Origin of the sequence: Thermococcus thermotolerans, assembly GCF_024707485.1 — an archaeon.
Classification (GTDB): Archaea; Methanobacteriota_B; Thermococci; order Thermococcales; family Thermococcaceae; genus Thermococcus; species Thermococcus thermotolerans.
Genome location: NZ_CP102602.1, coordinates 1,768,615 through 1,822,808, shown reverse-complemented (window position 1 = coordinate 1,822,808; position 54,194 = coordinate 1,768,615). Strand labels below are relative to the sequence as shown.

Sequence of the window (54,194 nt, the reverse complement as noted above, 5' to 3'; positions counted from 1 at the left end):
ACTCCATAAAGGACGCCCTCAACGCGATAGCCGTCGAGCCGGTAACGATAGAGGTCAAGAAGGGCCTGACCCACGAGACATGGGTTCTGAAGAAGCCCAAGGAGTTCGTGAGCAGGGTCGTCTCGGCTGGAGCCACGGTTCAGCATCCCCCTGCGCTGGAGAAGAAGGAAGACCCCATCGAGAAACTCAAGAAGCTGAAGGAGCTCTACGACATGGGCATTATAAGCGCCGAAGAGTACGAGGAAAAGAGAAAGAAGCTACTGGAACAGATTTAACCCCTTTTCTTCCAGATTATCAGAGCCGCCCCGAGCAGGAGGGCAACGAGGAGGTATGGGAGGGCGTTCTCTCCGGTGGGTTTCTGGACTGTCGTCGTTGGCATTGCAACGATGGAAGGCTCATCCCTAAGGACAACAACCGTGGAGTTCAGGAAGCCGTAGAGGGTGACGTTGAGGGGTTCAAGCTCCCCCCACGGAGAGCCGGTGTAGAGCTCCGCCGAGAATGCCGTTCCGTTGGGGAGAGGGGCGACGGTGAAGTAGTAGCCCGTCGATGATTTAAGGAGCGGCCTCGGCTCGGCCAGCTCCGACAGGTTGCCCCTGATCCAGAGGGTTCCCGAAAAAGACACATTCACAAGGCTCGCGTTAAAAGCCAACAGCACCGGAATGTCGTTCCCCGAATAGTAGCGCAGCTTTGCCGGTTCGCTGGCCTTCCTCCCGGTTTTGACTACGACGTCGAGCCACGCTTTTTGACTTTTCACCTCGGGAACCTCAACGAGTATCTCGGTCGAATTCCACGAGAGGACCCTCGCCTCAACGCCACCGATGATGACCCTTCCGGAGGAGCCGAAGCCGGCCCCACCTATGAGGATTCTCTGACCGGGCTGGGCAATGTAAGGGGTTACCGAACCTATGAGGGGTTCTTTTTGCTCCCCTTCGATGTGGAAGACGTAGAAGCCGTTGCGTCCGAGTTCGAGGGAGGCCCTTCCATCCGAAACGCTCATCTCGGCCCCGTAGAGGGCGTCGCGGTACTTTCCGTCGGGCCAGCCGAGGTTGAGGGTCAGACCCACAGGCGAGCCCTTGTTCATAACCACAAGGAGTCTATGGCTTCCGAAGGTTCTCTCAAAGGCCCATACAGAGTAGTTGGCGTAAACCGTTCTGAAGTCTCCAAAGGCCAGAGCATCGTTGGTCTTTCTCAGCTCAGCTAAGGTTCTGATTATATGGGCGGCCTCGGTGGTGTTGTTGAAGGCCATCATCGGCCGGTTGTAGGGGTCGCCCTTTCCGTCTTTGCTCACCAGGTAGCTCTCATCGCCGTAGTATATCACCGGGATCCCGGGTAGGGTCATCGTCAGTGCCAGGGCCATGTGGAAGCGCTCCACCGCGTCGTCCCGCTTTGCCGCGTTGAGGAAGCGGACGAGGTCGTGGCTGTCGAGGAAGTTAACCTGTTTGTTCGGATAGACGAAAAGGGAGTAGTAATCCTCAAGCGTTCTGGAGAGGGTTTCAAGGCTTCCCACGAAGCCGAAGGTCCTCACTATGTCCTCCCTTATCGGTATGTTGAGGACCGGTGAGACATTGGAGTAGCGGTAGAGCTCGTGAAGGTCGTCGCTCCTTTCCGGAGAGAGCGAGTAGTACTCCCCGTAGATGAAGAGTGGCCCTTTGGAGTAGAGGCGCAGATAAAAGGCCTCCAGCCAGCCGAGTTCCATGTGCTTGACGGCGTCGATCCTGAAGCCGCAGGCACCTGAATCGGCAAAGAGCATCGCCCCCTCGGTGAGGTACGAATCGACCCACGGGTTGAGCTGGTTGAAGTCAGCTAAGCCGAAGAGGTTGGCGTACTTGAGGGGGACTCCAGACCAGGTGAAAATGTTGCCGTTGTGGTGGTAGATGTCCTCCCTGATGCCCGTGTAGGGATTAACACTGGCGTTCCTGGTGTCTCGGTAGTAGTCCGTTACAAACGTGCCGTTGTCGTAGAGAGCTCCAAACTCGCCGTCCATTGCAGGGTTGGAGTGGTTGGGGACGTAGTCAACGATTACGCACATGCCCCTCTTCTTGGCTTCCTCCACTAGCTCCCTGAAATCCTTCCAGGTTCCGAAGTGCTCCTCTATGCGTTTGTAGTCGCGCGTCCAGTAGCCGTGGTAGGGGGCAGAGCCGTGTGCCATTTTGTTTATGTTGTCGTTGAGCGGAGAGACCCATATCATGGAGACGCCGAGGCTCGCTATGTAGTCGAGCTTTTCTGTCAGGCCTTCCAGGTCACCTCCCCAGTAGAGGCGGTAGCTTGTGTGGGTCGGGTCGTAGAAGGGCTCGTTGTTGCTCTGATTCCCATCGTAGAATCGGTCAACCATCACCTGATAGACTACGCCCCTCTCGGGAACACTGTAAGCTTCCGCCAAAGGCACCAAGAGCATCAGGACGATAAGGGTTACCAGAACTGACCTCACAATATCACCAGGAGTGATAAGAATGTAGCCTTAAAAACTTCACGTTCCCTTGACATCCTTGAAGTTCAGGGAAACGACCGCCCCGAGTATCTCGTCACTGGCTGCCTTTATTGCCATCAGGCGGTAGTTACCACTCTCAGCTTCCCACCGGAGTACGGTACTCGCGGTCTCCTCAAGGAGGGGCAGGAGCTCCGGGGTTCTTTTCTCCAGCACGTCGCGGTTTATGAAGTAGAGGGCAAAGCGACTCTTCCTTCCGACAAAAGTCGAGATGTTGCGGACGAGCCTTATCACGTCCTGCCGCTCAAGTGCCACGAAGAGCTTGTGTATCCCGAGAACCGGGTTGCACACTACCTTTTCAGGCACGACCTTGTCGTATATCTTGCCGTAATACTTGAAGTCGAGGGAGTACTTGTCCACCTCCACCCTTCCGACGACGTTGCCAAACTCCCTGCTACCGCCTATCTTTATCACAGGAATCTCCATTAAATCATCCGTATCCAGCCCCATCAGTTCAAGCCGGGTCACGTATTCGGCGAAGGTATCGGAGATGTCATCGATGAGAACCGGGTGGCCGGCATTCGTGCACCCCCTGCAGATCAGGTACAGAAGTATTTCCGGGGAGGACACCGAACTGTACTCGACGAGCACAGTCTCACCGGGCCGGATATTGAAGAGTATCACGTCAATCCCGCGGTATGCCATACACACGCACCCAAGTAGCTTTTAAGACGTGTAACTATAAAAGCTTACCTAGGAAAATCGAAATTTACACGAGCTTGGCAATGCCAAGAACCCTCGGCGAATAAAATGAGCCTTTTCTGTAGACTTTACGTCCTATTGCGTTTAGAGTGCGGAGGAACCCGAAGGCGTTTCCAACGAGCATGTTGTCCCGGAACGGTATGACATCTCCGTCCTTGATAATGTAGCCCAACTCAACGGTCAGCGAGAAGTCGCCGCTGACCGGGTTTGCAGTGTGCTCGCCGAAGACCTTCTTAACAACTACGCCCTCAAACTCCTCCAGGTTGTCCCTTCCTGCCCCAACCACCACGTTGCTCGTCCCGATATGGGGCATAGTCCTGAAGTCCCTGACAGCGTTTCCAGTGCTCTCCATGTTCAAAAAGCGTGCGTAAGTCTCATCGAGAAGGAACGAGCGTATAACGCCATCCTCCACCAGAACTGTCCTCTCGCCGGGGTTTCCTTCACCGTCAAAGGGGAAGCTCCCGACACCCGCAGGTATCGTTGCGTCGTCAATGACCTCCAGTCCCTCCGGAGCCACGTTCTCCCCCGGCTTGGAAAAGCGGCTCCTCCCGTAGTAAACACCGTCGCCGAAGAGGTTCTCAAGAAAGATTCCAAGGATGGCGCGGAATGCCTCGGGCTCAAGAAGAATCTCACCCGAGTAAGGCTCCGCCTTCCTGGCGCGATAGCTGAGCTCTGCCTCTTCAATTGACCTTTTGATGGCATTCTCAAGCTCCTCAACGGGCTGGAGTGACCGATAGGCCTGATAGTACGAACCGGAGCCCGTCCGCTCACCCCTCTTCACGGCGTAAGCAGAGACGCTCATTCCGGTGCCCCTTCCCTCAAAGAAAATTCCGTTGGAGTTCGCTATCCCGTAATTGCTGACCGCAAGGGCTATCGAACCCGAGAGGGTCAGTGAGTCATCTTTCAGCTCGCGCATCTTGGCAGCGAACTCCCCGGCAAGGGAATGGGCCTCTTCAAAGGGAATCTCGTCTATCCTCCCGTCGTAGAGCCCGTCAACGCGGGGCACCCTGGAGGGGGTCGGGAATCCACTGAAGGGGACCTCGCTAACTCTGGCGAGCTTTACGGTTCTCTTCACGAACTCCTCAAGGGTCTTCCGCTCGTGGTTAAGGCCGGTTATGTAGGAAAAGCCCAGCTTCCCATTATAGCCCACGCGGAGGCCTATGCCGGAGTGGAACTTCCGCTGGGAGCGCTCAAGCCTCTCCCTCTCTATTCTGAAGGAACCTCCCCGTCCCTTCTCCCAGTAAATCTCCCACTCAACGTTCTCACGTTCGAGTATGCCGATGAGCTCGTCGATCACCGCAATCCCCCCACGAGGGCCCGTGTAAGAACGTGCGGCCCGCCGTCATCCACTGGAACCCACTGACCCTTCCCGCAGTAGCCCGGGAACTCTATCCTGAGGTCATTCCCTATGGCCCGGATGTTCTTCAGGACGTCGAGGATCCCGCCCGAGAGTGCCACATCCCTCACCTGGGCTTTAATTTCGCCGTTCTCGATTATGTAACCCTCCTTGGCACCGAAGGTAAAGGTGCCGTTGGCCGTGTCAACTTCGCCGCCCTTGTCCCCTATCATGTAGAGGCCGTTCTTGACCTCCTCGACCATCTCCTCAAAGCTCCAGTCTCCGGGCTCGACGTAGGTGTTGCTCATCCTCACGAGGGGCTGATAGCTGTAGCCCTGAGCCCTGCCGTGACCGTTTGGTTCGAGGCCGAGCAAAGCGCTCGTCTCGCGGTCGGTGAGGTAATTCACCAGAACGCCGTTCTTTATTATCTCAACCCTCTTGGCCTTTATCCCCTCGTCATCGTAAACATAGGAGCCGAACTTGCCCGGAAGCGTTGGGTCGTCCACGACGGTTAGCCCCTCGACGGCTATTCTTTCACCCAGCTTACCAGCCAAGATGCTGTCGCCGTTCTTAACGGAATCGGCCTCGACGGCATGGCCCAAAGCCTCGTGGATGAAGACGCCGGTAAGCTCGGGATCAATTATGATATCGAACTCGCCGGAAGGGGGCGATTGGGCGTGGAGAAGTGAAATCGCTTTCTCCCTCACGAAGGAAGTCCAGCGGCTCAGGTCCATCCTTTCGACCAGCTCCCAGCCGGCCGTTCCTCCGAAGCTTTTCCAGTAGCTCTGCATCTCGCCGTTCCCCCTGGCAGTCACGGAGAAGCTCAGCCTCAGCCTCGGGACGACCGTCTCTATCTCGCTTCCGAGGGAGTTGAAGTAAAAGCTCTCCTTGAGGCCGTCACCGTAGTAAACGCTCCTGTTGGATATACCATCTCCACGGAGGAGCGAATCGATCTCCTTTACGAGGGCGAGCTTGTCCTCGATATCCACATCCAGAAAGCTCCTTTTTGGCCTTATCTCCGCCCTATCCCTCACAGGATCACCGAGGTAAATCCTCGAATCACCCTTAGAAAGCTTCGCTATCTTCATGGCGGTCTCTATGGCATCCCTGGCCCGGCTCATATCGTTGGCGCTCGAAAATCCCCACGCCCCGTTGAAGGCCCTGACCCCTATGCCCACCTCGGTGTTCACCCCCAGCTCTTCCAGCTGGCCGTTCTGCATCGTGAGGTGTGATGCGGTAACTCGTGTTACACGTATTTCATAATATAATATACCGTAACGTCCCGCGAGCTCCTCGGCGGTTCTTAATAGATCCTCCATCCTCCCACCGATGGACATAAAAGGGATAGCGTTTATATGGGTTCCCATAGAGGAATGAACCACAAGCGTTTAAGTGTTGGGTATGGAGAGGCGTAATGAAATACTCCAGTACATCCAGAGCAAACCGGGGATAACCTTCAGGGAGCTGGCAAGGGAGCTCGGAATAGGCATAGGTGACCTGCAGTACCACCTCTACCGGCTGGAGAAGGAAAAGAAGGTGTTTTCAAGGAAGCTCGGAAAGAGGCGCTACATATTCCCTGCGGGCTTTGAAAGGGAGTGCCAGAAGCTCATCATAGCAATCTCGACCGAAACCCGGAGGAGAATCCTCCTGCTCCTCATGGAAGGCCCCCTAACCCAGAGCGAGATAGCCAAAAGGCTAAGGCTCAGCCAGCCTACCGTGAGCTACCACATGGGAGAGCTCCTGAAGCTCGGCATCATCGAGGCCAGGAAGGAGGGGAAGAGCGTGGTATACACCCTCTCATACGACCCGGGAATAATAGCGCGCGTCATAAAGGACTACCGGCCGAGCCTCTGGGAGAAGCTGGCCGACAACCTGATAGATCTGCTCACCAGCGTGGGTGATGAGGAATGATCGAAACCATACTTACAGTCACGGCACTGATCCTCGCACTGGCCCTTGCGGGGATCTCGTTAATAGCTTATAAGAAGAGCCATCTCCGCGCGGCACTCTACCTGATAGCCGCGTTCCTCCTGCTGGCAATAAAGAAGGTCATAGAGACCCTGCATCTGGCGGCGTGGATAGAAAAAGACGTGAGCATAGCCGTCGGCACACTGGAGGTCATAGTCTTAGTTCTCTTTGTTCTGGCACTTTGGAAGCGCTAGCGAACCACCATCACCGGAGGCTCTATCGAGCCAACGACCTCCTCCAGAAGGCTTCCTATCCTCGTTTTTCCACTCCTCCCGTAGGCCCCCATGACGACAAGCCCGTACTTTCCGGAGTTGGCCTCCTCAAGTATGGTGTCCTTGGCCGAGCCCTCCACGATCCTTATCGAACAGTTCACACCCTCCTGGTGGCAGACCTCAAGGAGGTTCGTCATTATGTCCTTTATACTGGTTTTCATCTCCCTCCATATCTCCTCCTCGAACTTCTGAACATTTTTCAAATCCTGGCTCAGTATCCCCATGTTGAAGGCGAGAGCCTTGGCCTCCCTCCTATCCAATACTGAGAAGAGCGTGAGCTTACCTCCCCTCCTCTTCGCTATGGCTATCGCGTGCAGGGCTGCCTTCTGGCTCCACTTCGAACCATCAACGAGCACGAGTATCCTCATAGATCACACCCCTATGTACCTTATCCAAATCAGAACCATGCCCACGCCGACCGTGCTCAGCATTATTACAAGGCCTATCTTAAGGAAGTCCATGAAGGTTATGTTGAGCCTCTCCCTGGCGGCAATACCCAGAACGACGATGTTGGCGCTCGCACCTATCGCGGTGCCGTTTCCACCGAGACAGGCCCCGAGGGACAGCGCCCACCAGAGGGGATAGACGTCCATGGAGACGCTCATGGATTTTATCAGAGGTATCATTGCCGCAGTCAGGGGTATGTTGTCCACTATGGCCGAAGCTATGGCCGAGAACCACGTGACCATCACTATGGCCTGTCCCGTCGTGTGGACGTAGCCAAGAAGCCAGCGCGCAACGTCGTCTATGACCCCGGTCTCAACGAGCGAACCAACGACTATGAAGAGCCCCATGAAGAAGAATATGGCAGTCCACTCAATCTTTTCGAGGACTTCCGTGGGCTCCATCCTGCTCCATAGCAGGAGAACCGAAGCGCCGCTGAGGGCCACGACGGCGGGGTGTATTCCAAGCCTGTCGTGAATGAAGAACAGCAACACAACGGCCAGTATCACGATGACAGACTTCCGGAAGAGGGAGCGGTCCCTTATGGCCTCGTCCTCCCTGAGCATCTGGATGGTCGACTGAATCCTCTCCATCTTCGCGGGGGTTATCCTCATGGCGTCCCGGTAGACAAGGTATATTATACCGAGGGTTATGAGGAGGTCTATGGCCGCTATGGGCCCCATGTTCAGGAGGAACTCGGTGAAGCTCAGTCCAGCCGCCGAGCCTATCATTATGTTGGGGGGGTCACCTATCAGCGTTGCCGTTCCGCCGATGTTGGATGCGAATATCTCGGCCAGCAGGTAAGGAATCGGGTTAACGTCCATTAGGCGGGTTATATAGAGGAGCATCGGCGTCAGGAGAAGGACGGTTGTAACGTTGTCGAGAACGGAGCTTACAAGGGCTGTCACTATGGAGAACAGTATGAGAACCTTCATGGGACTGCCCTTGGCAAACTTCGCCGTTTTTATCGCTATGAACTCGAAGAGGCCGCTTTCCTTGGCCGTGTTGACTATCATCATCATTCCGATAAGCAGGAGGAGCGTGCCGAGGTCAAGATACTCTGGCATTTTCTCCCAGGGGACGACCCCCATAAAGAGCACTATTGATGCCCCAAACAGGGCAGCAACAGTCCTGTGAACCCTTTCACTGATTATCAGGGCGTAGATAAAGATGAACACTGCAACAGCCACTGCTACTTGTCCATTCGGAGTCATCGAGACCACCCTAATACACTATCGTTGGCTTGTCCACGTGCTGGACTATCTTAAGGACCAGAGGGCTTATTGGGGATATCTTCGTAACTTCGGAGCCGTAGCTCCTCGAAATAACAAGCAGGTCAAACTCTTCCCCCTCCATCATCTTTACAACGTCATCGCTTTTGCTGCCTATGAACTGTCTGTGCCTGACCCGAAGCCCATGCATTTCAAGCCTTGAGGCTATCTCAGCGGCAACCCGTTCGGCGAATTCCATCTTGGCCCTTTTGAGTTTTTCAGCCTCATCCCTGCCGAGGGTCTGCTCTATCAGCAGGAGAGTCCTCTTCTCGGAGATGTAAACAACGGTAACCGATGCACCGGGGTAAGCGCTCAGTATTTCGTAGAGTTCCTCGGGTATGTTTCCAGAGAACCTGTCCACAGGCATGAGAATCGAGTGTATTTCCGGTAAAACGAACTCCTCGGGTAGGAGAAGGAACTCGCGGTAGCGCTTCGCTATCTCCTCGTATCTTCCGCCGGCAATGTTCCTGAACTTCCTGGCGATAAGCCTGCTGAATACGTCCATTGTCATCCCCAGACTGGGAAGATAAGGAGATGATTTAAGCTTTTTGCCGGTTCGTTTTAGAGGGTTGAACCATAAACGCTTTATTAAAGCCCGGCGAGCTAAAATCGGGGTGAGAAAAATGAAAAAGGCACTAGTACCGCTGCTGATACTCATGCTTCTGCTGCCATTCGCGTCATTTGCCGCAGCAGAGTGTCCGAGCGAGGGGCACACCGTCGTTCTCAAGGCGCCCGCGGTTTCAAGAACCGCCGACGGCCAGCTCATAGGTGTCGCCACAGACTTTGTTATCACAGTCGCACCGGGAACAGGTCACGTCTACGTCGAGACGTGGCCTCTAGCTGAAGTGGATATGCAGGCGAGTGCCAGATTGGCCGCCCAGATAGCGGGCAAAGTCCTCGGGGTTGATATGAGCAAGTACGACGTGTTCATTCAGATCAAGGCCGATTCTCCAATTATAGGAGGCCCCTCCGCGGGAGGAACCATGACCGTTGGAATAATCGCGGCCCTCGAGGGGTGGAAGGTCAACCCCAAGGTCATGATGACCGGGATGATAAACCCAGACGGAACCATAGGGCCGGTGGGTGGAATACTTGAGAAGGCCTCCGCGGCCCACGACGTTGGGGCCGAGCTGTTTTTGATTCCCCAGGGACAGCGCATCCAGTACGTTCAGGAGACCCAGAAGAAGGAGATTGGCGGCATAGTCGAGATAAACACCCAGACGAAGAAAGTTGACGTCGTTGACTACGCCAAGGAGCGCTGGGGACTGACGGTTGTTGAGATTAAGGACATTTACGATGCCGTTTACTACTTCACAGGACACAGGATACCACGCCCGGAGGCCCCTGCGTATATCAAGATAGACACGTCTTTCCTGAAGGACGATGCCCTCAGGGACTACGACAACACCACCGCCTACTACCAGTCAACGCTGGAGAAGCTCAAAAAGAGCGACGTTGACTACGCCACCTACACGACCCTGATGGAGGCGCTGAACGAGGCAAACGCCATACTCAATCAGTCCAAGAAGAGCCTCGAAGGAGGAATGTACTACACGACCCTGAGCAAGGACTTCCAGGCTAGGATCATCATAAGGCACGTGGACTGGTACCTGGGCGTGAAGTCTGGAGATGACGTTCAGAGGATTCTAAAAACGACGGGTTCGCAGATAAACACCTCCGAGAGCAGGGTCTCGAACATCACCATCAGGGGCACGACGATGCTCCAAGCGGTTGCCGCCGCGGAGGAGAGGGTCGAGCAGGCAAAGGCGCTCCTCCAGAGCGCATGGAAGTACTACTACAACGGCGACTACTGGGATGCAATAGGTGAAGCCGCCTATGCCTACGAGAGGGCGAAGACAGCCATTTTCTGGGCCAGCCTCGGTGAGAGGTTTGCGAGCGGCGACGTGATAAGCAGGGACGTCGTGAAGACAACTGCCAGGGACTACATAGACGAGTCCAACCTCATAGTGACCTACATAGAGTCGATGTACGGCACCGTTGGGGGCGACCTGAGCCAGGGAATTCAGCAGGCGGAGCAGTACTACGAGGACGGCAAGTACTCCGCGGCGCTCTTCACGGCGATGGAGGCGCGCGTGAGGGCGCAGGTCTTTCTCGACACACTGGGAATAGACAACCAAACGGTTCTCAAGGACAAGCTGGCGGGAATGAAGGAAAGTGCCAAAGTGGCCATAGCGATGGCCCAGAACCAGGGCATAACTCCCGTCTTGGCCATAGCATACTATGAGTTCGCGGAGAGCTACGAGCAGAGCGCCGAGGAGAACGGCAGCATGGAGGATCTCCAGACGGCAATGATATTCTACCAGTACGCCAGGGAAACCGCGAACCTGTTCCTCAGCAAGCCCAGCCAGACAACGATTCAAACGAACACCACCGCAACGGACATACCCCAGATAGTCATCCCCACGCCATCGGCAACCGAAACCACAACCCCAACCCCCGGGGAAGGCGGTGGAAGAGTTCCCGAGACGGCAATAATCCTGATAGCCCTCGGGGCTTTCCTCGTGGGTGCCGCGGTTGGTAAGAAGCTGTGAACCCCCGCTTCTATTTTTATCTCATATAGGGGCCCCTTTCCACGGAGCCCCAACAAAAAGATTTTAGGAAACACCCGAACTCTGCACTGCCGATGATGAGAACTCCCTGCCCTGAAAGGTGAGGACAACCGGCTCCCTGAGGCTACGCCAAACTCTTGAGGAACTCGACGTAAACCCTCTTCACCCTCATCACAGATTCGATGCTGACCCATTCATCCGAGGAATGCCAGTTCCCGCCTACCGGACCGTAGACAAGGGTCGGCTTGCCCAGATAGGTTCCAAAGTAGTTGAAATCGCCCACGCTCTTCCCGTAGGTTACCTCGGGCTCCCTTCCGAAGAGCGCAGCGTGAACTCTCCTGAACGCTCCCGCGAACCTGCTGTTTTCTCTGACGACGTAGGGGAGCATGTCCGGCGTCGGCCTCTCGAACTTCTCGATCCTCAGCTCCGCCCTGAGCTTCAGCCTCTCGGCGAGTCCAAGGAGCTCGGCCTTAACCCTCTCCCAGTCCTCTCCGGGTACAATGTGGCGGTCAACTATGGCGGTAGCCCTATCGGGGACGCTGAGACCGTCGGCGGAGCCTTCGATATGGAGCGTGCAGTACGAACCCGCACCCAGCCGTCTGTGGCGTCTAAAGCGAATCCTGTCAAGATTCCCCAGAAACCTCCCCAGCTCCTCGATGGCGTTGATTCCGAGGTGCGGTCTGGCGGCGTGGGCCTTTCTGCCGAGGACCTCCACCCGGACAACAAACCTCCCCCTCGCACCCAGCATAAGCCTCTCATTAGTCGGTTCGGCAACAAGCACAAGGTCTGCCGCGTCCAGCTTCCCGCTCTTTATGAGCTCCCAGGTTCCACGGGAATAGCCCTCCTCGTCACTGACGGCGGTGAATATTATCCCTGGCCTCTCGCGTTTGGGAAGCTCGGCAAGCTCAATGAAAGCGCTCATCAGCGCAGCCAGTCCACCCTTCATGTCGGCACTGCCGAGGCCATAAAAGCGGTCGCCGTCGAGCTCGCCCCAAGGGTTGCGCGTCCATCCGGGGGAAGGGTTTACTGTATCCATGTGGCCGTTCAGAACAACAGTCGTCTTCCGTCCGGGGAGGTACGCTATCACGTCCTCGCCGAAGCCATCAACTGGGAGGGTCTCAACTTTGAAGCCCCGCTCCTCAAGGAAAGACGCTATAAAGCGCGAGATTTCCTCCTCTTTTCCGAAGGAAGACTCAATGGCAACGAGGCTCTTGAGGAGCTCAAATTCATCCATCCCTATCACCAACCAGCTCCTTAACAAACTCGGAGAACCTGGCCTTACTCTCAAACTTTCTGAGCCTATCCAGCTCCCTTTGAAGCTCCCTGATGTTGTCCTCAATGTCTTGGGCAATATCGTTGAGAAGAATCTTGTTGTCGGAGGACTCAACGAGATGCCTGAGTACCCTGAGGCTAAGGGACTCAAGCTGAATTGCATCTTCAAGTACTTTGGAGTAATCCTGAACGGTCTCAACGTCAAATTTCAGGGAGATGTCATGGCCTCGAATTCTTGCTCCTGGATACATCTCCATCATAATTGAACGTATGCCCTCAACCTGTTTCCTCTTTTTCTCAACGAATCGGGAGAACTTTATCCTGCCATAGTCCTTTGGCAGGGAATCCCTCATCAGGATGTAAAGCCCAAGAACTGCCTCAGAAAGCTCAATGAGGTAAGAAAGAACTTCAGCGGGAGGAATTTTAGAGACATCCCTAAAAACGCGGAGCAGTTCATCCACCTCCGGCTCCGAAAAGAGTTCAATGCCTACCATCCCACCACCTAAAGGGGTATTCAGAAATAGAGCGTAAAAAAGTTTTGCTGGTGGACCGGGCGGGATTTGAACCCGCGGCCTCCGCCTTGCGAGGGCGGCGCTCATACCAGGCTGAGCTACCGGCCCACACCCGGTTATATGGGAAGCGGGGTGGTTTAAAAAGTTTTGGTCTCAACGCGGGGAGTGATACACATTTTTGAGTTCAATTTCCACTGGAAAAGAAGGGTTTTTAACTTTCGCATGCCAATCAAACCCGGTGGTCTGATGGACGCTCTCAACTTTCATCGGGACAACTTCCCCGGCAACGGGAAGATAGAGGTCATTCCAAAGGTTCCCCTCACCAAGGAGACCCTCAGCCTAGCTTACACCCCGGGTGTGGCGGAGGTTTCAAGGAGGATAGCAGACGGAGAAGACCCCTGCGAGTACACCAACAGGTGCAACACGGTCGCGGTTGTGAGCGACGGAACGCGGGTGCTGGGCCTCGGCGATGTAGGCCCCTCTGCGGCACTCCCCGTCATGGAGGGAAAGGCGCTCCTCTTCAAAGCATTCGGTGGGGTGGATGCTTTCCCACTCGTTCTGGCCGAGAGAGACCCCGAGAGGTTCATCGAGGTCGTCAAGGCAGTTTTTCCCTCATTCGGAGGGATAAACCTTGAGGACATAGCCTCCCCAAAGTGCTTCTACATTCTCGAAAGACTTCGCAACGAGCTGGACATCCCGGTTTTCCACGACGACCAGCAGGGGACGGCTTCGGTTGTCTTGGCGGGTTTGATGAACGCCCTGAAGGTAGTCGGCAAGAGGCTGGGGGAGATAAGTGTTGCGCTCTTCGGGGCTGGGGCGGCGGGCTTCGCAACCCTCAGGCTCCTCGTCAAAGCAGGGGTCAAACCGGAAAACGTTCGCGTCGTCGAGCTGGTTGACGGGAGACAGAGAGCCCTAACGCCCGACTTACCTCTGGAAAAGCTCTTCCCATACAGGGGCGAACTCCTCTCCAAGACGAACGGCGAGGGAATCGAAAGCGTTGGGGAGGCGGTTAAAGGTGCCGACGTTCTAATCTCCTTCACGAAGCCGGGCCCCGGCGTGATAAAGCCGGAATGGATAGGGCTCATGGCGGACGATGCGATAGTCTTTCCGCTGGCGAACCCAACTCCCGAGATACTCCCGGAGGAAGCGAAGAAAGCCGGGGCAAGAATAGTTGCAACGGGAAGGAGCGACTACCCGAACCAGATAAACAACCTTCTCGGATTTCCTGCGATTTTTAGGGGAGCCTTGGACGTGATGGCCAGAACGATAACAGACGGCATGATAATCGCCGCATCAAAGGCGATGGCCTCCGTCATAGAGCCCAGCGAAGACGAGATAATCCCATCCCCGTTCCATCCCGAGGTTCACCCGAAGGTTGCCAGAGCAGTTGCGGAAGAGGCCATCAGAGAGGGCCTTGCAAGGGCCCAGGTCAGCCCGAAGGAAGTGGAGGAGAATCTCAGGCGGTGGAGAGAGTTCTACCTGGAGAAAATCGCGCCCCTCGGATGGCGGTAGCCATATAAGCCCCGCCGCCGTAGGTTGAACAATACGCGGCGGGGGTATATTTATGAAGGTCGTAGAACCCACGGTTGCCGTCGAGGCCGTCCCCGATAAAGCTGTCATAGCTGTTTCGGGCTTCAACCTGCTCGTTGCGCCCGAGTATCTTCTCCTCAAGCTCTTCGAGAGATACAGGGAAACCGGACATCCGAAGGGGCTCTTCCTTGAGGTAAACCCCATCCCAACCGCCCCGGGCAGGGTGCTTGACAAGATACTCGAAGAGCTCTACCGCGACGAGGATCAGGATTTCTTAGCTGGAATGCTTGTAACCTATCCTGGCTGGTCGCCCTACATCCAGAAGCTCATAGAGGAGAACAGGATAGAGGGCTACACGTGGTCGATAGGCACCGCCTCGTGGTTCTTCAGGGAGGTTTCGAGGGGTCTGCCCGGCGTCCTCACAAAAGTCGGTCTCGGAACCTTCCTCGACCCGAGGGAGGACGGAGGCTACCTCAACGAGCTGGCGAGGAAGAGAAAACGATGCCGGATAGAGATCATTGAAATCGGCGGCGAGGAGTACCTGTTCTACCGTGCCCCGAAGCCAAACGTGGCCCTCATCAGGGGCACGACCGCGGATGAGATTGGAAACATCACAACCGAAAAGGAGGGCGCCTTCACGGAGATACTCAACCTGGCTCAAGCGGCAAAGGCCGAGCCGGAAAAAGGCATCGTCATAGCCCAGGTGGAGAGAATAGCAAGGTATCCGTCTCTCAATCCGCAGAACGTTAGGGTTCCAGGCCCGCTCGTTGACTACGTGGTCGTTTCTCCCCAGGAATACCACAGACAGAGCGCCAACATCACCTACGACCCCAGGATCTCGGGAGAGGTCATACCTCCGCTGAGCGCTGGCGGAACCATGGAGCTGAACACCAAGAAGGTCATAGCGCGAAGGATCCTCTTGGAAATGATTCAGCTCGTCAAAAGGCTCAAAAGGCCCGTCCTGGTCAACCTCGGCATAGGAATCCCTGACAGAGTGGCCGGGGTTGCCATAGAGGAGGGTATTTCAGAGTGGGTGTTTACCACCGTTGAATCCGGGCCCTTCGGCGGAATAGCCCTCGGCGGCCCGGACTTCGGGGCATCCATAGGGCCCTTTGCGATAATCTCTCAGCCGGACCAGTTCGCCAACTATGAGGGCGGCGTCATAGACGCGGCCAGCCTGGGCTTCATGCAGGTGGACGCGAGGGGCAACGTGAACCCGTCGCTCCTCCCGGGAAGGCTTCCCGGCCCGGGCGGATTCCCTGTGATATCATACGGCTCACCGCGGATGTTCTTCGCGGGGCACTTCACAGCAGGAAAGAAGGAGCTAAAGGTGGCCAACGGAAGGCTTGAGATAGTGAGGGATGGAAACATCAAAAAGTTCGTGAAGGAGGCCTATAAGGTCGTCTACAATGCTCCTCTCGGCCTGGAGAGAGGGCAGGAGGTCGTTTACATAACCGAAAGGGCAGTATTCAGGCTTACCCGGAGGGGCCTCGTGCTTGAGGAACATGCGCCGGGAATAGACGTCGAGAGGGACGTAATCGCAAAAATGGAGTTCGAGCCCATCGTGAGCCCAAAGCTCAGGGAAATGGACGGGAGGCTCTTCCGGGAGGAGCCGATGGGGCTGAAGGACGAAGTTTAGCGATAGAGCGAGTTCCCACGAGAATCTATGGCCACGAGCACCGGAAAATCCTCAACCTCAAGAACCCACACCGCCTCCGGAATCCCCAGCTCCTCCAGCCAGAGGACGTCAACGACGCGCTTTACGCTCTTGGCCGCGAGTGAGCCGGCTCCCCCGGTGAAGGAGAAGTAAACGGCGCGGTCTTTGAATGGCCCGACATCCATGCCGCCCTTCCCTATTATCCCGCGGACGCCGAGGGAGAGGATTTCGTCCAAATAGCGGTTCATCCTCGCGCTCGTCGTCGGTCCGGCGGAGAGTATCTCATAACCATTGGATGTTTTCCTCACCACCGGCCCGCAGTGATAGATAACGGCCCCGTTGAGGTCGAAGGGAAGTTCTCCCCTCTCTGCCAGCTCAAGGATCTTCCTGTGTGCCGAGTCCCTGGCGGTGTAGATTATCCCGGAGAGGTGAACGATGTCCCCAGCCTTGAGCTTCAAAACGTCCTCCTCACTCAGTGGAGTCCTCAGCCTCACTGCCACACGTCCACCCTCCCGTCGGGCTTTATCTCGATGAACGCCCTCCTGTTGGCCCAGCACTGAACGACCAGTCCTACCGGAAAGCTCGCCGGATGCCTGTGGGCGACCTCTATCTTGACGTCCAGAGCGGTGGTCTTTCCCCCCATCCCCATGGGGCCGATTCCTGTGCTGTTCACTGCCGTCAGAAGTTCCTCCTCGATTTTCGCTATCCTACCATTCGGGTTCCTCTCGCCCACCTTCCTCAGCAGGGCCTTTTTGGCCAGGAGCAGGGCGTAATCTGCACTTCCACCAACCCCTATGCCCAGGATGACCGGCGGGCACGGCTTTCCACCGCAGGCCTTGACGTGCTCGACTACGAAGCGCGTTAGGCCTTTCCAGCCCTCGGCAGGGGTCAGCATCGCTAAAGCAGAGCAGTTCTCACTTCCGCCACCTTTTGGAAGAACAGCTATCCTTATTCTGTCCCCCGGAACGGGCTCCCAGTGAATTATGGGAATCCCTTCTCCAGTGTTGTCGCCGGAGTTCCTTCCGGTGAGGACGTCAACGGCGTTGGGCCTGAGGGGTATTTCCTCAGTTGCCCTCCTCGTCGCCTCGATGAGCCAGCCCCTAACCTCGCCGAGAAAAGGACTCCCAACGCCGGCCTCAACGAAGAAGGTTACCGTGCCCGTGTCCTGGCAGACGGGAACCCGGTCGGCGAAGCCGAGGTCTATTGCCTTGATTATGTTTCCGAGGTTGAAGCGCGCTGTCTCGTTCTCCTCCTCGGCGTAGGCCTTTCTGAGAGCCAAAACAACGTCGTCAGGAATCCTCGTAACGGCCAGCCTTATCGCCTCGACGATAGCCTCAATCAATTGGCATCCACCTGTTGAAGATTGAGGCCGTAGTTAAAAAGTTTTAACTTAAACATTGCACAAAATCCCGGACGGTTTACCACAATATTGGTAAACTTTGGCATTAAACTGTCCCACCATACTGGCACACATTTCAGCGGAACCGCACCACCATACCTGCAAACTTTGTGCTAAAACTGTACCACCATACCGGTAAACTTTTCCAGCGAACTTCACCAGTATGATGGTAAAGATTTGAGAGAAGTCGAAGATGAACTAAAAAGGAAGAACGGGCATCAGCCCTTCAGAATCTCAACTATCTGCTCCGCCACCTGAACGCCGGCCCTCATCTGGGCCTCGACGGTCGATGCACCGATGTGGGGGGTTAGAACCACGTTATCGAGCTTCGTGAGCGGGTGGTCCTTCGGGAGGGGCTCCTCCTCGAAGACGTCGAGGCCAGCTCCAGCGATCCAGCCCTCCTGAAGGGCCTTGACTAGCGCGTTGGTGTCAACCACAGCCCCCCTAGCCGCGTTGATAAGTATCGCGGTCGGCTTCATGAGCCTGAGCCTCTCCTCGTTGATGAGGTGGTATGTGGCATCGATTAGCGGGACGTGGAGAGTAACCACGTCGCTCTCCCTCAGGAGGGTCTCAAGGTCGACGAACTTCCCACCGACTTCCTTCGCGCGCTCTTCGTTCGGGTACGGGTCGTAGAGGAGAACGTTCATGCCGAGGGCTTTGGCTATCTTGGCTATCTGGTAGCCTATCCTGCCGAAGCCGACTATTCCAAGGGTCTTGCCCTCAAGCTCGATCCCCATGGCTTGTTTTTTCGCCCAGACGCCTTCCCTCATCTTCCGGTCAGCGAAGGCCACCTTCCTGGCGACGTTGAACATCAGGGCAAGGACGAGCTCTGCGACGCTTCTGCTTGAGGCACTAGGGCTGTTGACAACCTTAATGCCCCTCTCCTTTGCCGCCTCAAGGTCAATATTGTCGAGGCCGACGCCGGCCCTTCCGATGACCTTGAGCTTTGGAGCGGCCTCGATGACCTTCCTCGTCACTTTTGGCTTGCTCCTGACGATAATGGCATCAACGTCTCCGACGAGCCCGATGAGCCTCTCCTCATCGGGATACTCCTCGTAAAGGACCTCAAAACCGACGTTCTTTAAGACCTCGATAGCCTTTTCGTGGAGCGGTGCCGCAACGAGAACCTTCACCATGTCCATCACCTCATCCCCTTCTCTTTATTGCCATGAGCATGACCTGGTCGGAAGCGTCCTCCGCACGGTCTGCTATGTCGCCTATCTTGGTCAGTATCTGGTTCCAGATAATCTTGGCATAGGTTGTGACGGTCTCGCTCTCAAAAACCTTCCCCTTCACGTCATACTCAACGTCATCTGCTTCTTCTTCAGAGTCCTCAACAGCCTTTGCCAGCTCTATGGCCCTGTCAACGTCGCGGTTTAATGCCTTCACCGCCTCAACCAGAACCGTATAGCTCCTGATCGATGAGTCCACAAGCTCCATAATCTCGTCTTTGAGCTCCACAGGCACCTTTGGCTTTGCAAGGATCAGGGTGTGTGCCGCACTCTCAGCCGCATCGGCGACCTGGTCTATGAGCTCGCTGAGCCTTACGTAGTCACCCCTGTTTGCGGGCAGAAAAGCGCCCTCGTACAGCATGGTCTCTATGTCCCTCCTCAGCCTGTCGGCCTTGCTTTCGAGCTGGTCAACCTCCCGCTCAAAGGCCTTTGCCTTCTCAAGGTCGCCCTCAAGGTACACCCTCATGAGCTCCCTGAACGCCACAAGGGTCTCGTCCACGACCGCAAGGTGGTTTTCAATAGCCTCAAAGACGTTGCTCTCCTTACCACCAAATATGGGCATCTTCAATCCCCCGGGTTTAAGTTCAACCGCCCGGTTTATTTAGATTTTCCTTCGCCTTGATGAGTGCCCAGAGTAGTTCGTTCCTCGGAGCCTCAAGGCCTATCGAGTGGGCGTACTCGACTATCTTTCCGTGTATGTAGTCGACCTCCGTCCTCTTCCCCCTCCTTATGTCCTGGAGCGTCGAGTTGTAGTTCTCCCGCGTGCGTTCGATGGTGTCCCAGAGGAGCTCAAGGGGGTGCATCTCAAACTGGACGCCGAGCTGCTGGGCGACGATGCAGCCCTCCCTCGCTATTTCTATAGATATAGCCTCAAGGTGGGGGTCATCCTTCAAAGCCCCGTTTTTGACTTCAAGAACCGTCCCCAGGCCGTTGATGACAGAATTCACTATAGCTTTCGCCCACTTCCAGCCGTTCACGTTTTCCGTGACGTGGGTTTCCAGGCCGGAGACATTGAAAACCTCGGCGACCTTCCCGACGAAGGGGTCGTTTCCGCTCGGATACCTGCCGATTACGGTAATTCCCTTTCCTGTCCACCTCACGTGCCCCCACTCGACCAGCATTGCCCCGTTCGTGGTTATCCCACCCATAACGTTGGGGGTGACCTTCAAAGCCAGTTCCTCATTGCCCAGACCGTTCTGGATGCTGAGGATCCATGTGTCGGGCCCGATGCAGTTGCGGGCACATTCGAGGGCGGTTTTCGTCGAATATGACTTTGTGGCCAGGATCAGAAGCTGGGGAGGCTCGTCAGGCGCGTAGAGGCTTGCCTCAGGGTAAACCGTGAACTCCTCGAAGCCCGAGACGTGAAGCCCGTTCTCGTTTACGGCCCTCACCTGCTCCTCCCGCCCGATGAGCGTTACGTCGTTGCCGGCCCTCGCGAGCAAGGCCCCGAAGAGGGAACCTATGCTTCCCGCACCGAGTACGTAAACCTTCATCCCACCACCGCAAGCGTTTAAAGCCCCACCCTTAAAGCCCTATCGATGATAAGCGTTGTTCTCGTTGAGCCGGAGGGGCCGGCGAACATAGGTATGGTAGCGAGAACCATGAAAAACTTCGGGTTCTCAAGGTTAGTCCTCGTCAATCCGAACATAACCAAGGAGAGCTACGGCTACGCCGTCCACGCGGTGGATGTTCTTGAAGACGCGCTGATATTGGAGAGCTTTGAGGAGGCGCTGGAACTCTTTGACCTCACCGTCGGAACGACGGGAAAGCCCGGAAGGACATTCATTCCGCACCGAACCCCGCTCTATCCGTGGGAGCTGACCGAAACCCTGAGGGGCTACCCGGGGAGGGTCGGCCTGTTCTTCGGCAGGGAGAGCATCGGCCTGAAAAACGAGGAGCTGGAGAGACTCGACTTCACCGTAACGATTCCAACCAGCGAGGCGTACCCAGTCATGAACCTCTCACAGGCGGTGGCGGTTATCCTCTACGAGCTGGCAAAGAGGAAGCCAGAAGCGAAAGTCCACTCCCTTGAGCCCGCCACGAGTAGGGAAAAAGAAGAGCTGGTGAAGGCCTGGGAGAAACTGTTAGGGGTTCTCAACTATCCCAAAGACGCCGAGAGAAGGGAGGTCTTCGTCAAGATTTTCAGGCGTTTCGTTGGCAGGGCAGTCCTGTACGGGAGGGAGGTTCACACCCTCATCGGGCCCCTGAGGAAAGCCTCTATGGAGCTGGAGGAATGCCGTAATGCTGAGCGTCGAGAGGTTTAAGATAGCCGGTAGGACGGTGTGGATTGGGGTCTTCTCCGACGAGAAAATCCAGGGGATAACGTTCTCCCTGGAGAAGGAGCAGTTTGAGAGGAACATCGAGCGCCTCACGGGCTTTCTGAGGAGGAGAGGCGTTAGCGTTGATACAGCAAGAAAACAGAGCGAGTACCCCTCGCTTGTGATGGAGGTGATCACCGGAGAGCTCGACAACGGGGAGCTCCTTCCGATGCTGTCCTTCGAGGGTGTTACACCTTTTGAGAGACGGGTTTACGAATGGCTCACGAAAAACGTTAAAAGAGGGAGCGTTATAACCTACGGTAGCCTTGCCGAGGCTCTCAAGACCTCACCAAGGGCCATCGGCGGTGCCATGAGGAGAAATCCGTACCCGATAGTCGTCCCCTGCCACAGGGTTGTGGCTCGCGATGGCATCGGTTACTACACTCCACGGCTTGAGGAGAAGGTCTTCCTGCTCGAAATTGAGGGGGTGAAAGGATGGACAGGCTCAAAGCATACCTGATAGCGTTCGTTCTCATCGTTCTGGGAATAGCGGCCGGGATAGTCTGGTACGGCGGCTGGAAGCTGTTGCTCCAGGTGATACTCACCCTCGGCTTCCTTGGAGTCACGCTAATGCTGCTCTTCTTCACGGGGCTTACTCTCTACGCGGAGAGCTGGAAGTACGGGGCAATACTCGCGATATTCACCGCGATAAGCGGCTACGGCCTGTACCTGAGCGCCACGTGGCAGAGGTTAAACGTCGTTACTGGGATAATAGTATTCTTCATCGCAATAGTAGCCTTCGGCATCTGGTACATCAGCGAGCCCGACCTTGGACTGGTCGACCGCTTCAAGAGTCCAGAAAGCCTCGAAAGGGCCGGAAAGTACAAGCAGGCCGCCAGAAAGTACGAGAAGGCCGGCAACTACCTGAAGGCGGCGGAGATGTACGAGAAGCTCGGCTGGATGGAGAGTGCCGCCTGGGCCTACGAGAAGGCCGAGAAGTACGAGAGGGCTGCCGAGATATACGAAGGGCTGTACGAGAAGGAGAAGGACACCTACTACCTCAAGGAGGCCCACGAGTACTGGAAAAAGGCAGGCAACATGGAGCGCGCAGCCAAGGCTCTTGAGAGGTACGCCGAGGAGGAACCGTGGTTCTGGGAGGACGTGGCGAAGCTCTACGAGGAGCTAGGAAATGAGGAGAAGGCCAGGGAAGCATGGGAGAGGGCTTTGGAGTACTACCAGAAGGAAGCCCAGGAAGAGGGTGTATTCTGGGAGGACGTCGGCAACATAGCGAGAAAGCTCGGAAAGGAGGAGCTGGCTCGCGAGGCTTACCAGAAGTTCCTGGAATACTGCCTGAAGGAGGCAGAGGCTGACCCGATGTGGTGGAAGCATGTCGCCGAGGCCTACGATTACCTTGGGGAAAAGGAGAAGGCAGAAGAGGCAAGGAAAAAGTACGAAGAGTACAGGGCCAAGATAATGAGGGCCAACGAGGAGACCTCGAAGTTCCCGGAGGAGAAGGAGAGCCAGAGCTAAAAGACCCTCTCTATTTCCTCAATTTTGTCAAAATCCCTGTCGTTTGAGAGGATAACCCTTATTCCGTGGTTTTTCATCGTAGCGTAGTGAATCGCGTCGTCAAAGTCCAGATTCTCAACCCTCTCCGCTTCCACGAGAATTTCCGGCGTTAGGGACACGACTCGAATCCCCAGTTCCGGAAGTATTTCCATGAGGTTGAAACTTCTCTTCTTGTTCAGCCTTCTGAGGAGCACGTAAAGCTGCCAGACGGTCAGCGATGAGGTTATCATTGACCCATAATGTTCTTCCAGCAGTTCTGTTGCTCTGTCCGCGAACTCCGGGTTGTCGGTGAGATGGTAGTAGATCACGTTAACGTCAATGTAAACCCTCACAGCTCTCCCCTCAGGAGCTTTTCAGTTTCTTTCTCGGTTATTTCGTCGATTTCTTCACCGGTGAGGTTTTCCCCCCGGAAAATTCCCCGGTATTTCATCAGCTTCTCCCTGACGGGGATCAGAATTATCCTGCCGTCCTTTTCCTCAATGTAGAACTCTCTGGAGCGGAGCCTCCTCCGGATGCTGGCGGGTAGGTAAACCCTCCCGTTGTCATCAAGTCTCACAACTTCCACTGCCATGGTAAAGATTGGGTTTTTGGAAAATAAATAGTTTTTGGCAAACGCAATTCTTAATACACCTCTCCCATTTCCTCCAGCTCCTCCAGTTCCTCCTCGATTTCCCTCGCCCTTTTCTCAGCATAGCGCTCCATCCAGTCGAAGAAGAACCAGATCGCCAGGAGGAGCAGGGCTATGGCAAAGAAGCCGAATACTATCTGGAAGTCAGTGGGGATACTTCGAGGGATGTACGACATTCTCCCCCCGGAGAGGATTCCGCGGGGCACCTAAAAAACTTTGCCAACCTTTTTAAAATCTGGGTGGAACTCTCCTCAGGTGGTAGGGATGATGGGAATGAACCCCAGGCAGATGAAGAAGCTCATGCGCCAGATGGGCATCAAGATGGAGGAGCTTGAGGGCGTTAAGGAGGTAATAATCAGGCTCGAAAACAAGGAGATAATCCTTAAAGACCCCCTGATCACAATAATCACCGCTCAGGGGGAAAAGAGCTACCAGATAGTCCCGGGCAGTGAAGAAGTAAGGACAGTGATCAGCATCCCGGAGGAGGACATAAAGCTCGTCATGGAGCAGGCCGGCGTCGACTACGATACTGCAAAGAAAGCCCTGGAAGAGGCCAAGGGGGACCTGGCAGAGGCGATACTCAAACTCACAGAGGAATGAAAAAGAAAATCCCTCAATCCTTTTCAGCTCCCTTCTGGAAGTTTTCTATTGCCTTCATAAGCGGGATCAGGTGCATTAGAGCGGGCCCGCCGGCCATGAGAACCGCGACAAGTCCTGCCTCTATAAGCTCCTCAGGCTTTGCGCCGGCTTCGAGGGCCTTGTGAGTGTGGAGTGCTATACACCACTCACATCCTTGGGCTATTCCGAGAGCCACCGCTATAAGCTCCTTTTCCCGCGTTGTGAGGGTTTTATTGTCAATGACCTCCTTCAGGAACCTCGAAAAAGCTCCCATTTCCTTGGGATGTTTTTTTCCAAGAATATCTAGAAGTTCTTCTATTTCCCTAAGTTTGACGTTAACCTCTTCGCAGTCCACGGGAACCACCGTGAATAACTTGCATTTTAGGTTTAAAGGCATATCCCCAACTTTAGGTTGGAAACTATGCCAAAAGGATATAAAGGCCACAGTGTAGGCGGTTGTGATGAGGGCGATAGGCGTCATAAGGAAATCACGGCGGGAAAGGATAAGCCGAGAGGAGTTTGAAGAGCTCCTCAGGAGTGCCGGCTACGAGGTAGTGGCAGTTCTGGAGCAGAACAGAGAGGAGCACCCCAAGTACAACATCGGAAAGGGCAAACTGGAGGAGCTGAAGGAGCTTGTAAGGGAGCTCGGACCGGATAAGGTCGTATTCGCCAATAAGCTCACGCCGAGCCAGGCCTACAATCTCTGGAAGGAGCTGAGGGTTGAAATCATCGATAAGTGGCAGCTCGTCCTTGAGATATTCGAAAAGAGGGCCCACTCAAAGGAGGCCAAGCTCCAGGTTGAACTCGCCTCCCTCCAGTACGAGGTTCCGCTCGTGAAGGAGGCTATACGGAGGATAAAACTCGGTGATAGGGCGGGATTCAAGGGTATGGGCGAGTACCAGACGCAACAATACCTCAAGCACATCAGGTACCGGATGGGCAGAATCAGAAAGGAGCTTGAGAAGGTCAAAGCGGACAGGGAGGTCAAGAGGAAAAGGCGCGAAGAGGTCGGGTTCATACTCTTGGCCCTCGCGGGCTACACCAACGCGGGCAAGTCCACGCTCCTGAACGCGCTCGCAAGGGAAGGGATCGAAGCCAAGAATCAGATGTTCACGACCCTGGATACGACCACCAGGCGGTTTAAACTCGGCGGGAAGAGGGTTCTCGTTACCGATACTGTCGGGTTCATAGACGGCCTGCCGCCCTTCATAGTCGAGGCCTTTCACTCGACGCTGGAGGAGATAGTGAAGGCGGACATAATACTCCTCGTTCTGGACGTAAGCGAACCGTGGGGCGAGATAAGGAGGAAGTTCCTGGCGTCCATTAACGTCCTAAGAGAGCTTAAAACACTCGATAAGCCAATGATAGTGGTACTCAATAAGAGGGACCTGACCACTGAGGAGGACGTGAGGGACAAGGCAAGGAGGATAGGGGAAATAATCGAGGAGCGCGGTGTAAACGTCTCCCGCGTGGTGGCGATATCGGCAAAGCTCGGCCAGCTGGAGGAGCTGTACAGCGCCCTCGAAGAGGTCATACTCACACTGCCCAAGTACGGTGCCTTCGAGATAACTGTAGGCGAACCAGAGAAGGTTCCGCAGGTCATGGCTCTGATAAACGCCATAGGTGAGGTTCTGAATGTGGAGTACGGAGAGGAGACGCGGATAGAGGCCTACATCCAGATGGGGATGATAAAGGAACTCACGAGGCTTGGGGTTGGGATAAAGAGGCTGTCAGTTGAAAACGATTGAGAAAGGTTTTTAGGAAAAACGTTCGATAGTAATACCGGGGATGCCCGTGAAATTCGGCCATCCCCTTTTAGCACTAGGAATTGCCGCAGTGGTCGTTATCGCGGCATGCGTATCCCAGACCAGCGAGGAAACGCCCACAGAGACCATAGGCAGCTCATTCTCAGTTGGCATCCATCCCTACGAAGTTAACGGCACCCACTTCGTCAACTTCACGGTTACGCTCAACGGCACCACCTTTGGCCCCTACACATTAGAGGGTAAGGTCGGTGGAGACGTGCCGCTCAAAGAGGGCATTCTTCTGTACGCCGGCTATCCCAACGAGACCTCCAAACCCACGGAGTTCCTGCTGGTGGAGAAGTCCGGTCGGGTCGTGTGGAGGAAGAGGTTCCCAGGCTTCACAGAGTTCTGGGCCTCAACGGAGGGTAAGGGAATATTTGTAAAGCAGGGAAGCCGGAACCCAAGGATCAACCCGGTTCTCTACCTGGTAGACATGGAAACCGGGAGGATCGTTCTTTCCCGTGAACTTCCGGGTGGGGGAAGGGTGGGCGACATCGTGCTCAGGGACGGGGCGATTTACCTGGCGACGTCCACGGGATACGTTCACATGGTGGAGGATGACAAGCTCAGACTCGTCTACTTTGACTCCCTGAGCGGGGCTCAAGTGAGTGCCGAGCTCCACTTGGCCGCCACAGAGGAGTACGTGGCCGTCGCGTATCGCTTCACCAACGGTAGCGGCGAGAGGAAGGGCCTCTGTCTCTTTACCCCCGAACTGGAGAGGCTCGCGTGCAGGGAGCTGGAGAAGAGACCCAGTGGGGTTAAGATCGAGGGGAATACCGTTTACGTAATCAGTCCCACGGGAAGTGTTCCGTATCCGATAGAGGCCCTCACGGACACGGGGCAGGGGGACAACCAAAGATCCCCCACTGGAGGTACCACGATGTTTGCCTGTCCCCCGTCGCTGCGGATCTTGAAGAGAACCACAGAAGACACCGAATACTACACCCACTTCACCCTCCAAACGGGGAACAGAACGGTTAACGTGACCCTTAAAGGGCCCGACGGAAAGCGCATGTGCACCCCAGAGGGCGTTCTGGTGTACACGTACTATCCGGGCGAATCAACAGGAGGGGAAGGAGTGTTTTTTGACCACAACCTGAGCATCCTGTGGGAGCGGGAACTTCCGGCCATTCCCTCGGGCTACCAGAACGGCAGCATCGTTCTTGTACTCTCCGATGAGTACATCCCCCAGGGCTGCGTCTATTTTCTGGATCCCCTGAGTGGGGAAGAGACGTTTCAGTTCTGCCCCGACGAGTACAAGTTCTACATCACGGACGTCAAGGTTGTGGGGGAAGAGGTTTACATCGCCGGGGCGAGTCTGTTCAGCGGCGATGCCTTCATCTACGCCTTAAGGGGAAACGAGACGAAAAAAGTCTTCGTGGCGAGCGCCGGGGAACATCTTCTGGGCGTCAGAGTGCGCCTCAGAGTGAGCGGCGAATACATAAGGGTGACATACGGTCTTTCCGGATGGACGGGGGAAGCGGATGTTTTCGGGCACTGCGTTTTCAGAAGGGACGACCTGTCGGTTGTGGAGTGCACAGGTTAAACCAGTCCCACCAGCGCAAAGACCCTGAAGATGGCCAGTGAGATGAATATCGCCGTCAGCGGCGTGGCGACCCAGCCAAAGATTATGTCCCTTATCACAGACTTCTCTACCCCCTCTCCGGCGAGAAGGCCAACGCCAACGACGCCCCCAACTATGGACTGGCTTGAGCTGACCGGCAGTCCGAAGAAGTTCGCCAGGCTCACCGCCATGGCCGAGCCGAACTGGGCCGCGAAGGCCGAAACCGGGCCGAGGGCGGTTATCTTCTTTCCGACCGTGTGCATAACAGCGTAGCTGAAGGTCAGGGACCCAACGGCCAAGCTGAGAGCCACCACTATTCCGGCCGTTTTGGGCTCCATGAAGCCCGCCCCCACTATTGGCCCGGAGGCGTTTGCCACCTCATTGGTTCCAAAGTTGAAGGCCATGTAGGAGCCTCCCAGTATTGCCAGAGCTTTATAAAGGGCCTCGATCGTTGACATGCTTCCAATTCTAGAGACAACCCACGAGTAAAACCTGTAAAGGAACATCGCAAGTATCCCAGAGAGAACAGGTGAAACGACCCACGCCGCGGCTATCTTCCCTAGGGTGTACCAGTTGACGGGTGCGTGGGTGGCCAGGCCCACTCCGATGACACCCCCAACTATAGCCTGAGTTGTCGAGACGGGAAGGCCTTTCACGGTAGCTATCGTGACCCACACTCCCGCCGCCAGAAGCGCTATGACAGCCATCTCCATCGTGAGGTATCCTTCCGGAACTATGCCTTTCCCGACGGTCTTCATGACCTTGTAGCCCTTGAGGTACGCCCCCATGAGGACAAAGATAGTTATCGTCAGCGTCGCCTGGCGGAAGCTGAGTATGCCCGCGCCGACAGCTGTACCCATAGCGTTGGCGGAATCGTTGGAGCCTATGTTCCAGGCGATGTAGAATGCCACTGCTATCGCTGCGAGGGCAATGCCGTCCATGAGCACCACCTATATAGTCTATATACTGGCATGTAGTTTATAGGCTTAAAAATTTAGCGGACGAACTTTTTTCGAGAAACAATGCGCTCTTTTTACCATTGACGACTGACAAAGTTCACGCCTACCCAAAGACAGCTGACGAAGGGAGCTTAAGCCAATACCGAAACTTAAATAAATGCAATGGATGAATAAGTTTTGACAAATTTAAGGAGGCAGGAATGATGATAGAGATCCGTTTTCACGGTAGGGGTGGACAGGGCGCAGTTACCGCGGCCAACATACTGGCATCAGCCGCTTTCCTTGAGGGCAAGTACGTCCAGGCGTTCCCGTTCTTCGGCGTCGAGAGGCGTGGAGCGCCGGTTACAGCGTTTACCAGGATTGACGAGAAGCCGATAAGGATAAAGACCCAGATCTACGAGCCAGACATCGTCGTCGTTCTCGACCCGAGCCTTCTCGACACCGTCGATGTTACCGCCGGACTGAAAGAGGACGGAATCGTCATCGTCAACACCGAGAAGAGCAAGGACGAGGTTCTTGCCAAGCTCAAGAAGAAGCCTGCCAAGCTGGCCCTGGTCGATGCTACCACCATAGCTCTTGATGTCCTCGGCCTGCCCATCACCAACACGGCAATCCTCGGTGCCGTCGCCAAGGCCACCGGCGTCGTCACCCTTGAGCACGTCCAGAAGGCCATCCAGGACGTCTTCTCAGGAACACTTGGCGAGAAGAATGCCAAGGCCGCAGAGGAAGCCTTCAACAAGACCACAGTCTACGAGCTCTGATTCTCTTTCCTTCATAATCCTTGCAAGGGGTGAAAAGCGTGAACACGTTGTTTGGTGAAAGAAAAGAGGGAGCGACCAAAATCGTCCTCAAGTCGGTGGACGAGTATCCTGAGGCACCAGTTACTCTGGGGACGACCCTCACCAACTTCACCGGTGACTGGAGGACGTTCATACCAGTCATTGATGACAGCAAGTGTGTCAAGTGCTACATCTGCTGGAAGTTCTGCCCGGAGCCGGCCATATTCATCCGCGAGGACGGCTACGTTGGGGTGGACTACGACTACTGTAAGGGGTGCGGAATCTGCGCCAACGAGTGCCCGACCAATGCCATAACAATGGAGAAGGAGGAGAAGTGAGATGGCGGAGTACAAGCCGATTAGAAAGGTTGTGAGCGGCAATTATGCGGCCGCTTACGCCGTCAAGCACGCCCGCGTTGAGGTTGTGGCCGCTTACCCGATCACTCCCCAGACGAGCATCATCGAGAAGATAGCCGAGTTCATAGCCAACGGTGAAGTCGAGAACCTTGAGTACGTTCCAGTTGAGAGCGAGCACTCTGCCATGGCGGCATGTATAGGAGCGAGCGCGGCAGGAGCAAGGGTCTTCACTGCCACCTCCGCGCAGGGTCTCGCGCTCATGCACGAGATGCTCCACTGGGCCAGCGGCGCGAGGCTTCCTGTTGTGATGGTCGACGTCAACCGTGCCATGGCCCCACCGTGGAGCGTCTGGGACGACCAGACCGACAGCCTTGCCCAGAGAGACACCGGGTGGATGCAGTTCTACGCCGAGAACAACCAGGAGGTCTACGACGGCGTGCTGATGGCGTTCAAGATAGCCGAGACCGTCAATCTGCCGGCCATGGTCGTTGAGAGCGCGTTCATTCTGAGCCATACCTATGACGTCGTCGAGATGATACCGCAGGAGCTTGTGGATGAGTTCCTCCCGCCGAGGAAGCCGCTCTACGACCTCACCAACTTCGAGAAGCCCTTCTCAATAGGAGCCCTCGGAACTCCTGCCGACTACTACGAGTTCCGCTATAAGATACAGAGGGCCATGGAGAAGGCCAAGGAGGTCATCCACGAGGTCGGCAAGGAGTTCGGGGAGCGCTTTGGAAGGGACTACAGCCAGATGATCGAGCTTTACAGGACGGAGGATGCAGACTTCGTCTTCATGGGGATGGGCTCCCTTATGGGAACCGTCAAGCAGGCCGTTGACGTTCTCCGCGATGAGGGCTACAAGGTAGGAGCAGCCAAGGTCCGCTGGTTCAGGCCCTTCCCGAAGGAGGAGCTCTACGAGCTCGCCAAGAACGTTGAGGGCATAGCCGTTCTCGACAGGAACTACTCCTTCGGCATGGAGGGAATACTCTTCACCGAGGCCAAGGGCGCGCTCTACAACACCAATGCAAAGCCCATCATGAAGAACTACATCGTCGGCCTTGGCGGAAGGGACTTCACCGTCAGCGACGTCAGGAAGATAGCCGAGAACATGAGGGCCATAATCGAGAAGGGAGAGCTTGACGTAGAGGTGGACTGGTACCACCTTAAGAGGTGAGAACGATGGAGATTCCCGAGAACGTTAAAAAGAGGCTGAGCATCCCCGGAGAGGAGCACTTCTATGCGGGCCACACCGCCTGTCAGGGCTGTGGTGCCTCCCTGGGACTTCGCTACGTCCTTAAGGCTTACGGAAGAAAGACCATCTTCGCCATTCCGGCGTGCTGTTCGACCATCATAGCCGGCCCGTGGCCCTACAGCGCCCTCGATGCCAACCTGTTCCACACCGCCTTTGAGACCACCGGAGCGGTTATAGGCGGTATCGAAGCTGCCTTAAAGGCGAGGGGCTTTAAGGTCAAGGGCGAGGACGGCATAATGGTAGTCGGCTGGGCCGGCGACGGCGGTACAGCCGACATAGGCCTCCAGGCCCTTTCGGGCTTCCTTGAGAGGGGCCACGACGCGGTCTACATCATGTACGACAACGAGGCATACATGAACACTGGAATCCAGAGGTCGGGTTCAACCCCCTATGGAGCCTGGACCACCAACACTCCAGGCGGAAAGAGGCACTTCCTGGAAAAGCGGCACAAGAAGAAGGTCATTGACATCGTCATCGCCCACGAGGTGCCCTACGCGGCAACCGCCAGCATTGCTTACCCCGAAGACTTCATAAGGAAGCTCAAGAAGGCCCAGAAGATTCCGGGGCCGAGCTTCATACAGCTCTTCGCGCCGTGCCCGACCGGCTGGCGCTCACCCACAGACAAGAGCATCGAGCTTGCCCGCTTAGCTGTCCAGACTGCCTACTTCCCGCTCTTCGAGTACGAGAACGGAAAGTACAAGATCAACATGCCCTCAACGAAGAAGGAACCGAAGCCTATCGAGGAGTTCCTCAAGTACCAGGGCAGGTTCAAGTACATGACCAAGGAGGACATTGAGGTGCTCCAGCAGTGGGTTCTCCATGAATGGGAGAAGCTCAAGAAGCTCGCCGAGGTATTCGGCTGAGCTTTCCATCTTTAATTCCTCGCAAGGTTTAAGTTCCAATCTGATAACTCACCCGAGGTGATACGCATGGCCGAGAGTCCGTTTAAGGCCGAGATTGAGAGGGTTCAGAAGGAGTATAGCGAAAAGATGACCCCCGGAGCCATAGCCGTAATTCCGGGAAGCAGCGTCGTCAACAAGACCGGCTCGTGGAGAGTCTTCATGCCGGAGTTCAACAGGGACAAGTGCGTCCGCTGTTACCTCTGCTACATCTACTGTCCGGAGCCGGCTATCTATCTGGACGAGGAGAACTATCCGGTTTTTGACTACGACTACTGTAAGGGCTGCGGCATCTGTGCGAACGAGTGCCCTGTTGATGCCATAACAATGGTTAGGGAAGTCAAGTGAGGTGGTGAAAAATGCCGATTAGGAAGGTTATGAAGGCCAACGAAGCGGCTGCCTGGGCGGCCAAGCTGGCCAAGCCGAAGGTTATAGCCGCATTCCCAATTACGCCGTCCACCCTGGTTCCGGAGAAGATCAGCGAGTTTGTCGCGGATGGAGAGCTCGACGCCGAGTTCATCAAGGTCGAGAGCGAGCACTCAGCGATTTCAGCCTGTGTGGGTGCCTCAGCCGCTGGAGTCAGGACCTTCACGGCCACAGCTTCCCAGGGTCTCGCCCTCATGCACGAGATACTCTTCATTGCAGCAGGAATGCGCCTCCCGATAGTCATTGCAGTTGGAAACCGTGCCCTCTCTGCTCCGATCAACATCTGGAACGACTGGCAGGACACCATCAGCGAGCGCGACACCGGGTGGCTCCAGTTCTACGCCGAGAACAACCAGGAAGCTTTAGACCTCATCCTGATAGCATTCAAGGTCGCCGAGGACGAGAGGGTTCTCCTCCCAGCCATGGTCGGCTTCGACGCGTTCATCCTGACCCACACCGTCGAGCCGGTTGAGATCCCAGACCAGGAGCTCGTCGACGAGTTCCTCGGCGAGTACGTGCCAAAGCACGCCTACCTCGACCCGAGCAAGCCGATAACCCAGGGTACCCTCGCCTTCCCGGCTCACTACATGGAGGCGAGATACACCGTCTGGGAGGCAAACGAGAACGCCAAGAAGGTCATCGATGAAGTCTTTGCCGAGTTCGAGAAGCGCTTTGGTAGAAAGTACCAGAAGATTGAGGAGTACCGCACAGATGACGCCGAGATAATCTTCGTCACCATGGGTTCACTCGCCGGAACCGTCAAGGAGTACGTTGACATGCTCCGCGAGAAGGGCGTCAAGGTTGGAGTCGCCAAGATCACCGTCTACAGGCCCTTCCCGACCGAAGAGGTCAGGGAGCTGGCGAAGAAGGCCAAGGTCTTAGCTCTGCTTGAGAAGAACGTCACCTTCAGCATTGGCGGGGCACTCTTCCAGGACTTCAGCAGGGCGCTTATCAACGAGAAGGAGAAGCCCGTCATAGTTGACTTCATCCTCGGTCTCGGAGGCAGGGACGTCACCTTCAAGGACCTCGACGAGGCCCTCGGCATAGCCCAGAAGGCCCTCGCTGGAGAGGAGTTTGATGAAGTCAACTGGATAGGACTGAGGAAGGAGATACTGTGAGGTGAGGAAGATGGCCGTTAGGAAGCCCCCGATCACTACTCGCGAGTACTGGGCCCCAGGACACGCCGCCTGTGCCGGCTGCGGCTGTGCCGCTGCCCTGAGGCTCGCCACCAAAGCGTTTAGCGAGGCTATGGAGGAGAAGTACGGAGATCCGAACGCCTTTGCAATAGCCCAGGCCACCGGATGTATGGAGGTCGTCAGCGCTGTTTTCCCGTACACCGCCTGGAAGGCCCCGTGGGTTCACGTGGCCTTTGAGAACGCGGCTGCCGTTGCCAGCGGTGTTGAGGCCGCCTGGAAGAAGGTGGGCAGGAAGGGCAAGATACTCGCCATCGGTGGCGACGGCGGTACGGCAGACATCGGTATGCAGGCCCTCTCGGGTATGCTGGAGCGCTGGCACAACGTCGTATACCTCATGTACGACAACGAGGCATACATGAACACCGGAATCCAGAGGTCAAGCTCCACCCCATACGGAGCCTGGACGACCACTTCACCGCCGGGCAAGTACTCCATCGGTGAGGACAAGCCCAAGAAGTGGGTCGCCCTTATAGCTGCGGCCCACCAGATACCCTACGTTGCCACCGCCAGCGTCGCCAACCCCTACGACTACATCAGGAAGATGAAAAAGGCCGCCAAGATCGACGGCCCCGCATTCATCCAGGTTCAGTGTACCTGTGTTCCGGGCTGGCGCGCCCCGCCCGAGAAGAGCATTGAGATCACCAGGCTCGCCATCGAGACCGGTGTCTGGCCGCTCTTCGAGATCGAGAACGGCGACTTCCACAACATCAAGATACAGGCACCGGGCGGAGGCGCAAAGGTCAAGCGCGAGGGAGGAAGGGTCGTCGCCATCGAGTTCAAGAAGCCCATCGAGGAGTACCTCAAGCTCCAGGGCAGGTTCAAGCACCTCTTCAAGCAGCCGGAGGCAATCGACCAGCTCCGCGAGCAGATCAAAGCCATGTGGAAGACCCTCGGCGTCGAAGTCACCCTCCCGAAGCCGGAGGAGTGATTTCTCCCTTTTCTCTTGTGTTTTCCCCATGAAAGTTCTTACACAGATTTGTCCAGGAGTGCTATATTTTGAGGCAAAGCTTTTAAGCCCTTAGGGGAACCTAACCCAGAGGTGGTTAAAAATGACGATAAAGACTCCCCCAACACTCAACATAGCCGGACTCGGCGCAGATCCGCTCACCCAGAGAATAAACGAGAAGCAGAGGAAGTGGAGGTACAAGATAGCCGTGCTGAGCGGCAAGGGCGGCGTCGGGAAGAGCACCGTCGCTGTCAATCTGGCGACGGCACTGGCCAAGAAGGGCTACTTTGTAGGAATCCTCGACGCGGACATACACGGACCAAACGTAGCTAAGATGCTCGGCGTTGACAAGGCGGATGTCTTGGCGGAAAAAATGGAAGACGGCAGGTTTGAAATGATACCACCGATGAACGACTTCCTCGGACAGACGACACCGATAAAGGTCATGAGCATGGGCTTTCTGGTTCCAGAAGACCAGCCGATAATCTGGCGCGGCTCACTCGTCACAAAGGCGATAAAACAGCTCCTCGGCGACGTCAAGTGGGGCGAGCTCGACTTCATGATAATAGACTTCCCGCCCGGGACAGGTGACCAGATACTCACCGTCACCCAGACGGTAAAGCTTGATGCGGCGATAATAGTTACGACCCCGCAGGAGGTGGCTTTGCTCGATACGGGCAAGGCCGTTAACATGATGAAGAAGATGGAGGTCCCCTACATAGCGGTCGTTGAGAACATGAGCTACCTCATCTGCCCGCACTGTGGCAACGAGATAGACCTCTTTGGCAAGGGGGGCGGTAGAAAGCTCGCCGAGAAGGAGGGAGTTGACTTCCTCGGAGAGATTCCGATAGACCTCAAGGCTAGAGAAGCGAGCGACGCTGGTATACCCATAGTCCTCTATGAGGACACCGTAGCGGCGAAGGCATTCATGGAGATAGTGGAGAAGCTCGTGAAAAGGCTTGAGGAGATGAAGGGAGAAGAGAAGGAGAGCCCCGAATCGGAGTGAAGCTTTTAAGCCTGTGGTATTATCCACAGCCAGCGCGGCTCAGACCGGCTGGGGCCGAAGCGATGGGGCCGCGCTGGGCCGGGCTACATTAACTTTTTAACCAGTTCTGGGTATCTCATCGGGAGGGAGAGCATGAAACGGGCCCTCATTCTCATCGCGTTCATCCTCACCGTGGCCCTTCCCCTGGTTTCCGCTGAAACACTAGGCTATTACCCCAACCAGAGTGATTTTCAGGCGTTTCTCGACTCAAACTCATCGTACACCGTCGTTGCCGGCAACGAGAGCTGGGCAGGGGGCTGGGCGTATTACATCGACGAGAGGCTCCACACGATAAAGCCCCACGGCAACGGAACGCTCGTTCTGGTGGGAAACGTCTACAACAACCCCGCGATGGCAAGGATTTGGAACCTCACGGGGCTTCCCGCCAACGCTTCTCTTCTCCCCTCTATCGTCGTCCTCAACGACACCATCCTCATAACCGGCTCCGAGGACAACATCTACATGACAGAGCGGGCATTTGAAGGGCTCTGGAACCCTCCAAGGAGCTCGGTGGTGGCGTTCTCTTCAATCTCCTTCCTGATATTCATGATATTTCTCGTCTGTCTGAGCCGCGATAACAGCCACGCCGGGAGCTTTTATCTCCTCGCATCCTCCCTCCTCGGCCTCTGGTACCTCACCGCTGAAAGGCCTGTTCTGACCGAGGGATTCCTGCGCTATCTCCTCCAGGGATTGAAGTTCGCCGCCGGAGGGCCCCCGGACTCGCCACTGGGCGCGATAATTGGTGCAACGTTCAGGGTCGTGCCACCCATAGAGGAGAACATAGTGTTCATCCACTGGACCCTCATTCTGCTAATACTATCATTCTCATTCTATTTGGCCCCAAAGCGGGCGCGTGAGCTCGGATTCATGATATTTGGGCTCATTTTTGTATCTCCAATGTTCAGAGAGAACCTGTACCACATCAACGGCAGCACCCTCGGCCTGGCGGCCCTTGCAATAGTCCTTGCAATAATAAGCAACGTGGCGTTCTCTCCGGAGAAAAGGAAGGCACTGCTTCAGACTTTTATTCTCTCTATCTTCACGCTCCTGGCGATAGCAATAAACCCGTATCTGGTACTCATCCCTATAATCTTCGTCCTGACGTTCCCCAAGAGGCACCTACGGAACTACGCCTACCTGATGATAACCGGCATCGGAGTATTTCTGATGTACACACAGTTCGGCATGCCCCCCGGAATACCTAAGAGCATAGACCCCAACGGATGGAGATACCTCGAAAGGTTCCTCTTTAACAGCTCCCTTGCACTAACTGCAATGACCTATACGGCCCTAAAGGGTCGGAGAAGAATAAAGATGAAGGGGCAGACTGCCTTTCTGTTACTGATGACGATGGTGTACCTGCCAATAGCCCTCTTCGTGCCCCCGCTGTTCCCGTACTGCTTCATCCTGCTGGCGGCGCTCACCATCAGGATGATCCACGGCTTCACTCCCGGAACTTGATCGCCCCTATCACGGTGCCCCGGAGGTGGGGGCCTATCTCCTTGATTATGCCCGGCGCCTGGGTACCCTTCTTGAGTATGAGGAGGGTCTCCATGAGGCCGAGCTCCTCAATCCGCTTGACATCCCTTCCGTGGCCCGTCTTTATGAGGGCCTTCTCAACGTTCTCGCTTATCGTCCCAGCGATGAAGAGCTTGTCGTGGCCATCGCTGAGCCAAGTCTTTATGCGTTTTAACTGGGCGTCACTGAAGGCCAGCTCGACCTCTCTGGCCCCGAATTCAACGCCAGTCACAACGACCTCGACTGGCAGGTTGTCCACCCAGCCGAACTCCCGTATCATCTGCCTGACAGGCATTTCGCCAAAGGTCTCCTTCAGGTAGTAGAGGGGGAGAAGGGCATCCTTTGGCCTGGGCGTGAAGATTCCAATGTCCACGTAGGCGCCGTAGCCAACCTTTCCGAGGTCTATAAAGCGCCCCCGGTAGGTCTTGCCCTCTACAACGGCCTTGAGCCTGTAGGGGACCTCCCCGAACTCCTCACGGACGAGATTCGCGCTTATTTCCTCGTCCTCACCGTTGAGGCTTACCTTGACCCAGTTCTTTTTCACAGCTGAGAGCTTCCATTCAACTTCCAGATCACCAAGCAGGGCTTTGAGCTTCTTATCGAGCTTAAGAAAACCGCTCCTGTCTCCGTAAACCTTCTCAAGAATAACTACTTCCTGCATCCTCACCATCCCCGACGTTCATCCAATTGACCATTCAAACATTCTCACTTCTTCTTTCTGGGCTTCTTCCTGAGGCCGAGTTCTATCTCAAGCTCCTCTATGCGCTTCTGAAGCTCCTCAACGACAGCTGTGTTGTCGTACTGCATGAGCATGGCCCCGCATATCGGGCACTGGAACTGATAGTCCATGGCCTCGTCGAAGGTCAGCTTTGGATGCCCCGGTGTGCCGCAGTGGTAGTAAATTTCGCTGGTCTCCTCGTCAAGCATCTCCTTCAGCTTCTTCAGCTCGGCCATTTTCTTTGCCCGGATAATCTCCGGCAATCTTTTCGTCTCAAGACGCCAGTAGTAGTAATACCAGCCGGTTTCCTTGTCGCGAATGCGCTTGAACTCAGCCAATCCCTGGTCGTAGAGCATGTACAGAACCTTTCTGACCGTGTTGACCCTGATACCGGTTATCTCGGCGAGCTCCTCGTCGGTGGATTCCTTCTTCTTTTCAAGAGCCTTGATTACCTCAACGGCCTCTTCACCGCCCATGTCCATTGCAAGCTCAAGGAGCTCCTTGTTCCTCCTCCTTGCCACAATAACGACCTCCGTAGAATATTTAACCGGACTGACTTTTAGCGCATAAATACTGTCCAATAGCAAACTATGTGGCCTGGAGTATATATAGGTTTTTGTCATATTTCCAACGCCAGTGAACAGAAAAGAACGTTGAATGGACTAATCGGTGAAGTACTCATTGAGAAGCTCCTTTGCGGATGGCTTGTAGAGTTCTAAAACTTCGATGTCCTCAATGACGTTGCCCTCCCTTAGACGGAGCTTCACCTTCCCACCGTAGACTTGGAGGTCATCAAGCATGCCGTATATCGCGTCCTCAGCCTCAAGAGGTGTCTTAAACTTCATTATATACTCCTCACCCTCCGACAGAATAAGCTTGACCCAGTACTCGTTCTTTCTTTTGAAGGGACGGGTGATTTTCGGCTTAAAGTTGTCGATTATGATTTCCAAGTGCTCCACCTCCAGCCCAAAGACTTTTTGGTCTCCCTAAGGCTTTTAGGGTGCAGATTTTTAAGGGTTTCCTAGAGGACCCTTAGATTAAATGATGTCAGCTATTATTTAAACGTTATGAGACAATATTTTTATTGAAGTTCACAAACTCGATAGGGACGGGTTATGTGGGCCATAGAAGTAGAGGGGCTCAAAAAAAGCTATCCCAAGAAGATCCCCCTCCCTTTCAGGAAGGTAGAGTGGGTGGAGGCCGTAAAGGGAGTAAGCTTCAAAGTTAGGAAGGGGGAGCTCTTCGGACTCCTCGGGCCCAACGGTGCAGGGAAAACTACCACGATAAAGATGTTGACGACCCTTTTGGAGCCCAGTGGAGGGACTGCAAGGGTTCTAGGACTGGATATACGGAAGGACGCCAGGGAGATCAGGAGGAAGATAAACCTTGTGGCGGAGGGCGAGAGAACCCTCTACTGGCGCCTGTCCGCCTACGAAAACCTCAAGTACTTCGCCAGGATATACTACGTCCCCAAAGGAGAGGAGAAGGAGAGAATAGAAAGCCTCCTCAAGCTTGTAGGCCTCTGGGAGAGACGGAACGACCTGGTGATGAACTTTTCCCGCGGCATGAAACAGCGCCTGGCCATAGCCAAGGCTCTCATAAACGACCCCGAGGTTCTCTTTCTGGACGAGCCCACACTGGGCCTCGACGTGCAGAGTGCGATATTCGTGAGGGAGTTCGTGAAGAGGCTCGTGAAGGAGGAAGGCAAGACTGTTCTTCTAACGACCCACTACATGGCCGAGGCAGAGGAGCTGTGCGACAGGATAGCGATCATCGACCACGGGAGGATAATAGCCATGGACACTCCTGGGAGTCTGAAGAGGCTCGTTAAGGACGAAGAGACCGTCGAGATCAGGGTAAGGGAGCTAAACCCCAAAAGTCTCAAAGAGAGCCCCTTCAGTATGGCGGTGATTGAGGAGGACGCCTCGACCGGAACCGTAAGGCTCAGGGCCCAGGTTGATGAGGAAGACCTGCCCCGGCTCGTGGAATGGCTCGTAAAACGTGACGCCAAGGTGCTGTCGGTCGAGAAAATGGAGCCGACCCTTGAGGACGTCTTCATCAAGCTCACCGGGAGGGGGCTGAGGGATTGATACTGGCCGTTGTGGAGAAGGAATTCCGGATGTTCTTCCGCTACCCCCTAAGGGTCATAAGCTCGATCCTCGTGGGGATAGTCTTCCTCCTCCAGTTCGTCTACTTCGGACAGGCGGTTCTGGGGGGCAGATACTCGGCCCTGCTTGAGGCCTCCACGGGGATGGGAGACTATCCAACCTATGCACTCATAGGCTACGTCCTCTGGTGGGTCTCGGTTTCACCGATAGAAGCCTACGTCTGGGGCGTCAGGAGGGAGCTCCAGAGGGGGACATTTGAAACCAACGTCCTGTCCCCGGCAGGGCTTATCAGCCTGCTCTTCGGGCTCTCGCTGAGCTGGCTCCTCATGGATTCCATCCTCATGGCGATAGTCTTTGTCATGGGGGCGATAATCTTCAAAATCCCCATAACCGCGGTCATCGTTCTGAAGTCCATGCCGGCTATAGCGGCGTCGCTTCTGGCGTTTTTGGGCTTCGGCTTTGTATTTGCCGGCTTGGTTATGCTCCTGAAGAACATCGGGCCGTTCGCCCAGATATTTGAGTTCGCAATGCTGTTCCTGTCCGGCGTCTTCTTCCCCCTCACTGTAATGCCAGCGCCCATCCGGACTCTATCCCATCTGTTCCCGCTGACCCATTCGGCACGAATCGTCAGGGCACTCTTTGCAGGCGAGGGGTATTCCGCAGTCTCAGGCTCCGTGGCGTGGCTGTTGCTCCTGATACCCGCTTACTGGGCCATCGGCTACCTGCTCTTCCGGTGGGCGGAGAGAACGACGAGGGTGATAGGGTATGGCGGCTACTGAGCTCAGAGCCCTCTGGGGGGTGGCCGTTAAAAGCTGGCGCATTTTCCTGAGTTACAAGCTCTGGTTCATCAGCGATATAGCCCTCGGCTTCTTCTTCGTTGGACAGGCGCTCCTCATAGGGATAGGCCTCACCGGAGAGAGAAACTCCGAGGCCCTCCGCGAGCTGACCGGCTACTCAGACTACGTAACATTCGCCGTCCTCGGCTTCATGGTTCTGGGATTCGGGCTGACGTTTCTCAGCGGTTTCGTCTGGAGCGTTGTGGATGAACTCTACGCCGGAACCCTTGAGTACTCCTTCGCCGCCCCGATGAGGAGGATAACCTTCTTCCTCGGCAACGTCCTCACGAGACTGCTCCTTTCATTCGCGTACATGGCGGTTTACGTCCCCCTGTTCGTACTCCTGTTCGGGCTGAACTTCGACATAGTGGCGTTCTCAAGGGCCATCCCGGTGCTCCTGATCGGTGCCATCGGAATGGTGGGCATGGGTATGACCGCCGCGGGGATAGTGCTCTATCTGCGGGATCCGGGGCCGTTCATAAGCATACTGGAGATGCTGGTGTTCGCGCTGAGCGGTGCGATGTACCCCATCTCGGTACTCCCCGGCGGACTTCAGTTCCTGGCCAGAATACTGCCCTACGCACCCACAACTGAGGCAGTAAGAAGAGTCGTTGCCTACGGTTACGGGGCGGCGGCAGGGGAGATAGCGTATCTTCTGGTTCTCTCAACAGCATACGGCCTTCTCGGCTACCTGGCATATAAATGGAGTGAAAAACAGGCAAAAACCGTCGGTCTCAAGGCCTACTGAAGGGAAGCTCGATGCCCGTCTCTTTCGCGACTTCTATGACCCTCTCCAGCGGCACCACGGCGCTCCTCGCACCGACCTTCTGAACGGTTAGGTACGCCAGTACCATGCCGAGCCTTGCGGCTTCCTCAAGCGTCCAGCCGCTGAGAACGCCGTATATAACCCCCGCATCGAAAGCGTCCCCAGCACCGGTCGAGTCAACGACCTCCGCACTCAGCCCTCGGACCTCGTGCACGTTTCCGTTCTCGTCCCTCACCAGAGCCCCTCCACCGTTGAGGGTCACCACGAGGTTTTTAGCTGAGCAGAGCGAGAGGTCGAGGGAACCAAACTTCCGCCTGTACTCGTCCTCGTTCATCATGAGGTAGTCCACCTTCTCCTCTATCTCCGGAGAGAGTTCCGCCTCCCCTATGTCGAGGGAGACCGTTATCCCGCTTTCGCTTGCGAAGTTCACGACCTCAACTATGGTCTCCGGAGGGTTCGAGGAGAGGTGAACGTGTCTAGTCATCGAGAGGTACTCGAAATTCACCTCCTTCATCAGGTTCGCACCCGGATATTTCACTATCCTCTTGTCCTCGCCGCGTATCATAGCCACTGCAACACCCGAGGGAACATCGACAACCTTTATGCCACCGGTGTCCACGCCGAGCTTTTCGAAGTATGCCAGATGAGCCTCGCCAATCTCGTCCCTTCCAACGGCCCCTATGTAGCCCGTCTTCAATCCAAAGGTGGCCAGCCAGCTTATTGTGTTTGCCGCGGCACCGCCCAGGCCGAAAAAGGCCTCCCTGGCATTGACCTTCTCGTGAAACTCCGGGAAACGATCCATCAGCATTATGATGTCGTAGTTGAGGTTTCCAATTCCCACCACATCGAATCTGACCACAGACATCACCCCCTGAGTGATGTGATATGTGGGATTTCGTTAATAATCTTGCGGAAAGCCGAAAGGGAAAGATTTAAATATCCATTCCTACCCACATATGAGTAAGAGGTGAACAAAAATGATGCTTGTACTGGAGGCCTACTTCAAGAACTACCCCGCCAGAAGGAAGGTAGCCGAGTTTCTCTTTGAAAACGGCCTCAGCGTAAAGAACGGCAAGATATACCTCCGGAACGTGGAGGTTCCCATAAGCGAGCTCGCCAGGGTCATAGGCGTTAACAGGAAGATAGTCTATCACACCATAGAGTACATCGAGAAGACCTATCCCCTCAAGCTGATATTCGAGCGCCTCAACCCTCTTCCGAGCCTGATAGAGGTCGCTCCTCTGATGGGGTGGGAGGTTCTGGAGATAGAGCTGGACAAAGGAGGATATCTTCGGGGCTTTTCCGAGGTTCTCGCCCTGCTCTCGGACAACGGCGTTTCGGTAATGGAGGTTTTCAGCAGAAACCTCAGGGAGGAGCCCACAAAGCTCTACATAGTTATAGACGGAACCCTGCCGGTTGAAGTCTTCATGAGAGTCAAGGAGATGGAAGGATTCAGGAAGCTAATCCTCCACACGCCGGAGAAGGACAAGGAGCGGTTCGTCTGCAACTACTGCGAGGTTAAATACTGCCCGAGACGGGTTTTAATAGAGAGGTTTGAGGCTATCCCGTGACCCTAAAACCCTCCAGTCCCTCCGGTTCTTCCCATTTTACCTCGACGCGCGTTACCCGCGCCAGCGGCGGCCCCTGGTGGGCCCAGCCAATGAGCGTCTCAACCCTTTCCGGGTCGCCCTCGACAACGGCCTCAACCGTTCCGTCCGGAAGGTTCCTCACCCATCCGCTGAGGCCGAGCTTTCTCGCTTCTCTCTGCATGCTCCACCTGAAGCCAACACCCTGAACGCGTCCGTAGATTCTAAGGTGAGCCCTCACCCGCTCCATACCTCATCCCGTTGGATGTAGTTCCACAACCGATTTAAGCTTATCCGTCGACTCCAGAACCGGGTGAGGGGCATGGAGATGATATTCGTCTACACGACCTTCCCGGACTGGGAGAGCGCCGAGAAGATAGTAAAGACTCTCCTTGAGAAAAAGCTCATCGCCTGCGCCAACCTCAGGGAGCACAAGGCGTTCTACTGGTGGCAGGGAAAGATCGAGGAGGACACCGAAGTCGGCGCCATACTCAAGACGAGCGTCGATAAGTGGAAGGAACTGAGGGAGGCCATAAAGGAGATGCACCCCTACACCGTTCCGATAATAGCCCGCATCGAGGTCGACAGGGTGAACGGTGAGTACGCGGAGTGGCTTGAGAAGGTGCTGTCATGATAAGAAAGGTCAAGCCCCAGATCAGGGTTGTGGGTTTTGACGACGGGACGTTCTCCTTTTCTTCCAAACTCAAAGGAGAGAAGACCATCCTAGTGGGAGTCGTCATGAAAGGTTCCCAGGAGGTCGTTGGCGTTCTCTCGCGCTGGATAACCGTTGATGGGAGCGATGCAACCGATGCGATGATAGATGCTATCAACTCCTCCAGGTTCAAAGATTTGAGGCTGATTCTCCTGAAGGGCATAACCTACGCGGGCTTCAACGTCGTTGACCTGGAGAGGCTTCACTCGGAGACCGGCCTGCCGGCGATAGTTGTCATCAGAAAACGGCCGGATATGGAGGCGATGGAGAAGGCGCTGAGGAAGCACTTCAGAGATGCCGAGGAGAGGATAGACCTCCTGAGGAAAGCGCCTCCCCTTCTGGAGCTCATCCCGGAGAAGCTCTACATCCAGGCCGTGGGGATCGACGGGGACAAGGCTTCCGAGGTTATCAGGGTCACGACCCGAACTGGACTCCTCCCGGAGCCCCTCAGACTGGCACACATGATAGCGAGCGCTGTCATGATGGGAGAAAGCACACGGGAGTAGGTTTATAAGAGGGGCCGAAAAAAAAAAGAAACGGCCGATGATGGCAACAGGGTAGCTACCGAATCTTGATGTGGAAGCCGTTCCAGTCTGAGGCTAATCGCACGGCACCAGTAACACAGGGGCTTTTGAGTCCCTCATGACCCTTTCCGCGGTGCTTCCGAGGAGCAGGTCCTTCAGGAAGTTTCTGCCCTTCTTGCCTATGACTATCAGTGTGGCGTTCTTTGCCAGGGCAGTCCCTATTATCGCCTGACTTGCACTGCCCACGAGAACCTCAACGTCAAACTGGGCCTTTACGCCCTTGGCGGACTTTCTGAGGTTTATCTTCGCCACCTCTATGTTGTGCTCAAGCTCGTCAATCCTGCCGTAGTCCACAGAGTGAAGCAGGATTCCACGCTCTATGAGCTCCTCAAACTCCCTGACGGTCTTGACTATCTTTATCGAGCACTTCGAGAAGTCCAGCGCTACCAGGGGACGCTTGAATATGGTCGAACAGTCCACTGAGGGCTCAAAGCCGTCGTCCTTCTTCTGATACTTGAGGAGAAGAACCGGCCGCTTTGTCGCCCTGGCCAGGTTGGAGGCGGTGCTACCCATGAACATGGTCCTCCAGATGTTCTCACCGACGCTTGGGATAACCACGAGGTCTATGCTTTTCTCCTCCGCCACCTCGGCTATCTCTATCGACGGAATACCTATCCTGACTACCGCGTTCACATTTACCCCCTCAGCCCGGAGCTCCTCCGCGAGATCCTCAAGCTTCTCGCGGTAGATATCCTCAAGCTCAAAGGCCTCGAACTCCGCTATGGTTATGTCAATGACGTGGATGAGGTAGAGCTCCTTAACCCCCATGGAGATGAGCCTCGGGATGCAGGTGCGCAGGGCGTGCAGGGAAACGTCCGAAAAGTCGGTCGGGTACAAAACCTTCTCAAACATCTTGGACACCTCAGTATTAATTTGGACGTTGGTGCTTATTATCGTTATCCATTCAATTGGAAAGGGTTATAACGCTCAGAGCGAACTCTCAACGGTGATAGCTATGGTCAAGAGGGTTCACATCTTTGACTGGCACAAGGAAAACGCGAAGAAGGTTGAAGTTTTTGCCGGCTGGGAGATGCCCATCTGGTACTCCAGCATAAAGGAGGAGCACTTAGCCGTAAGGAACGGCGTGGCAATCTTCGACGTCTCCCACATGGGAGAGTTCATTTTCCGCGGTAAAGATGCCCTGGAGTTCCTTCAGTATGTGACCACCAACGACATAAGCAGACCCCCTGCGATAAGCGGAACTTACACCCTCGTCCTCAACGAGCGCGGAGCGGTAAAGGACGAGACCCTCGTCTTCAACATGGGGAACGACACATACATGATGGTCTGTGATTCAGATGCCTTCGAGAAGCTTGACGCCTGGTTTAACACCATAAAGAGAGGAATCGAGAAATTCGGCCAGCTCGACCTCGAAATCGAGAACAAGACCTATGACATGGCCATGTTCTCAATCCAGGGCCCGAGGGCGAGGGATCTGGCGAAAGACCTCTTCGGCATTGACATCAACGAGCTCTGGTGGTTCCAGGCAAAGGAGGTCGAGCTCGACGGGATAAAGATGCTCCTCTCAAGGAGCGGCTACACCGGCGAGAACGGTTTTGAGGTCTACTTCGAGGACGCCAACCCATACCACCCTGACGAGAGCAAGCGCGGAAAGCCGGAGAAGGCTTTACACGTCTGGAAGACCATCCTTGAGGCCGGTGAGAAGTACGGCATAAAGCCGGCCGGACTGGGGGCGAGGGATACTCTCAGGCTTGAAGCCGGCTACACCCTCTACGGCAACGAGACCAAGGAGCTCCAGCTCCTCAGCACGGACATCGACGAGGTTACCCCCCTCCAGGCCAACCTCGACTTCGCCATCTTCTGGGACAAGGAGTTCATTGGCAAGGAGGCGCTCCTCAAGCAGAAGGAGCGCGGTCTGGGAAGGAAGATGGTGCACTTCAAAATGGTGGACAGGGGCATCCCGAGGGAGGGCTACAGGGTCCTGGCCAACGGAGAGGTCATAGGTGAGGTCACCAGCGGAACCAGCTCCCCACTCCTCGGCATAGGGATAGGCATCGCTTTCGTCAAGGAGGAGTACGCCAAGCCGGGCGTTGAGCTGGAGATAGAGATAAGGGGCAAACCCAAGAAGGCCGTAACCGTTGCTCCGCCCTTCTATGACCCGAAGAAGTACGGGGCCTTCAGGGAGGACTAACTTTTCCTCCTCTTTTTCCAAAAACCTTTTAGGTAACGGGGGCGGAACCAAATTTTATTAGGGAGATCAAAATCATTGAATTTATATGCCCCAAAAATGAGTTGAAGCCATGTCCCGCAAGCACGCCGTCGGTGCAGTTCTCCTGTGGTCAACGGTTGCAAGTGCCTTCAAACTCTCGCTCCGCTACATGAGTCCTCTCCAGCTCCTTTTCTACGCGTCCCTAACCTCGCTCGTGCTCTTTGGAGTCCTCTACGCGAGAGAATTCACCCCCAGAAAGGAAAACCTCCGCTCGGCCTACCTCGGCCTTATAAACCCCCTCCTCTACTACACCGTCCTCTTCTCGGCCTACGACAGACTGCCTGCCCAGGAGGCGCAGGCGCTCAACTACACCTGGCCGCTGATGCTCGTCCTCCTCTCTATTCCCCTCCTTGGAAAGAGACCCAGTGCGAGAACTGTGCTTGGCTTGTTCCTCGGATTCTTCGGAGCGATTGTTGTTGCCACGAAAGGGGACGTTGCTGGTTTGAACTTCACCGACCCAGTGGGCGTTGCCCTCGGCCTGGGAAGCGCACTCATCTGGGCGAGCTACTGGCTTCTCAATCTGCGCGATAAGCGACCACTCGTCGAAAAGATGTTCTGGAACTTCCTCTTCGGCTTTATCTATATCTCCGCAGCGATGGCCGCAACGGGTGGGCTCGCCGTTCCTCCCGCTGAAGGGCTCGCCGGAGCGATCTACGTCGGCCTGTTCGAGATGGGAGTTACCTTCCTTCTCTGGTACCGGGCCGTTGAGGGCGATATGGCGTTTGCATCAAGCCTTGCCTACCTGGTGCCCTTCATGAGCCTGTTCTTCATCTCCCTCGTCGTCGGGGAGAGCATCGCCCCGGCAACGGTGGTGGGGCTGGCGATGATAGTGACCGGTATAATCATCGGGAAGAGATAGCAAAACTTATAAACTCGGCTTGGGTAGGTTAAGCCGGATGGGGGCGTGGTGTAGCCTGGTCCATCATCGCGGGCTCCAGAGGTATGAGGACTTGCGGGTTTGCTGATTTGGGGATGAGCCTTTGGAGCTCTGACCCGGAGAAACCCGCGGACCGGGGTTCAAATCCCCGCGCCCCCACCATTACACCAAACTTTTCTGGCGAAAAGTTTGATCAAAGAAACTTCACTGGGCAAAGTTTCATCAAAGTTCGTAGCTCCTTCTAAAGTGTGAGTTTTGAGGATTTTCTGGTTGGAATCAGCTATCATAAGTGAGAACATCTTTAGGAGCCTATTGTGGGGGGTTTAATCTTAAAAAGACGCCCGAAGGACGTCAGAGGAAGTAAACCCTTTTTTGAGAGATTATTGTTGAGTGTTCTCTCTTGAAGGAAATGCTCGGAATTCGAAACCTGCTCATTTTACTCCTTTGGTGATGAGCTACAAACTTTTGGTGAAGCTTTCCCAAAAGCTCCCCAGCCCCCGCCAGAGGTTGCCCGTCAAACTTCAGAAAAATGACTGCTCACCTTTGCAAAGTTTAAGTGTAAGCGGAAGTTTTATTAACTTTGACTCATAAAAAGTTTACGAGGTGGTATCATGGAGGAGCCCATAAAGATAGGCCACGACAAGCTCTATATCGGCGAGGGAGAAACGGCCAGAAGGGAGCTCCGCGTGGTTAAGGTCAGCGACGACGTGATACAGGTGCAGGAAGAGGTCCACGGCATCATAGCCCTCGTCGGCGCAAGCTCAAGCGTCAACATAAAGAGGGAAGAACTCAAGAACCTGATCAAGGTTGTCAAAGAGGAGTTCGGATGGACCGACATCTGCGAGTGAACCTCTCCTTTTTCCGCCGAATTTCGGCTTTGCTGCCTTTATGGGTATCATCGGCGGTGATATTAACGTTTTATAAGCATAAAAGTGCTTAAAAGCCATCGAGGTGATTGCCATGGCAGTTGGAGAGAAGATAACGATCAGCGTTATAAAGGCCGACATCGGCGGCTGGCCGGGACATTCAAGGGTTCATCCCCAGCTCGTTGAGACTGCGGAGGAGGTTCTTGCGAAGGCTCAGGAGGAGGGCACGATAATCGACTTCTACGTTGCCACCTGTGGCGATGACCTTCAGCTCATCATGACCCACAGGAAGGGCGTTGACAGCCCCGAGATACACGGTCTCGCCTGGAAGGCCTTTGAGGAGGCCACGAAGGTCGCCAAGGGGCTCGGGCTTTATGGAGCTGGCCAAGACCTTCTGAAAGACGCGTTCAGCGGCAACATAAGGGGAATGGGCCCGGGGATAGCCGAGATGGAGATCACCGTGAGAAAGAGCGAGCCGATAGTTACCTTCCACATGGACAAGACCGAGCCCGGCGCTTTTAACCTCCCGATATTCAGGATGTTCGCTGATCCCTTCAACACAGCCGGACTGGTCATAGACCCCAACATGCACATGGGCTTCCGCTTTGAGGTATGGAACATAAAGGAGCACAAGCGTGTTATCCTCAGCACTCCCGAGGAGCTCTACGACCTCCTCGCCCTCATCGGAGCCAAGAGCCGCTACGTCATCAAGAGGGTCTTCCCCAAGGAGGGACACAAAATCCCGAAGGACGAGCCGGTCGCCGTCATAAGCACCGAAAAGCTCTACGAGATAGCCGGCGAGTACGTTGGAAAGGACGACCCGGTGGCCATCGTCAGGGCTCAGAGCGGCCTCCCGGCCCTCGGAGAGGTTCTTGAGCCCTTCGCATTCCCGCACCTTGTCAGCGGCTGGATGAGGGGTTCACACAACGGCCCGGTGATGCCTGTTCCGATGCACATGGCCAACCCGACCAGGTTCGACGGCCCGCCAAGGGTCGTTGCCCTCGGCTGGCAGATAAGCCCCGAAGGAAAGCTCGTCGGCCCGGTTGACCTCTTTGACGACCCGGCCTTCGACGGGGCCAGGCAGAAGGCCGTTGAGATCGCCGAGTACATGCGCAGACACGGCCCGTTCGAGCCCCACAGGCTCCCGATGGAGGACATGGAGTACACCACCCTTCCGGGAGTCCTGGAGAAGCTCAAGGACAGGTTCGAGCCCGTCGAGTGATCTCCTTTTTCCTTTCCATACCGTTCCCCTTTTCTGCCCGTAAAATCTTATAACTCTGGAGCACCATAGCCATCAATATACACCATCAATGCAGGGAGAATAGGAATGTACACTGGTGGTTGAAATGGACGGGAACAGGTTCATTCTCTCCCTCGACGAGGGAACGACCTCGGCAAGGGCAATAGTTTTTGACAGGGAGGGCAACGTCAGAGGAATAGGGCAGTACGAGTTTCCACAGCACTACCCGAGGCCCGGCTGGGTCGAGCACAGGCCGGACGAAATATGGGACGCCCAGTTCAGGGCGATAAAGACGGCCCTTGAGAGGGCCAAGATAGGGCCGGAGCAGATAGCGGCAATAGGCGTAACCAACCAGAGGGAGACGACGATAGTGTGGGACAGAAGCGGAAAGCCACTATACAACGCTATCGTCTGGCAGTGCAGGAGAACCGCCAAGATGGTGGAGGAGATAAAGAGGGAATACGGAAACGTAATCAAGGAGAAGACCGGCCTGGTTCCGGATGCATACTTTTCAGCCAGCAAGCTCAAATGGCTCCTCGACAACGTTCCTGGCCTAAGGGAAAAGGCCGAAAGGGACGAGGTGCTCTTCGGGACGGTGGACACCTTCCTCATCTACCGCCTCACGGGGGAGCACATAACCGACTACTCCAACGCCTCCAGAACGATGCTCTTCAACATAAAGAAACTCGACTGGGACGACGAGCTCCTCGAAATCTTCGGGATTCCTGAAGGGATTCTCCCGGAGGTCAGGGAGTCAAGCGAGGTGTACGGCTACACGAAAAGGGAACTTCTCGGTGCAGAGATACCGGTGAGTGGAGACGCCGGCGACCAGCAGGCGGCCCTGTTCGGGCAGGCGGCATTTGAGGCGGGAATGGTGAAGGCCACCTACGGAACCGGGAACTTCATTCTGGCAAACACCGGCAAAACCGTCCGCTATTCCGACAACCTCCTCACAACGATAGCATGGGGGCTCAACGGAAAGGTCACATACGCCCTTGAGGGGAGCGTCTTCGTAACCGGAGCCGCCGTCCAGTGGCTCCGCGATGGGATAAGGATCATAAAGAGCGCCGGGGAGACAGAGGAACTCGCAAGGAAGCTCGAAAGCAACGAGGGTGTTTACTTCGTCCCGGCCTTTGTTGGCCTCGGTGCGCCCTACTGGGATCAGTTCGCCAGGGGTCTGATAATCGGGATAACGCGCGGAACCGGGAGGGAGCACCTGGCAAGGGCGACGCTGGAGGCGATAGCTTACCTGACCCGGGACGTGATCGAAGAGATGCAGAGGCTGGTCGGAATCAAAGAGCTCCGCGTCGACGGTGGGGCCACCGCCAACGACTTCCTGATGGAGTTCCAGGCGGACATACTCGGAAAGCCCGTCGTAAGGCCCGTCGTTAAAGAGACGACTGCCCTCGGAGCGGCCTATTTAGCAGGCCTAGCCGTGGACTACTGGGATGGCCTGGACGAGATCAAAGAGCTCTGGAAGGCCGAGAGGGTCTTTGAACCGAAGATGGACGTGGAGACCAGAGAGAGGCTCTACCGCGGCTGGAAGGAGGCCGTGAAGAGGGCATTGGAGTGGGCAAAGGTCACCGGCACCTGAGGGGACAGCCCTCCCATTCACTTTTGCCGTTTCCCATGAAAACGGGAAGGACACTTCAGTCCATCCTTCCAATGTTCACCAATGTGCCGCCTTCGTATGCCTAGATATGTTCTCTACGCCCTTCTGTCCGGAACTTAAAGTTTAAGAAAGCTTTAAAACAAGAAAGACCCTTTTTTAAGTTAATTAGGAGGGAAAAGAGATGAAAACGCGGATAGCAATAATCGGTGCCGGCGTCGTCGGGGCGTCGATAGCGCGCGTTCTCAGCCAGTATGAGGGACTTGAGGTTCATCTAATCGAGAGGAACGTCGACGCCGGGATGGGCGTCAGCAAGGCCAATACAGGCATAATCCATCCCGGACACGAGGATGACCCCGAAAAGCACCCTCTGAGGGCAAAGCTCTGCGTCGAGGGAAACAGGCTCTGGTACCAGTGGACGAAAGAGCTGAGAATTCCAGCGAAGTGGCCGGGCGAGCTCATGGTCGCACTCGAAGAGGAGGACATAAAGGTCGCCGAGTACTACCTGGAGCTTGCACAGAAAAACGGCGTTCCGGGCGTCAGGCTCGTTGACAGGGAGGAGCTTCTGAGGCTTGAGCCCAACGTCAACCCAAACGCCGCGGGAGCGCTGTGGGCACCGACAGCTGGAGTAATGTCCTCCCCGATGGCGGCCGTGGCACTCACAGAGAACGCCGTCGACAACGGTGTCAAGTTCCACCCGGAGACCGAAGTGCGGGGAATAAAGGTGGAAAACGGGGAGGTAAAGGGCGTTGAAACGAACCGGGGATTCATCGAGGCCGACATCGTCATAAACGCGGCCGGCCTATACGCGGACAGAATCTCGGCCATGGCCGGCATAGACCACTTCACAATACGTCCCAGGAAGGGCGAGTACTACATCTTCGACGACGACGCCGGGCCAAAGGTCAGGAGGATAGTGCACCAGACGCCGACCCCGACCACAAAGGGGGTCTACGTCATCACCGAGATGAACGACGGGGTGATGATAGGACCCACCGCCGAGGATCTGCCCGAGGAAGCCAAGGACGACACCTCCACAACCAGGGAGGGGCTGGAGTTCGTCTGGGAGATGGCGAAGAAGCTCGTCAAGGGGCTGCCTCCCAGGAGCAGGGTGATAAGGACCTTCGCGGGCCTGAGGCCAGAGCCCCCGGACGGCAGGTGGATAATAGAGGCCTACGACGACCCCTGGGGCTTCATAAACGTTGCAGGGATAAGGTCGCCCGGACTAACAGCCGCTCCAGCGATAGCGCACTACGTTGCTGAGGAGCTGATTAAGGGCAAGCTGGACGTAAAACTGACCAAAAAGTCCCGCTGGAACCCCTACCGGAACGCCTTCTGGTTCAAGGCCCTCCCAAGGGAGAAGCAGGCAGAGCTCGTGAAGGAGAACCCCTCCCACGGCAGGGTAATCTGCATGTGCCGCACGATAACGGAGGGGGATATACTCGACGCAATAGCCAGGATGAAGAAGATGGGCGTCAGAACAATAACCCTCGACGGCGTTAAGCTCAGGACAGGCGTCACGGGCGGAACCTGCCAGGGTTCATTCTGCAGGGTGAGGATAGCCAACATCATCGCCAGGGAAACCGGAGTCCCGCTCTGGAAGGTCAGCATCAAGGGAGAGGGCACCGAATACGGCATCGGCGACATAAAGGTTCTCCTGAGGGGTGAGGAAGAATGAGGAGTGAGTACGACGTCGTTGTCATCGGAGGAGGGCCGGCTGGCCTTGCCGCCGCAATAAAGGCGAAGGAGCTCGGTCTTAACGTCCTCCTCATCGAGAGCAGGGAGTTCCTCGGCGGCATTCCGATGCAGTGCGTGCACCCGGGCTTCGGTATCCACTACTTCAAGGAGGACCTGACAGGGACGGAGTTCATACACCGCATAATCGAACGGTTCAGGGAGCTGGACATCGAATACTACACGAACGCCCACGTCCTTGAGGTGGCGCCGTACTCCTACAGGCACAAGATTCTCAGGATTGTGACGGAGGAGGGGCTCTTTGAGGTGGCGGCAAAGACGGTTATCTACGCCGCCGGAGCAAGGGAGAGGCACATGTTCGAGATAGGAATAACCGGCCACAGGGTTGCAGGGATTTACACCGCCGGGGAAGCCCAGACCATGATGGACATCTACGGGGTGATGCCCGGAAAGGAGATAGTGATAGTGGGTTCGGGCGACGTCGGACTCATAATGGCGAGAAGGTTCACCCTTGAGGGGGCAAAGGTAAAGGCCGTCATAGAGCTGATGCCCTATCCAGGCGGACTAACAAGAAACGTCGTCCAGTGCCTTGAGGACTTCGGAATCCCCCTCTACCTGAGCCATGCAGTAACGAGGGTTGAAGGGAAGAGGAGGGTAGAGAGGGTCATCGTGACGAAGGTGGACGAGAAGCTTAGGCCCATTCCGGGAACAGAGGAGAGCATAGAGTGCGACACCGTCGTTCTGGCGGCCGGTCTTGTCCCGTACCTCAAAGTCATAGAGAAGGCAGGGGTGGAGATAGACCCCGTCACCAGAGGACCGGTCGTCAACAGCTACCTCGAAACCAGCGTTCCAGGGATATTTGTGGCCGGAAACGCCCTAGTCATCAACGACCTCGTTGACTACGTCGTCGAGCAGGGCGAGGAGGCCGCCATGGGAGCGTACGAGTTCGTCAAAAACGGCGGCCTGCCGGCTCTCAAATGGAGAAAGCTCGTGAAGGGGAGGAACATCAGGCTCGCCGTGCCGCACTACTTAGCCGACACCAAGGACGTCACAATCTATGCGAGGGTTGGGGAGCCGGAGGAGAACGTCAGGCTCCGCTTCCCGGAGATTGGAAAGGAGATAAGACTCCCATTCGTGAAGCCCTCCGAGATGATAAGGGTGAAGCTGAAGAGGGAGGAGATAGCCCGGGCCAAAGACAGAATCACCATGGAGGTCGTCCGGGATGAGTGAGGTCAAGAAGTTCAGGCTGACCTGCATCGTCTGCCCCCTTGGCTGTACGGTTGAGGTGACCATGGAAGGCGACAGGATAACCGGAGTTGAGGGCTTCACATGCCCCCGGGGGAAGGACTACGCGATACAGGAAATCAGGGAGCCGAAGCGCATCGTCATGAGCGTTGTGAAGGTGAGGGGAGGAAGGTTTCCGACGGTGGCAGTTAAGAGCGACAGGCCCGTTCCCAAGGAGCTCATACCCGAGATAATGAAAAAGCTCGCGGAAGTTGAGGTCGAAGCGCCGGTCAGCGTGGGGCAGGTCATCGTTGAGAACGTACTGGGAACCGGGGCGAACATAGTTGCCACGAGGGAGGTGTAGTACGGCAAAGCCTCCGCTCAATTCGCCATTTTATTTCCTCCGGCGGCAGGACATAGCACAACCTCTCAAAACTCTTAAATACATTAATTGTAAATAACACTGGGAGTGATACGGGGTGAGGAATATGAGGTTCACGGTTCTCAGGATCAACCTGAACAAAGGAAAGGTCGAAAGCGAGGAGCTGGAGAGGGATGGGGTATACGGGGTTATAGACTACGGGATAGAGGTTCACGAGAGCCTGGAAACCCACAGCCTTGAACCATACGATCCCCAGAACGTCATGGTAATGGGCATGGGGCCGTTTTCAGGCT

General features: G+C 55.6%; 61 protein-coding genes and 2 tRNA genes (2 of these 63 only partly in view). 37 read left to right on the top strand and 26 right to left on the bottom strand.

Features of this window, described 5'->3' with window-relative positions; translation table 11 throughout:
• Positions 1 to 275: the 3' end of a PH domain-containing protein gene (locus NUS69_RS10305; protein WP_258085100.1), read on the top strand. 304 nt of this gene lie to the left of the window's left edge; 275 of the gene's 579 nt are visible here — the last part of the coding sequence; its start codon lies off the left edge, out of view; its stop codon occupies positions 273 to 275.
• Here NUS69_RS10305 and NUS69_RS10300 read toward each other — a convergent pair.
• The 4 genes from NUS69_RS10300 to NUS69_RS10285 all read right to left on the bottom strand — a co-directional run bounded on the left by NUS69_RS10300 (position 272) and on the right by NUS69_RS10285 (position 5,842).
• Complete coding sequence (locus tag NUS69_RS10300) at positions 272 to 2,395, bottom strand: alpha-amylase family glycosyl hydrolase (RefSeq protein WP_407704657.1); 2,124 nt, start codon at positions 2,393 to 2,395, stop codon at positions 272 to 274. The two genes, NUS69_RS10305 and NUS69_RS10300, sit on opposite strands and share 4 nt — an antisense overlap.
• A 72-nt stretch (positions 2,396 to 2,467) precedes the next feature.
• Positions 2,468 to 3,130 carry a DUF257 domain-containing protein gene (locus NUS69_RS10295; RefSeq protein ID WP_258083655.1) on the bottom strand — a complete coding sequence of 221 codons (663 nt, stop codon included), beginning with the start codon at positions 3,128 to 3,130 and terminating at the stop codon, positions 2,468 to 2,470.
• 64 nt (positions 3,131 to 3,194) lie between these two features.
• Entirely contained in the window at positions 3,195 to 4,484 is a 1,290-nt protein-coding gene (locus tag NUS69_RS10290) for a TldD/PmbA family protein (RefSeq protein ID WP_258083654.1), read from the bottom strand.
• On the bottom strand, positions 4,481 to 5,842 hold the full coding sequence (locus NUS69_RS10285; protein WP_258083653.1) for a TldD/PmbA family protein: 1,362 nt from the start codon (positions 5,840 to 5,842) through the stop codon (positions 4,481 to 4,483). The genes NUS69_RS10290 and NUS69_RS10285 overlap by 4 nt, the downstream gene beginning before the upstream one ends.
• Positions 5,843 to 5,924: 82 nt before the next feature.
• On the opposite strand from NUS69_RS10285, the gene NUS69_RS10280 reads away from it, so the two are divergent.
• Entirely contained in the window at positions 5,925 to 6,434 is a 510-nt protein-coding gene (locus NUS69_RS10280; RefSeq protein WP_258083652.1) for a winged helix-turn-helix transcriptional regulator, read from the top strand.
• Entirely contained in the window at positions 6,431 to 6,685 is a 255-nt protein-coding gene (locus NUS69_RS10275; protein ID WP_258083651.1) for a hypothetical protein, read from the top strand. The genes NUS69_RS10280 and NUS69_RS10275 overlap by 4 nt, the downstream gene beginning before the upstream one ends.
• Here NUS69_RS10275 and NUS69_RS10270 read toward each other — a convergent pair.
• From NUS69_RS10270 to NUS69_RS10260, 3 genes are read right to left on the bottom strand one after another with little or no spacing between them, the layout of a single operon-like run.
• A complete protein-coding gene (locus NUS69_RS10270) occupies positions 6,682 to 7,131 on the bottom strand; it encodes a universal stress protein (RefSeq protein ID WP_258083650.1) in 450 nt (149 codons plus the stop codon). The two genes, NUS69_RS10275 and NUS69_RS10270, sit on opposite strands and share 4 nt — an antisense overlap.
• 3 nt (positions 7,132 to 7,134) lie before the next feature.
• A complete protein-coding gene (locus NUS69_RS10265) occupies positions 7,135 to 8,421 on the bottom strand; it encodes an ArsB/NhaD family transporter (RefSeq protein ID WP_258083649.1) in 1,287 nt (428 codons plus the stop codon).
• A 10-nt stretch (positions 8,422 to 8,431) separates the two neighbouring features.
• A complete protein-coding gene (locus tag NUS69_RS10260; RefSeq protein WP_308686510.1) occupies positions 8,432 to 8,989 on the bottom strand; it encodes a universal stress protein in 558 nt (185 codons plus the stop codon).
• Between the two features lie 112 nt (positions 8,990 to 9,101).
• Between NUS69_RS10260 and NUS69_RS10255 the strand changes: the two genes are divergently transcribed.
• Positions 9,102 to 11,030: a S16 family serine protease gene (locus NUS69_RS10255; RefSeq protein ID WP_258083648.1), complete on the top strand. Its 1,929-nt coding sequence runs from the start codon at positions 9,102 to 9,104 to the stop codon at positions 11,028 to 11,030.
• 142 nt (positions 11,031 to 11,172) lie between these two features.
• Here NUS69_RS10255 and NUS69_RS10250 read toward each other — a convergent pair whose 3' ends face one another.
• The 3 genes from NUS69_RS10250 to NUS69_RS10240 all read right to left on the bottom strand — a co-directional run bounded on the left by NUS69_RS10250 (position 11,173) and on the right by NUS69_RS10240 (position 12,940).
• A complete protein-coding gene (locus NUS69_RS10250) occupies positions 11,173 to 12,282 on the bottom strand; it encodes a M20 family metallopeptidase (protein ID WP_258085099.1) in 1,110 nt (369 codons plus the stop codon).
• On the bottom strand, positions 12,275 to 12,814 hold the full coding sequence (locus NUS69_RS10245; protein ID WP_258083647.1) for a hypothetical protein: 540 nt from the start codon (positions 12,812 to 12,814) through the stop codon (positions 12,275 to 12,277). The genes NUS69_RS10250 and NUS69_RS10245 overlap by 8 nt, the downstream gene beginning before the upstream one ends.
• A 48-nt stretch (positions 12,815 to 12,862) precedes the next feature.
• Positions 12,863 to 12,940: transfer RNA gene (locus tag NUS69_RS10240), tRNA-Ala, on the bottom strand.
• A 138-nt stretch (positions 12,941 to 13,078) separates the two neighbouring features.
• Between NUS69_RS10240 and NUS69_RS10235 the strand changes: the two genes are divergently transcribed.
• Both NUS69_RS10235 and NUS69_RS10230 read left to right on the top strand, forming a co-directional pair.
• The gene (locus NUS69_RS10235) at positions 13,079 to 14,344 is read left to right on the top strand and encodes an NAD(P)-dependent malic enzyme (RefSeq protein WP_258085098.1); all 1,266 of its coding nucleotides are present in this window, start codon (positions 13,079 to 13,081) and stop codon (positions 14,342 to 14,344) included.
• Positions 14,345 to 14,396: 52 nt separating this feature from the next.
• Positions 14,397 to 16,001: an acyl CoA:acetate/3-ketoacid CoA transferase gene (locus tag NUS69_RS10230; protein ID WP_258083646.1), complete on the top strand. Its 1,605-nt coding sequence runs from the start codon at positions 14,397 to 14,399 to the stop codon at positions 15,999 to 16,001.
• On the opposite strand, the gene NUS69_RS10225 is transcribed toward NUS69_RS10230, so the two are convergent.
• The 5 genes from NUS69_RS10225 to NUS69_RS10205 form a co-directional block, all read right to left on the bottom strand.
• Entirely contained in the window at positions 15,998 to 16,519 is a 522-nt protein-coding gene (locus tag NUS69_RS10225) for a FumA C-terminus/TtdB family hydratase beta subunit (protein WP_258083645.1), read from the bottom strand. The two genes, NUS69_RS10230 and NUS69_RS10225, sit on opposite strands and share 4 nt — an antisense overlap.
• Complete coding sequence (locus NUS69_RS10220) at positions 16,510 to 17,361, bottom strand: fumarate hydratase (protein ID WP_258083644.1); 852 nt, start codon at positions 17,359 to 17,361, stop codon at positions 16,510 to 16,512. Before NUS69_RS10220 ends, NUS69_RS10225 begins: the two co-directional genes overlap by 10 nt.
• 275 nt (positions 17,362 to 17,636) lie before the next feature.
• A complete protein-coding gene (locus NUS69_RS10215) occupies positions 17,637 to 18,551 on the bottom strand; it encodes a hydroxyacid dehydrogenase (protein WP_258085097.1) in 915 nt (304 codons plus the stop codon).
• Between the two features lie 13 nt (positions 18,552 to 18,564).
• Positions 18,565 to 19,212: a TIGR00153 family protein gene (locus NUS69_RS10210; RefSeq protein ID WP_258083643.1), complete on the bottom strand. Its 648-nt coding sequence runs from the start codon at positions 19,210 to 19,212 to the stop codon at positions 18,565 to 18,567.
• A gap of 22 nt (positions 19,213 to 19,234) precedes the next feature.
• Complete coding sequence (locus NUS69_RS10205) at positions 19,235 to 20,143, bottom strand: 2-dehydropantoate 2-reductase (RefSeq protein ID WP_258083642.1); 909 nt, start codon at positions 20,141 to 20,143, stop codon at positions 19,235 to 19,237.
• A gap of 45 nt (positions 20,144 to 20,188) precedes the next feature.
• Between NUS69_RS10205 and NUS69_RS10200 the strand changes: the two genes are divergently transcribed.
• The 3 genes from NUS69_RS10200 to NUS69_RS10190 are packed head-to-tail and all read left to right on the top strand — an operon-like array spanning position 20,189 to position 22,438.
• On the top strand, positions 20,189 to 20,914 hold the full coding sequence (locus tag NUS69_RS10200) for an RNA methyltransferase (RefSeq protein WP_258083641.1): 726 nt from the start codon (positions 20,189 to 20,191) through the stop codon (positions 20,912 to 20,914).
• Complete coding sequence (otg, locus tag NUS69_RS10195) at positions 20,892 to 21,428, top strand: methylated-DNA--protein-cysteine methyltransferase (protein ID WP_258083640.1); 537 nt, start codon at positions 20,892 to 20,894, stop codon at positions 21,426 to 21,428. The genes NUS69_RS10200 and otg overlap by 23 nt, the downstream gene beginning before the upstream one ends.
• Positions 21,404 to 22,438: a tetratricopeptide repeat protein gene (locus NUS69_RS10190; RefSeq protein WP_258083639.1), complete on the top strand. Its 1,035-nt coding sequence runs from the start codon at positions 21,404 to 21,406 to the stop codon at positions 22,436 to 22,438. The genes otg and NUS69_RS10190 overlap by 25 nt, the downstream gene beginning before the upstream one ends.
• On the opposite strand, the gene NUS69_RS10185 is transcribed toward NUS69_RS10190, so the two are convergent.
• Genes NUS69_RS10185 through NUS69_RS10175 form a run of 3 tightly spaced genes read right to left on the bottom strand, consistent with a single transcriptional unit; the run spans position 22,435 to position 23,311 of the window.
• Positions 22,435 to 22,809 (bottom strand): type II toxin-antitoxin system VapC family toxin, encoded by a 375-nt coding sequence (locus NUS69_RS10185; protein ID WP_258083638.1) that lies wholly within the window; start codon positions 22,807 to 22,809, stop codon positions 22,435 to 22,437. The genes NUS69_RS10190 and NUS69_RS10185 overlap by 4 nt on opposite strands.
• On the bottom strand, positions 22,806 to 23,048 hold the full coding sequence (locus NUS69_RS10180; protein WP_258083637.1) for an AbrB/MazE/SpoVT family DNA-binding domain-containing protein: 243 nt from the start codon (positions 23,046 to 23,048) through the stop codon (positions 22,806 to 22,808). The genes NUS69_RS10185 and NUS69_RS10180 overlap by 4 nt, the downstream gene beginning before the upstream one ends.
• Before the next feature lie 50 nt (positions 23,049 to 23,098).
• On the bottom strand, positions 23,099 to 23,311 hold the full coding sequence (locus NUS69_RS10175; protein ID WP_258083636.1) for a hypothetical protein: 213 nt from the start codon (positions 23,309 to 23,311) through the stop codon (positions 23,099 to 23,101).
• A gap of 58 nt (positions 23,312 to 23,369) precedes the next feature.
• Here NUS69_RS10175 and NUS69_RS10170 point away from each other — a divergent pair, with 58 nt between their 5' ends.
• Positions 23,370 to 23,705: a nascent polypeptide-associated complex protein gene (locus NUS69_RS10170; protein ID WP_258085096.1), complete on the top strand. Its 336-nt coding sequence runs from the start codon at positions 23,370 to 23,372 to the stop codon at positions 23,703 to 23,705.
• A 13-nt stretch (positions 23,706 to 23,718) separates the two neighbouring features.
• Here the strand turns inward: NUS69_RS10170 and NUS69_RS10165 are convergent, their stop codons facing one another.
• On the bottom strand, positions 23,719 to 24,204 hold the full coding sequence (locus NUS69_RS10165) for a carboxymuconolactone decarboxylase family protein (protein ID WP_258083635.1): 486 nt from the start codon (positions 24,202 to 24,204) through the stop codon (positions 23,719 to 23,721).
• Here NUS69_RS10165 and hflX point away from each other — a divergent pair.
• Positions 24,185 to 25,471 carry a GTPase HflX gene (gene hflX, locus NUS69_RS10160; RefSeq protein ID WP_258083634.1) on the top strand — a complete coding sequence of 429 codons (1,287 nt, stop codon included), beginning with the start codon at positions 24,185 to 24,187 and terminating at the stop codon, positions 25,469 to 25,471. The genes NUS69_RS10165 and hflX overlap by 20 nt on opposite strands.
• Positions 25,472 to 25,511: 40 nt before the next feature.
• Positions 25,512 to 27,074 (top strand): PQQ-like beta-propeller repeat protein, encoded by a 1,563-nt coding sequence (locus tag NUS69_RS10155; RefSeq protein WP_258083633.1) that lies wholly within the window; start codon positions 25,512 to 25,514, stop codon positions 27,072 to 27,074.
• Here the strand turns inward: NUS69_RS10155 and NUS69_RS10150 are convergent.
• The gene (locus NUS69_RS10150; protein ID WP_258083632.1) at positions 27,071 to 28,033 is read right to left on the bottom strand and encodes an inorganic phosphate transporter; all 963 of its coding nucleotides are present in this window, start codon (positions 28,031 to 28,033) and stop codon (positions 27,071 to 27,073) included. The two genes, NUS69_RS10155 and NUS69_RS10150, sit on opposite strands and share 4 nt — an antisense overlap.
• Positions 28,034 to 28,254: 221 nt before the next feature.
• Between NUS69_RS10150 and NUS69_RS10145 the strand changes: the two genes are divergently transcribed.
• The 9 genes from NUS69_RS10145 (at position 28,255) to NUS69_RS10105 (ending at position 36,411) form a co-directional block, all read left to right on the top strand.
• Positions 28,255 to 28,812: a pyruvate/ketoisovalerate ferredoxin oxidoreductase subunit gamma gene (locus NUS69_RS10145; RefSeq protein WP_055428588.1), complete on the top strand. Its 558-nt coding sequence runs from the start codon at positions 28,255 to 28,257 to the stop codon at positions 28,810 to 28,812.
• 38 nt (positions 28,813 to 28,850) lie between these two features.
• Positions 28,851 to 29,168: a 3-methyl-2-oxobutanoate dehydrogenase subunit delta gene (locus NUS69_RS10140; protein ID WP_055428498.1), complete on the top strand. Its 318-nt coding sequence runs from the start codon at positions 28,851 to 28,853 to the stop codon at positions 29,166 to 29,168.
• Between the two features lies 1 nt (position 29,169).
• A complete protein-coding gene (gene porA, locus NUS69_RS10135; protein ID WP_258083631.1) occupies positions 29,170 to 30,360 on the top strand; it encodes a pyruvate ferredoxin oxidoreductase in 1,191 nt (396 codons plus the stop codon).
• 5 nt (positions 30,361 to 30,365) lie between these two features.
• The gene (locus tag NUS69_RS10130) at positions 30,366 to 31,301 is read left to right on the top strand and encodes a 3-methyl-2-oxobutanoate dehydrogenase subunit beta (protein WP_258083630.1); all 936 of its coding nucleotides are present in this window, start codon (positions 30,366 to 30,368) and stop codon (positions 31,299 to 31,301) included.
• Between the two features lie 66 nt (positions 31,302 to 31,367).
• A complete protein-coding gene (gene porD / locus NUS69_RS10125; RefSeq protein WP_055428495.1) occupies positions 31,368 to 31,685 on the top strand; it encodes a pyruvate synthase subunit PorD in 318 nt (105 codons plus the stop codon).
• 11 nt (positions 31,686 to 31,696) lie between these two features.
• Positions 31,697 to 32,881 (top strand): pyruvate synthase subunit PorA, encoded by a 1,185-nt coding sequence (gene porA / locus NUS69_RS10120; RefSeq protein WP_258083629.1) that lies wholly within the window; start codon positions 31,697 to 31,699, stop codon positions 32,879 to 32,881.
• 10 nt (positions 32,882 to 32,891) lie between these two features.
• Positions 32,892 to 33,887, top strand: coding sequence for a pyruvate synthase subunit PorB (gene porB / locus NUS69_RS10115; protein WP_258083628.1), 996 nt, complete (start codon positions 32,892 to 32,894; stop codon positions 33,885 to 33,887).
• 121 nt (positions 33,888 to 34,008) lie between these two features.
• Positions 34,009 to 34,911: an Mrp/NBP35 family ATP-binding protein gene (locus NUS69_RS10110; RefSeq protein WP_258083627.1), complete on the top strand. Its 903-nt coding sequence runs from the start codon at positions 34,009 to 34,011 to the stop codon at positions 34,909 to 34,911.
• Positions 34,912 to 35,043: 132 nt separating this feature from the next.
• Positions 35,044 to 36,411, top strand: a complete 1,368-nt coding sequence (locus NUS69_RS10105; RefSeq protein WP_258083626.1) for a hypothetical protein — start codon at positions 35,044 to 35,046, stop codon at positions 36,409 to 36,411.
• Here NUS69_RS10105 and NUS69_RS10100 read toward each other — a convergent pair.
• From NUS69_RS10100 to NUS69_RS10090, 3 genes are all read right to left on the bottom strand, one after another.
• Positions 36,395 to 37,129 carry a DUF2110 family protein gene (locus NUS69_RS10100; RefSeq protein ID WP_258085095.1) on the bottom strand — a complete coding sequence of 245 codons (735 nt, stop codon included), beginning with the start codon at positions 37,127 to 37,129 and terminating at the stop codon, positions 36,395 to 36,397. The genes NUS69_RS10105 and NUS69_RS10100 overlap by 17 nt on opposite strands.
• Before the next feature lie 44 nt (positions 37,130 to 37,173).
• Positions 37,174 to 37,707, bottom strand: coding sequence for a transcription factor E (gene tfe, locus NUS69_RS10095; protein WP_258085094.1), 534 nt, complete (start codon positions 37,705 to 37,707; stop codon positions 37,174 to 37,176).
• 141 nt (positions 37,708 to 37,848) lie between these two features.
• On the bottom strand, positions 37,849 to 38,136 hold the full coding sequence (locus NUS69_RS10090; RefSeq protein WP_055428489.1) for a hypothetical protein: 288 nt from the start codon (positions 38,134 to 38,136) through the stop codon (positions 37,849 to 37,851).
• A gap of 165 nt (positions 38,137 to 38,301) precedes the next feature.
• On the opposite strand from NUS69_RS10090, the gene NUS69_RS10085 reads away from it, so the two are divergent.
• From NUS69_RS10085 to NUS69_RS10075, 3 genes are read left to right on the top strand one after another with little or no spacing between them, the layout of a single operon-like run.
• Positions 38,302 to 39,276 (top strand): ABC transporter ATP-binding protein, encoded by a 975-nt coding sequence (locus tag NUS69_RS10085; protein WP_258083625.1) that lies wholly within the window; start codon positions 38,302 to 38,304, stop codon positions 39,274 to 39,276.
• 29 nt (positions 39,277 to 39,305) lie between these two features.
• A complete protein-coding gene (locus tag NUS69_RS10080; RefSeq protein ID WP_258085093.1) occupies positions 39,306 to 40,073 on the top strand; it encodes an ABC transporter permease in 768 nt (255 codons plus the stop codon).
• The gene (locus tag NUS69_RS10075) at positions 40,060 to 40,878 is read left to right on the top strand and encodes an ABC transporter permease (protein ID WP_258083624.1); all 819 of its coding nucleotides are present in this window, start codon (positions 40,060 to 40,062) and stop codon (positions 40,876 to 40,878) included. The genes NUS69_RS10080 and NUS69_RS10075 overlap by 14 nt, the downstream gene beginning before the upstream one ends.
• Here the strand turns inward: NUS69_RS10075 and NUS69_RS10070 are convergent.
• Positions 40,865 to 41,761, bottom strand: a complete 897-nt coding sequence (locus NUS69_RS10070; protein ID WP_258083623.1) for an ADP-dependent ribose-1-phosphate kinase — start codon at positions 41,759 to 41,761, stop codon at positions 40,865 to 40,867. The two genes, NUS69_RS10075 and NUS69_RS10070, sit on opposite strands and share 14 nt — an antisense overlap.
• A 112-nt stretch (positions 41,762 to 41,873) precedes the next feature.
• Between NUS69_RS10070 and NUS69_RS10065 the strand changes: the two genes are divergently transcribed.
• Positions 41,874 to 42,467 carry a hypothetical protein gene (locus NUS69_RS10065; RefSeq protein WP_055428485.1) on the top strand — a complete coding sequence of 198 codons (594 nt, stop codon included), beginning with the start codon at positions 41,874 to 41,876 and terminating at the stop codon, positions 42,465 to 42,467.
• Here the strand turns inward: NUS69_RS10065 and NUS69_RS10060 are convergent.
• Entirely contained in the window at positions 42,457 to 42,732 is a 276-nt protein-coding gene (locus NUS69_RS10060) for an acylphosphatase (RefSeq protein WP_258083622.1), read from the bottom strand. The two genes, NUS69_RS10065 and NUS69_RS10060, sit on opposite strands and share 11 nt — an antisense overlap.
• Positions 42,733 to 42,804: 72 nt before the next feature.
• Here NUS69_RS10060 and cutA point away from each other — a divergent pair, with 72 nt between their 5' ends.
• Both cutA and NUS69_RS10050 read left to right on the top strand, forming a co-directional pair.
• A complete protein-coding gene (cutA, locus tag NUS69_RS10055; RefSeq protein WP_258083621.1) occupies positions 42,805 to 43,116 on the top strand; it encodes a divalent-cation tolerance protein CutA in 312 nt (103 codons plus the stop codon).
• A complete protein-coding gene (locus NUS69_RS10050) occupies positions 43,113 to 43,700 on the top strand; it encodes an endonuclease dU (protein WP_258083620.1) in 588 nt (195 codons plus the stop codon). Before cutA ends, NUS69_RS10050 begins: the two co-directional genes overlap by 4 nt.
• Positions 43,701 to 43,793: 93 nt before the next feature.
• Here the strand turns inward: NUS69_RS10050 and NUS69_RS10045 are convergent, their stop codons facing one another.
• Entirely contained in the window at positions 43,794 to 44,630 is an 837-nt protein-coding gene (locus tag NUS69_RS10045; protein ID WP_258083619.1) for a universal stress protein, read from the bottom strand.
• Between the two features lie 103 nt (positions 44,631 to 44,733).
• Here NUS69_RS10045 and gcvT point away from each other — a divergent pair, with 103 nt between their 5' ends.
• The 10 genes from gcvT to gor form a co-directional block, all read left to right on the top strand.
• Complete coding sequence (gene gcvT / locus NUS69_RS10040; RefSeq protein ID WP_258085092.1) at positions 44,734 to 45,930, top strand: glycine cleavage system aminomethyltransferase GcvT; 1,197 nt, start codon at positions 44,734 to 44,736, stop codon at positions 45,928 to 45,930.
• Between the two features lie 109 nt (positions 45,931 to 46,039).
• Positions 46,040 to 46,867 (top strand): DMT family transporter, encoded by an 828-nt coding sequence (locus NUS69_RS10035; RefSeq protein ID WP_258083618.1) that lies wholly within the window; start codon positions 46,040 to 46,042, stop codon positions 46,865 to 46,867.
• Positions 46,868 to 46,906: 39 nt separating this feature from the next.
• Positions 46,907 to 47,047 (top strand) — tRNA-Trp (locus NUS69_RS10030).
• Positions 47,048 to 47,496: 449 nt separating this feature from the next.
• Complete coding sequence (locus NUS69_RS10025; RefSeq protein ID WP_258083617.1) at positions 47,497 to 47,733, top strand: hypothetical protein; 237 nt, start codon at positions 47,497 to 47,499, stop codon at positions 47,731 to 47,733.
• Between the two features lie 112 nt (positions 47,734 to 47,845).
• Positions 47,846 to 48,973 carry a fructose-1,6-bisphosphate aldolase/phosphatase gene (gene fbp, locus NUS69_RS10020; RefSeq protein ID WP_258083616.1) on the top strand — a complete coding sequence of 376 codons (1,128 nt, stop codon included), beginning with the start codon at positions 47,846 to 47,848 and terminating at the stop codon, positions 48,971 to 48,973.
• A 124-nt stretch (positions 48,974 to 49,097) separates the two neighbouring features.
• The gene (gene glpK / locus NUS69_RS10015; RefSeq protein WP_258083615.1) at positions 49,098 to 50,585 is read left to right on the top strand and encodes a glycerol kinase GlpK; all 1,488 of its coding nucleotides are present in this window, start codon (positions 49,098 to 49,100) and stop codon (positions 50,583 to 50,585) included.
• 199 nt (positions 50,586 to 50,784) lie between these two features.
• Positions 50,785 to 52,278 carry an NAD(P)/FAD-dependent oxidoreductase gene (locus tag NUS69_RS10010; protein WP_258083614.1) on the top strand — a complete coding sequence of 498 codons (1,494 nt, stop codon included), beginning with the start codon at positions 50,785 to 50,787 and terminating at the stop codon, positions 52,276 to 52,278.
• Positions 52,275 to 53,525, top strand: a complete 1,251-nt coding sequence (locus tag NUS69_RS10005; protein WP_258083613.1) for an NAD(P)/FAD-dependent oxidoreductase — start codon at positions 52,275 to 52,277, stop codon at positions 53,523 to 53,525. Before NUS69_RS10010 ends, NUS69_RS10005 begins: the two co-directional genes overlap by 4 nt.
• On the top strand, positions 53,518 to 53,883 hold the full coding sequence (locus NUS69_RS10000) for a DUF1667 domain-containing protein (RefSeq protein ID WP_258083612.1): 366 nt from the start codon (positions 53,518 to 53,520) through the stop codon (positions 53,881 to 53,883). The genes NUS69_RS10005 and NUS69_RS10000 overlap by 8 nt, the downstream gene beginning before the upstream one ends.
• A gap of 124 nt (positions 53,884 to 54,007) precedes the next feature.
• Positions 54,008 to 54,194, top strand: the 5' portion of a protein-coding gene (gor, locus tag NUS69_RS09995; RefSeq protein ID WP_258083611.1) for a glyceraldehyde-3-phosphate:ferredoxin oxidoreductase. Its footprint extends 1,772 nt past the window's final position; 187 of the gene's 1,959 nt are visible here — the first part of the coding sequence; it begins with the start codon at positions 54,008 to 54,010; the stop codon falls past the right edge of the window.

Excerpts from the sequence above, each read along its gene's own strand:
- NUS69_RS10275 (WP_258083651.1), top strand. The coding sequence starts at position 6,431 with ATGATCGAAACCATACTTACAGTCACGGCACTGATCCTCGCACTGGCC.
- hflX (WP_258083634.1), top strand. The coding sequence starts at position 24,185 with ATGAGGGCGATAGGCGTCATAAGGAAATCACGGCGGGAAAGGATAAGC.
- cutA (WP_258083621.1), top strand. The coding sequence starts at position 42,805 with ATGGAGATGATATTCGTCTACACGACCTTCCCGGACTGGGAGAGCGCC.
- NUS69_RS10145 (WP_055428588.1), top strand. The coding sequence starts at position 28,255 with ATGATAGAGATCCGTTTTCACGGTAGGGGTGGACAGGGCGCAGTTACC.
- NUS69_RS10260 (WP_308686510.1), bottom strand. The coding sequence starts at position 8,989 with ATGACAATGGACGTATTCAGCAGGCTTATCGCCAGGAAGTTCAGGAAC.
- NUS69_RS10100 (WP_258085095.1), bottom strand. The coding sequence starts at position 37,129 with ATGCAGGAAGTAGTTATTCTTGAGAAGGTTTACGGAGACAGGAGCGGT.
- NUS69_RS10285 (WP_258083653.1), bottom strand. The coding sequence starts at position 5,842 with ATGGAGGATCTATTAAGAACCGCCGAGGAGCTCGCGGGACGTTACGGT.
- otg (WP_258083640.1), top strand. The coding sequence starts at position 20,892 with ATGCTGAGCGTCGAGAGGTTTAAGATAGCCGGTAGGACGGTGTGGATT.
- NUS69_RS10200 (WP_258083641.1), top strand. The coding sequence starts at position 20,189 with ATGATAAGCGTTGTTCTCGTTGAGCCGGAGGGGCCGGCGAACATAGGT.
- NUS69_RS10235 (WP_258085098.1), top strand. The coding sequence starts at position 13,079 with ATGGACGCTCTCAACTTTCATCGGGACAACTTCCCCGGCAACGGGAAG.
- NUS69_RS10025 (WP_258083617.1), top strand. The coding sequence starts at position 47,497 with ATGGAGGAGCCCATAAAGATAGGCCACGACAAGCTCTATATCGGCGAG.
- glpK (WP_258083615.1), top strand. The coding sequence starts at position 49,098 with ATGGACGGGAACAGGTTCATTCTCTCCCTCGACGAGGGAACGACCTCG.
- NUS69_RS10000 (WP_258083612.1), top strand. The coding sequence starts at position 53,518 with ATGAGTGAGGTCAAGAAGTTCAGGCTGACCTGCATCGTCTGCCCCCTT.
- porA (WP_258083631.1), top strand. The coding sequence starts at position 29,170 with ATGGCGGAGTACAAGCCGATTAGAAAGGTTGTGAGCGGCAATTATGCG.
- NUS69_RS10150 (WP_258083632.1), bottom strand. The coding sequence starts at position 28,033 with ATGGACGGCATTGCCCTCGCAGCGATAGCAGTGGCATTCTACATCGCC.
- NUS69_RS10230 (WP_258083646.1), top strand. The coding sequence starts at position 14,397 with ATGAAGGTCGTAGAACCCACGGTTGCCGTCGAGGCCGTCCCCGATAAA.
- NUS69_RS10035 (WP_258083618.1), top strand. The coding sequence starts at position 46,040 with ATGTCCCGCAAGCACGCCGTCGGTGCAGTTCTCCTGTGGTCAACGGTT.
- NUS69_RS10165 (WP_258083635.1), bottom strand. The coding sequence starts at position 24,204 with ATGACGCCTATCGCCCTCATCACAACCGCCTACACTGTGGCCTTTATA.
- NUS69_RS10110 (WP_258083627.1), top strand. The coding sequence starts at position 34,009 with ATGACGATAAAGACTCCCCCAACACTCAACATAGCCGGACTCGGCGCA.
- NUS69_RS10045 (WP_258083619.1), bottom strand. The coding sequence starts at position 44,630 with ATGTTTGAGAAGGTTTTGTACCCGACCGACTTTTCGGACGTTTCCCTG.
- NUS69_RS10250 (WP_258085099.1), bottom strand. The coding sequence starts at position 12,282 with ATGGATGAATTTGAGCTCCTCAAGAGCCTCGTTGCCATTGAGTCTTCC.
- NUS69_RS10270 (WP_258083650.1), bottom strand. The coding sequence starts at position 7,131 with ATGAGGATACTCGTGCTCGTTGATGGTTCGAAGTGGAGCCAGAAGGCA.
- NUS69_RS10155 (WP_258083633.1), top strand. The coding sequence starts at position 25,512 with ATGCCCGTGAAATTCGGCCATCCCCTTTTAGCACTAGGAATTGCCGCA.
- porA (WP_258083629.1), top strand. The coding sequence starts at position 31,697 with ATGCCGATTAGGAAGGTTATGAAGGCCAACGAAGCGGCTGCCTGGGCG.
- porD (WP_055428495.1), top strand. The coding sequence starts at position 31,368 with ATGGCCGAGAGTCCGTTTAAGGCCGAGATTGAGAGGGTTCAGAAGGAG.
- NUS69_RS10295 (WP_258083655.1), bottom strand. The coding sequence starts at position 3,130 with ATGGCATACCGCGGGATTGACGTGATACTCTTCAATATCCGGCCCGGT.
- NUS69_RS10005 (WP_258083613.1), top strand. The coding sequence starts at position 52,275 with ATGAGGAGTGAGTACGACGTCGTTGTCATCGGAGGAGGGCCGGCTGGC.
- NUS69_RS10080 (WP_258085093.1), top strand. The coding sequence starts at position 39,306 with ATGTTCTTCCGCTACCCCCTAAGGGTCATAAGCTCGATCCTCGTGGGG.
- NUS69_RS10070 (WP_258083623.1), bottom strand. The coding sequence starts at position 41,761 with ATGTCTGTGGTCAGATTCGATGTGGTGGGAATTGGAAACCTCAACTAC.
- gcvT (WP_258085092.1), top strand. The coding sequence starts at position 44,734 with ATGGTCAAGAGGGTTCACATCTTTGACTGGCACAAGGAAAACGCGAAG.
- NUS69_RS10210 (WP_258083643.1), bottom strand. The coding sequence starts at position 19,212 with ATGCCCATATTTGGTGGTAAGGAGAGCAACGTCTTTGAGGCTATTGAA.
- NUS69_RS10060 (WP_258083622.1), bottom strand. The coding sequence starts at position 42,732 with ATGGAGCGGGTGAGGGCTCACCTTAGAATCTACGGACGCGTTCAGGGT.
- NUS69_RS10065 (WP_055428485.1), top strand. The coding sequence starts at position 41,874 with ATGATGCTTGTACTGGAGGCCTACTTCAAGAACTACCCCGCCAGAAGG.
- NUS69_RS10130 (WP_258083630.1), top strand. The coding sequence starts at position 30,366 with ATGGAGATTCCCGAGAACGTTAAAAAGAGGCTGAGCATCCCCGGAGAG.
- NUS69_RS10245 (WP_258083647.1), bottom strand. The coding sequence starts at position 12,814 with ATGGTAGGCATTGAACTCTTTTCGGAGCCGGAGGTGGATGAACTGCTC.
- NUS69_RS10010 (WP_258083614.1), top strand. The coding sequence starts at position 50,785 with ATGAAAACGCGGATAGCAATAATCGGTGCCGGCGTCGTCGGGGCGTCG.
- NUS69_RS10190 (WP_258083639.1), top strand. The coding sequence starts at position 21,404 with ATGGACAGGCTCAAAGCATACCTGATAGCGTTCGTTCTCATCGTTCTG.
- porB (WP_258083628.1), top strand. The coding sequence starts at position 32,892 with ATGGCCGTTAGGAAGCCCCCGATCACTACTCGCGAGTACTGGGCCCCA.
- NUS69_RS10075 (WP_258083624.1), top strand. The coding sequence starts at position 40,060 with ATGGCGGCTACTGAGCTCAGAGCCCTCTGGGGGGTGGCCGTTAAAAGC.
- NUS69_RS10050 (WP_258083620.1), top strand. The coding sequence starts at position 43,113 with ATGATAAGAAAGGTCAAGCCCCAGATCAGGGTTGTGGGTTTTGACGAC.
- NUS69_RS10255 (WP_258083648.1), top strand. The coding sequence starts at position 9,102 with ATGAAAAAGGCACTAGTACCGCTGCTGATACTCATGCTTCTGCTGCCA.
- NUS69_RS10170 (WP_258085096.1), top strand. The coding sequence starts at position 23,370 with ATGATGGGAATGAACCCCAGGCAGATGAAGAAGCTCATGCGCCAGATG.
- NUS69_RS10280 (WP_258083652.1), top strand. The coding sequence starts at position 5,925 with ATGGAGAGGCGTAATGAAATACTCCAGTACATCCAGAGCAAACCGGGG.
- NUS69_RS10105 (WP_258083626.1), top strand. The coding sequence starts at position 35,044 with ATGAAACGGGCCCTCATTCTCATCGCGTTCATCCTCACCGTGGCCCTT.
- NUS69_RS10205 (WP_258083642.1), bottom strand. The coding sequence starts at position 20,143 with ATGAAGGTTTACGTACTCGGTGCGGGAAGCATAGGTTCCCTCTTCGGG.
- NUS69_RS10265 (WP_258083649.1), bottom strand. The coding sequence starts at position 8,421 with ATGACTCCGAATGGACAAGTAGCAGTGGCTGTTGCAGTGTTCATCTTT.
- NUS69_RS10085 (WP_258083625.1), top strand. The coding sequence starts at position 38,302 with ATGTGGGCCATAGAAGTAGAGGGGCTCAAAAAAAGCTATCCCAAGAAG.
- NUS69_RS10180 (WP_258083637.1), bottom strand. The coding sequence starts at position 23,048 with ATGGCAGTGGAAGTTGTGAGACTTGATGACAACGGGAGGGTTTACCTA.
- fbp (WP_258083616.1), top strand. The coding sequence starts at position 47,846 with ATGGCAGTTGGAGAGAAGATAACGATCAGCGTTATAAAGGCCGACATC.
- NUS69_RS10300 (WP_407704657.1), bottom strand. The coding sequence starts at position 2,395 with ATGCTCTTGGTGCCTTTGGCGGAAGCTTACAGTGTTCCCGAGAGGGGC.